General features: G+C 57.9%; 54 protein-coding genes and 3 tRNA genes (1 of these 57 running past the window's edge). 21 read left to right on the forward strand and 36 right to left on the reverse strand.

From position 1 onward, the window contains the following. Positions 1 to 320 precede the first annotated feature (320 nt). The 9 genes from AUK77_RS08595 to AUK77_RS08635 all read right to left on the reverse strand — a co-directional run bounded on the left by AUK77_RS08595 (position 321) and on the right by AUK77_RS08635 (position 9252). Positions 321 to 2198 carry a SurA N-terminal domain-containing protein gene (locus AUK77_RS08595; protein ID WP_296128311.1) on the reverse strand — a complete coding sequence of 626 codons (1878 nt, stop codon included), beginning with the start codon at positions 2196 to 2198 and terminating at the stop codon, positions 321 to 323. Between the two features lie 217 nt (positions 2199 to 2415). After that, complete coding sequence (hupB, locus tag AUK77_RS08600; protein WP_010490206.1) at positions 2416 to 2688, reverse strand: nucleoid-associated protein HU-beta; 273 nt, start codon at positions 2686 to 2688, stop codon at positions 2416 to 2418. A 135-nt stretch (positions 2689 to 2823) separates the two neighbouring features. After that, positions 2824 to 5217 carry an endopeptidase La gene (gene lon / locus AUK77_RS08605; protein WP_296128313.1) on the reverse strand — a complete coding sequence of 798 codons (2394 nt, stop codon included), beginning with the start codon at positions 5215 to 5217 and terminating at the stop codon, positions 2824 to 2826. Between the two features lie 148 nt (positions 5218 to 5365). Next, positions 5366 to 6646, reverse strand: coding sequence for an ATP-dependent Clp protease ATP-binding subunit ClpX (gene clpX / locus AUK77_RS08610; protein ID WP_296128316.1), 1281 nt, complete (start codon positions 6644 to 6646; stop codon positions 5366 to 5368). A gap of 112 nt (positions 6647 to 6758) precedes the next feature. Next, positions 6759 to 7394 (reverse strand): ATP-dependent Clp endopeptidase proteolytic subunit ClpP, encoded by a 636-nt coding sequence (gene clpP, locus AUK77_RS08615; RefSeq protein WP_296128319.1) that lies wholly within the window; start codon positions 7392 to 7394, stop codon positions 6759 to 6761. 91 nt (positions 7395 to 7485) lie between these two features. After that, positions 7486 to 8796 carry a trigger factor gene (gene tig / locus AUK77_RS08620; protein ID WP_296128320.1) on the reverse strand — a complete coding sequence of 437 codons (1311 nt, stop codon included), beginning with the start codon at positions 8794 to 8796 and terminating at the stop codon, positions 7486 to 7488. 132 nt (positions 8797 to 8928) lie between these two features. Continuing rightward, positions 8929 to 9013, reverse strand: a tRNA-Leu gene (locus AUK77_RS08625). Between the two features lie 53 nt (positions 9014 to 9066). After that, positions 9067 to 9142: transfer RNA gene (locus AUK77_RS08630), tRNA-His, on the reverse strand. Positions 9143 to 9175: 33 nt separating this feature from the next. Further along, positions 9176 to 9252, reverse strand: a tRNA-Arg gene (locus AUK77_RS08635). A gap of 272 nt (positions 9253 to 9524) precedes the next feature. On the opposite strand from AUK77_RS08635, the gene folD reads away from it, so the two are divergent. Then, positions 9525 to 10379 (forward strand): bifunctional methylenetetrahydrofolate dehydrogenase/methenyltetrahydrofolate cyclohydrolase FolD, encoded by an 855-nt coding sequence (folD, locus tag AUK77_RS08640; RefSeq protein ID WP_296128322.1) that lies wholly within the window; start codon positions 9525 to 9527, stop codon positions 10377 to 10379. A gap of 125 nt (positions 10380 to 10504) precedes the next feature. Here the strand turns inward: folD and cysS are convergent, their stop codons facing one another. Then, positions 10505 to 11887, reverse strand: a complete 1383-nt coding sequence (cysS, locus tag AUK77_RS08645; protein ID WP_296128325.1) for a cysteine--tRNA ligase — start codon at positions 11885 to 11887, stop codon at positions 10505 to 10507. A gap of 63 nt (positions 11888 to 11950) precedes the next feature. Then, on the reverse strand, positions 11951 to 13615 hold the full coding sequence (locus AUK77_RS08650; RefSeq protein ID WP_296128327.1) for a glutamine--tRNA ligase/YqeY domain fusion protein: 1665 nt from the start codon (positions 13613 to 13615) through the stop codon (positions 11951 to 11953). 306 nt (positions 13616 to 13921) lie between these two features. On the opposite strand from AUK77_RS08650, the gene AUK77_RS08655 reads away from it, so the two are divergent. The 3 genes from AUK77_RS08655 to AUK77_RS08665 all read left to right on the forward strand — a co-directional run bounded on the left by AUK77_RS08655 (position 13922) and on the right by AUK77_RS08665 (position 16569). Beyond that, entirely contained in the window at positions 13922 to 14416 is a 495-nt protein-coding gene (locus AUK77_RS08655; RefSeq protein WP_296128329.1) for a peptidylprolyl isomerase, read from the forward strand. Next, positions 14413 to 15138, forward strand: coding sequence for a UDP-2,3-diacylglucosamine diphosphatase (gene lpxH, locus AUK77_RS08660; protein WP_296128331.1), 726 nt, complete (start codon positions 14413 to 14415; stop codon positions 15136 to 15138). Before AUK77_RS08655 ends, lpxH begins: the two co-directional genes overlap by 4 nt. Positions 15139 to 15237: 99 nt before the next feature. After that, a complete protein-coding gene (locus AUK77_RS08665; protein ID WP_296128334.1) occupies positions 15238 to 16569 on the forward strand; it encodes an SPFH domain-containing protein in 1332 nt (443 codons plus the stop codon). A gap of 49 nt (positions 16570 to 16618) precedes the next feature. Here AUK77_RS08665 and miaE read toward each other — a convergent pair whose 3' ends face one another. Continuing rightward, positions 16619 to 17224, reverse strand: coding sequence for a tRNA isopentenyl-2-thiomethyl-A-37 hydroxylase MiaE (miaE, locus tag AUK77_RS08670; protein WP_296128337.1), 606 nt, complete (start codon positions 17222 to 17224; stop codon positions 16619 to 16621). Between the two features lie 243 nt (positions 17225 to 17467). On the opposite strand from miaE, the gene AUK77_RS08675 reads away from it, so the two are divergent. Beyond that, entirely contained in the window at positions 17468 to 18331 is an 864-nt protein-coding gene (locus AUK77_RS08675) for a universal stress protein (protein WP_296128339.1), read from the forward strand. A 54-nt stretch (positions 18332 to 18385) separates the two neighbouring features. Here AUK77_RS08675 and AUK77_RS08680 read toward each other — a convergent pair whose 3' ends face one another. Further along, positions 18386 to 18862, reverse strand: coding sequence for a DUF1289 domain-containing protein (locus AUK77_RS08680; protein WP_296128341.1), 477 nt, complete (start codon positions 18860 to 18862; stop codon positions 18386 to 18388). Positions 18863 to 19269: 407 nt separating this feature from the next. Here AUK77_RS08680 and acnB point away from each other — a divergent pair, with 407 nt between their 5' ends. The 3 genes from acnB (at position 19270) to alaC (ending at position 23629) form a co-directional block, all read left to right on the forward strand. Further along, a complete protein-coding gene (gene acnB / locus AUK77_RS08685; protein ID WP_296128574.1) occupies positions 19270 to 21879 on the forward strand; it encodes a bifunctional aconitate hydratase 2/2-methylisocitrate dehydratase in 2610 nt (869 codons plus the stop codon). A 133-nt stretch (positions 21880 to 22012) separates the two neighbouring features. Next, positions 22013 to 22222, forward strand: a complete 210-nt coding sequence (locus AUK77_RS08690) for a YgdI/YgdR family lipoprotein (protein WP_296128344.1) — start codon at positions 22013 to 22015, stop codon at positions 22220 to 22222. A gap of 177 nt (positions 22223 to 22399) precedes the next feature. Beyond that, positions 22400 to 23629, forward strand: coding sequence for an alanine transaminase (alaC, locus tag AUK77_RS08695; RefSeq protein WP_296128346.1), 1230 nt, complete (start codon positions 22400 to 22402; stop codon positions 23627 to 23629). A gap of 152 nt (positions 23630 to 23781) precedes the next feature. Here alaC and AUK77_RS08700 read toward each other — a convergent pair whose 3' ends face one another. Beyond that, entirely contained in the window at positions 23782 to 24177 is a 396-nt protein-coding gene (locus AUK77_RS08700; protein WP_296128349.1) for a hypothetical protein, read from the reverse strand. Positions 24178 to 24387: 210 nt separating this feature from the next. Between AUK77_RS08700 and AUK77_RS08705 the strand changes: the two genes are divergently transcribed. Beyond that, a complete protein-coding gene (locus tag AUK77_RS08705; protein ID WP_296128352.1) occupies positions 24388 to 24702 on the forward strand; it encodes a transcriptional regulator in 315 nt (104 codons plus the stop codon). A 539-nt stretch (positions 24703 to 25241) separates the two neighbouring features. On the opposite strand, the gene AUK77_RS08710 is transcribed toward AUK77_RS08705, so the two are convergent. From AUK77_RS08710 to AUK77_RS08745, 8 genes are all read right to left on the reverse strand, one after another. Then, positions 25242 to 26039 (reverse strand): transglutaminase family protein, encoded by a 798-nt coding sequence (locus AUK77_RS08710; protein WP_296128355.1) that lies wholly within the window; start codon positions 26037 to 26039, stop codon positions 25242 to 25244. Continuing rightward, positions 26036 to 26986: an alpha-E domain-containing protein gene (locus tag AUK77_RS08715; RefSeq protein ID WP_296128358.1), complete on the reverse strand. Its 951-nt coding sequence runs from the start codon at positions 26984 to 26986 to the stop codon at positions 26036 to 26038. Before AUK77_RS08715 ends, AUK77_RS08710 begins: the two co-directional genes overlap by 4 nt. A gap of 2 nt (positions 26987 to 26988) precedes the next feature. After that, a complete protein-coding gene (locus tag AUK77_RS08720; protein WP_296128360.1) occupies positions 26989 to 28398 on the reverse strand; it encodes a circularly permuted type 2 ATP-grasp protein in 1410 nt (469 codons plus the stop codon). Between the two features lie 305 nt (positions 28399 to 28703). Beyond that, entirely contained in the window at positions 28704 to 29411 is a 708-nt protein-coding gene (locus AUK77_RS08725; protein WP_296128363.1) for a type 1 glutamine amidotransferase, read from the reverse strand. Between the two features lie 138 nt (positions 29412 to 29549). Further along, entirely contained in the window at positions 29550 to 29885 is a 336-nt protein-coding gene (locus tag AUK77_RS08730) for a ribonuclease E inhibitor RraB (RefSeq protein ID WP_296128365.1), read from the reverse strand. Positions 29886 to 30253: 368 nt separating this feature from the next. After that, entirely contained in the window at positions 30254 to 31015 is a 762-nt protein-coding gene (locus tag AUK77_RS08735; protein ID WP_296128368.1) for an SDR family oxidoreductase, read from the reverse strand. After that, on the reverse strand, positions 31015 to 31944 hold the full coding sequence (locus AUK77_RS08740) for an alpha/beta hydrolase (RefSeq protein ID WP_296128371.1): 930 nt from the start codon (positions 31942 to 31944) through the stop codon (positions 31015 to 31017). Before AUK77_RS08740 ends, AUK77_RS08735 begins: the two co-directional genes overlap by 1 nt. Next, complete coding sequence (locus AUK77_RS08745) at positions 31928 to 33403, reverse strand: NAD(P)/FAD-dependent oxidoreductase (RefSeq protein WP_296128373.1); 1476 nt, start codon at positions 33401 to 33403, stop codon at positions 31928 to 31930. The genes AUK77_RS08740 and AUK77_RS08745 overlap by 17 nt, the downstream gene beginning before the upstream one ends. A 99-nt stretch (positions 33404 to 33502) precedes the next feature. Between AUK77_RS08745 and AUK77_RS08750 the strand changes: the two genes are divergently transcribed. Together AUK77_RS08750 and AUK77_RS08755 are read left to right on the forward strand one after the other, a co-directional pair. Continuing rightward, positions 33503 to 34519, forward strand: coding sequence for an AraC family transcriptional regulator (locus AUK77_RS08750; RefSeq protein WP_296128374.1), 1017 nt, complete (start codon positions 33503 to 33505; stop codon positions 34517 to 34519). 127 nt (positions 34520 to 34646) lie between these two features. After that, positions 34647 to 36089, forward strand: coding sequence for a methyl-accepting chemotaxis protein (locus tag AUK77_RS08755; RefSeq protein ID WP_296128377.1), 1443 nt, complete (start codon positions 34647 to 34649; stop codon positions 36087 to 36089). Here the strand turns inward: AUK77_RS08755 and AUK77_RS08760 are convergent. From AUK77_RS08760 to aroC, 5 genes are all read right to left on the reverse strand, one after another. Beyond that, positions 36079 to 36639, reverse strand: a complete 561-nt coding sequence (locus AUK77_RS08760; RefSeq protein ID WP_296128379.1) for a histidine phosphatase family protein — start codon at positions 36637 to 36639, stop codon at positions 36079 to 36081. The genes AUK77_RS08755 and AUK77_RS08760 overlap by 11 nt on opposite strands. Further along, a complete protein-coding gene (locus tag AUK77_RS08765; RefSeq protein ID WP_296128382.1) occupies positions 36639 to 36830 on the reverse strand; it encodes a PLDc N-terminal domain-containing protein in 192 nt (63 codons plus the stop codon). Before AUK77_RS08765 ends, AUK77_RS08760 begins: the two co-directional genes overlap by 1 nt. A gap of 85 nt (positions 36831 to 36915) precedes the next feature. Continuing rightward, positions 36916 to 37464 carry an acireductone dioxygenase gene (locus AUK77_RS08770; protein ID WP_296128384.1) on the reverse strand — a complete coding sequence of 183 codons (549 nt, stop codon included), beginning with the start codon at positions 37462 to 37464 and terminating at the stop codon, positions 36916 to 36918. A 27-nt stretch (positions 37465 to 37491) separates the two neighbouring features. Continuing rightward, the gene (locus AUK77_RS08775) at positions 37492 to 38649 is read right to left on the reverse strand and encodes an MFS transporter (RefSeq protein WP_296128387.1); all 1158 of its coding nucleotides are present in this window, start codon (positions 38647 to 38649) and stop codon (positions 37492 to 37494) included. A 128-nt stretch (positions 38650 to 38777) separates the two neighbouring features. Next, complete coding sequence (aroC, locus tag AUK77_RS08780) at positions 38778 to 39869, reverse strand: chorismate synthase (protein WP_296128390.1); 1092 nt, start codon at positions 39867 to 39869, stop codon at positions 38778 to 38780. Positions 39870 to 40032: 163 nt separating this feature from the next. On the opposite strand from aroC, the gene AUK77_RS08785 reads away from it, so the two are divergent. The 3 genes from AUK77_RS08785 to AUK77_RS08795 all read left to right on the forward strand — a co-directional run bounded on the left by AUK77_RS08785 (position 40033) and on the right by AUK77_RS08795 (position 45539). Further along, positions 40033 to 41016 (forward strand): alpha/beta fold hydrolase, encoded by a 984-nt coding sequence (locus AUK77_RS08785; RefSeq protein WP_296128576.1) that lies wholly within the window; start codon positions 40033 to 40035, stop codon positions 41014 to 41016. A 70-nt stretch (positions 41017 to 41086) separates the two neighbouring features. Further along, a complete protein-coding gene (locus AUK77_RS08790; RefSeq protein WP_296128393.1) occupies positions 41087 to 41860 on the forward strand; it encodes a hypothetical protein in 774 nt (257 codons plus the stop codon). Between the two features lie 202 nt (positions 41861 to 42062). Next, positions 42063 to 45539: a PAS domain-containing hybrid sensor histidine kinase/response regulator gene (locus AUK77_RS08795; RefSeq protein ID WP_296128395.1), complete on the forward strand. Its 3477-nt coding sequence runs from the start codon at positions 42063 to 42065 to the stop codon at positions 45537 to 45539. Here AUK77_RS08795 and prmB read toward each other — a convergent pair whose 3' ends face one another. Both prmB and AUK77_RS08805 read right to left on the reverse strand, forming a co-directional pair. Beyond that, positions 45540 to 46472: a 50S ribosomal protein L3 N(5)-glutamine methyltransferase gene (prmB, locus tag AUK77_RS08800; protein WP_296128396.1), complete on the reverse strand. Its 933-nt coding sequence runs from the start codon at positions 46470 to 46472 to the stop codon at positions 45540 to 45542. It abuts the gene before it with no gap. A 77-nt stretch (positions 46473 to 46549) separates the two neighbouring features. Further along, positions 46550 to 46678, reverse strand: a complete 129-nt coding sequence (locus AUK77_RS08805) for a hypothetical protein (RefSeq protein ID WP_296128399.1) — start codon at positions 46676 to 46678, stop codon at positions 46550 to 46552. Positions 46679 to 46834: 156 nt separating this feature from the next. Here AUK77_RS08805 and AUK77_RS08810 point away from each other — a divergent pair, with 156 nt between their 5' ends. From AUK77_RS08810 to AUK77_RS08830, 5 genes are all read left to right on the forward strand, one after another. Then, complete coding sequence (locus AUK77_RS08810) at positions 46835 to 47431, forward strand: cysteine hydrolase family protein (protein ID WP_296128402.1); 597 nt, start codon at positions 46835 to 46837, stop codon at positions 47429 to 47431. Between the two features lie 110 nt (positions 47432 to 47541). Beyond that, positions 47542 to 47862: a hypothetical protein gene (locus AUK77_RS08815; protein ID WP_296128405.1), complete on the forward strand. Its 321-nt coding sequence runs from the start codon at positions 47542 to 47544 to the stop codon at positions 47860 to 47862. Positions 47863 to 47919: 57 nt separating this feature from the next. After that, positions 47920 to 48477 (forward strand): Smr/MutS family protein, encoded by a 558-nt coding sequence (locus tag AUK77_RS08820; RefSeq protein WP_296128408.1) that lies wholly within the window; start codon positions 47920 to 47922, stop codon positions 48475 to 48477. A gap of 86 nt (positions 48478 to 48563) precedes the next feature. After that, complete coding sequence (gene folE, locus AUK77_RS08825) at positions 48564 to 49112, forward strand: GTP cyclohydrolase I FolE (RefSeq protein WP_296128411.1); 549 nt, start codon at positions 48564 to 48566, stop codon at positions 49110 to 49112. A 392-nt stretch (positions 49113 to 49504) separates the two neighbouring features. After that, positions 49505 to 51100, forward strand: coding sequence for a malate:quinone oxidoreductase (locus AUK77_RS08830; RefSeq protein WP_296128413.1), 1596 nt, complete (start codon positions 49505 to 49507; stop codon positions 51098 to 51100). A gap of 135 nt (positions 51101 to 51235) precedes the next feature. Here AUK77_RS08830 and AUK77_RS08835 read toward each other — a convergent pair whose 3' ends face one another. Continuing rightward, complete coding sequence (locus AUK77_RS08835; RefSeq protein WP_296128417.1) at positions 51236 to 51472, reverse strand: DUF3820 family protein; 237 nt, start codon at positions 51470 to 51472, stop codon at positions 51236 to 51238. Between the two features lie 134 nt (positions 51473 to 51606). Between AUK77_RS08835 and AUK77_RS08840 the strand changes: the two genes are divergently transcribed. Then, a complete protein-coding gene (locus AUK77_RS08840; protein ID WP_296128419.1) occupies positions 51607 to 51975 on the forward strand; it encodes a glutaredoxin domain-containing protein in 369 nt (122 codons plus the stop codon). 114 nt (positions 51976 to 52089) lie between these two features. Here AUK77_RS08840 and AUK77_RS08845 read toward each other — a convergent pair whose 3' ends face one another. The 6 genes from AUK77_RS08845 to AUK77_RS08870 form a co-directional block, all read right to left on the reverse strand. Further along, complete coding sequence (locus AUK77_RS08845) at positions 52090 to 52419, reverse strand: copper-binding protein (RefSeq protein ID WP_296128421.1); 330 nt, start codon at positions 52417 to 52419, stop codon at positions 52090 to 52092. A 121-nt stretch (positions 52420 to 52540) separates the two neighbouring features. Continuing rightward, a complete protein-coding gene (locus AUK77_RS08850) occupies positions 52541 to 53041 on the reverse strand; it encodes a cupredoxin family protein (protein WP_296128425.1) in 501 nt (166 codons plus the stop codon). 19 nt (positions 53042 to 53060) lie between these two features. Next, positions 53061 to 54473, reverse strand: a complete 1413-nt coding sequence (locus tag AUK77_RS08855) for a copper oxidase (RefSeq protein WP_296128429.1) — start codon at positions 54471 to 54473, stop codon at positions 53061 to 53063. 16 nt (positions 54474 to 54489) lie between these two features. Beyond that, positions 54490 to 55908, reverse strand: a complete 1419-nt coding sequence (locus AUK77_RS08860) for a TolC family protein (RefSeq protein ID WP_296128433.1) — start codon at positions 55906 to 55908, stop codon at positions 54490 to 54492. Then, positions 55895 to 56215, reverse strand: coding sequence for a hypothetical protein (locus AUK77_RS08865; protein WP_296128436.1), 321 nt, complete (start codon positions 56213 to 56215; stop codon positions 55895 to 55897). The genes AUK77_RS08860 and AUK77_RS08865 overlap by 14 nt, the downstream gene beginning before the upstream one ends. Before the next feature lie 102 nt (positions 56216 to 56317). Beyond that, positions 56318 to 56716 (reverse strand): hypothetical protein, encoded by a 399-nt coding sequence (locus AUK77_RS08870; protein WP_296128439.1) that lies wholly within the window; start codon positions 56714 to 56716, stop codon positions 56318 to 56320. 109 nt (positions 56717 to 56825) lie between these two features. On the opposite strand from AUK77_RS08870, the gene AUK77_RS08875 reads away from it, so the two are divergent. Then, positions 56826 to 56858: the start of a hypothetical protein gene (locus AUK77_RS08875; protein ID WP_296128442.1), read on the forward strand. The gene runs 369 nt beyond the window's last position; 33 of the gene's 402 nt are visible here — the first part of the coding sequence; it begins with the start codon at positions 56826 to 56828; the stop codon falls past the right edge of the window.

Consider the following 56858-nt stretch of genomic DNA (forward strand, 5'->3'; position numbering starts at 1 on the left):
AAATCCCGGCGATAAGGGCAATCGCGTCCGCTTAAAAATACGCGGACACCATCGCCCTTAATGCTGGAGTTCGGAAGGTGACTTGGCTGGACGCTTACGTTCATCGGTCAATGCCATACCGCCTTAAACCCATCTTGATTGGATGGGCACAACGCAGAGTTGTGCATTCGATGCCAGCCCTAGGTCGCCACTGCGCTTTAAAGGTGTACATATAGCCGAAAAGCAAACGCCCCGAACCTGTCGGGGCGTTTGCCTATTGACCATCACATCAGCTGTGGCCCGAGCCGACCCTTCAGGCAAGCAGCGGGCTTAGAGACGGATTAGAAACGCTCGATATCCGCTTTATCTTCCAACTGCTTGCGGAACGCAGCAAAGTCTTGCTGACCCGCACGCGACGCTAAGAAACGCGCGTACATAGCCTTCTCTTCATCAGCCAGTGTTTGCTCTGGCTGGCTCACACCATTGAGGCGAACGATGACGAAATCACCATTACTCAGGCTCACACCTGTGAAGGTTGGTTTATCAGCGGCATCGGGCTTGGGCATGCGGAACAGGGCTTGTAACACTGATGGCTCTACCCCTTCCTGACTGCGGGTTGCAGCCTCAATGACATTCCAGCCTTGGCCGGCTTCCGCCTGCGTGACGGGCGTGGTGCCTTCACGCAAGGCTTTCAGTTGCGACTCACCCTTGGCTTTTACAGCTTCGCTGGCGCGAACTTGTGTCAGCTGAGTGCGGATACTGTCGGACACTTGCTCCAGTGGCAGTTGCTCTGGCTTGTTGTGCTCCTTGGCACGCACGACCACTACAGTGTTCGGGTCAAGTTCGATGATGCTGCTGTTGCTACCGTCCTCAAGAACCTCATCACTAAACGCGGCCTGAATAACCTGACGATTTGCTGTCAGACCTTCGCTGCCACCCTGACGACCAAAGGCTTCTGTGGTTTTAACCTCTAGCCCTAACTCTTGGGCTGGCTGAGCCAGATCCGAGGCTTCAAATGCTGAATCTTCGAGGTCTTTGGCTACTTCAACAAAACGCTGCTCAACTTGACGCGCTTTGAGATCACGCTGAAGTTTTTCTTCCAGGCTGGCAAAACTCGGAACTTCAGGTGCCTGAACACCCAGCAGCTTGATCAAATGCCAACCAAACTCGCTGCGCACCGGTGCAGAGACCGCGTTCTCGCTCAACGCATACAACGCCTCTTCAAACGCAGGGTCATAGACGCCCGGGCCGGCAAAACCCAGATCACCACCATCAACTGCCGAGCCGGAATCGTCCGAAAACTCCTTGGCCAGTGCGGCAAAATCATCACCCTGCTCGAGGCGCTTCTGCACCTCAATCAGCTTGGCTTGGGCTTGGTCATCATTAAGCGCATCGTTTACTTCAACGAGGATGTGCGCGGCACGGCGTTGCTCTGCCAGATTGGCGATCTCGTTTTCATAAGCGCTTTGCAGATCTTCGGCAGAGACTTCAACTTGGTCAAAGAAGGCGTCTTTCTTCAGCTCAACGTATTCCAGCACAACCTGTTCAGGACTCATGAACTGGCTGGCCTGAGCCTCGTAGTAGGCCTTGATGTCATCGTCACTGAGCGCAACTGCATCCAAATCGGCTTTAAGCGTCAGCGTGGCAAAGTCGCGGGTCTGCTTCTCAAGGGCGGCAAAAGCCTGAACCTCGGCATCCGTCACAAAACCGCTGTTGCCCAAACCGGCACGCAATTGGCCGATCAGCATTTCCTGCTCAAGCATTTCGCGGAACTGTAAACGGTTGAAACCCAGCTGACGGATCACCTGATCAAAACGCTCAGCATTAAATTGACCATCAACCAGAAACTCTGGCGTGTTCAGTATCACCTGATCCAGCGATTGCTGAGAAAAAGCAAACTTCGCGTCACGCGCACCGTTAAGCAGCAGCGTGCGTTCAATCAAGCTATTCAATGCCGCTTCACGCAGCAGCTTCTCGTCCAGCAGCGACGCATCAAAATCACGCCCCAACTGCTGCAAAAGCTGCCGACGTTGCATCTCAACCGCCTGACTCAACTCGACGGACGTGATCTCAACACCATCAACCTTGGCCGCGTTTTGGCTGTTGCTGGTGCCGGTAAAAATGGCTTCTACACCCGTCAACGCCATTAGGGCGATGATGATGCCGATAATGGTTTTGGCAATCCAACCTTTTGAATTGTCCCTGATGTTCTGCAGCATGCGTCCCCCAGAACGACTGAACAAAAAAGCAGTCGCGCAGTGTGGGTAAAATCCGGATAGAAGAAAGGCGCATCGGTGGATGCGCCTTCTCGTGGTGGGCAGAGCGAGTAGAGCCGGTTAACTCATTTGAATTACACAGATGAATTTACACATCAAACACCTCGCTCGCCTCAGACTGGTCATTCAACCAGCCTGCCTAACAAAACCGAAAAGAAGCTTAGTTGACAGCGTCTTTCAGGGCTTTGCCAGCTTTGAAACCTGGAATCTTGGCAGCAGCGATGCTGATCGGGTTACCAGTTTGTGGGTTACGGCCAGTGCGTGCAGCACGCTCTTTGACAGCGAAGGTGCCAAAGCCAACCAGAACCACGGAGTCACCAGCCTTCAGAGCACCAGTAACGGATTCAATAACTGCGTCCAGCGCGCGGCCAGCTACAGCTTTTGGGATATCAGCAGATGCAGCGATGGCATCGATCAGTTCCGACTTGTTCACTCTTAAGTCCCCTTAATTTCTGTTTAGTTTATTTCTTGCTTTTAAATGTAAGCGAAGCGGGTGCTGGAAAGCCTACCGACACGAAGAGCCGCTTTATAACAAGGGCTCCAAAAATGTGTCAAGGAAGCACTCCGGCTAATGCGTGCTAATTCGCTCCTTGGAATCAGTCTCGCGCTTTTCATCCTTTGCAACCATGGGAGCCGCATCAGGCAAGGGCTCCGGAGCGTATTGCAGCGCAATTTGCAGGACCTCGTCAATCCATTTAACCGGTTTAATCTGCAGGTCCTGCTTAATATTCTCCGGAATCTCTTTGAGATCGCGGACATTCTCTTCCGGAATAATCACCGTCTTGATGCCGCCTCGGTGAGCTGCCAGCAGTTTTTCTTTCAACCCACCGATAGCAAGCACCTGGCCACGTAGGGTGATTTCACCAGTCATGGCAACATCAGCGCGAACCGGTATCTGCGTCAGGGCTGAAACCAGCGCCGTACACATACCAACGCCTGCGCTGGGGCCGTCTTTGGGTGTTGCGCCCTCAGGCATATGGATATGGATGTCCTGCTTCTCGTAGAAGTCCACAGGCACGCCTAGGCTCTTAGCGCGGCTACGCACCACCGTTTGCGCCGCAGTGATCGACTCGACCATCACATCGCCGAGCGAGCCGGTTTTGATCAACTGACCTTTGCCCGGCACAACGACTGCCTCGATGGTCAATAACTCACCACCGACCTGGGTCCAGGCAAGACCGGTAACCTGACCGATCTGATCTTGCTGCTCAGCCAGACCGTAACGGTGCTTGCGAACACCGAGAAAGTGTTCCAAAGAATCGGCACTCACGCTCACTTGGAAGCGTTTTTCGGTGGCATGCTCTTTGACAGCCTTACGACATACCTTGGCAATCTGCCGCTCAAGACCACGCACGCCCGCTTCACGGGTGTAGTAACGGATAATGTCGCGGATAGCAGCTTCGTCAAACAGCAGCTCGGTTTTCTTCAAACCGTTGGCTTGGACCTGCTTGGGCACGAGGTACTTGATCGCAATATTGATCTTCTCGGCCTCGGTGTAGCCAGGCAAACGAATCACTTCCATACGGTCCAATAATGGGCCGGGAATGTTCATCGAGTTGGCGGTACAGAGGAACATTACGTCAGACAGGTCGTAATCGACTTCCAGATAATGGTCGTTGAAATTGTGGTTCTGCTCGGGATCAAGCACCTCGAGCAGCGCCGAGGCCGGATCACCACGCATGTCCTGGCCCATTTTGTCGATTTCGTCGAGCAAGAACAGTGGATTACGCACCCCAACCTTAGTCATTTTCTGGATGAGACGACCCGGCATGGAGCCAATGTAAGTACGGCGATGACCGCGAATTTCGGCTTCATCACGCACACCACCCAAGGCCATGCGCACGAACTTGCGGTTGGTGGCCGATGCAATTGACTCCGCCAGAGACGTCTTACCTACGCCCGGCGGACCGACCAAGCACAACACAGGCCCCTTGAGCTTTTTCACTCGCTTTTGCACGGCGAGGTACTCAAGAATTCGCTCCTTGACCTCCTCCAAACCGTAATGATCAGCATCCAAAATGCTTTCAGCGCGGGCCAGATCAAGGCGGACTTTGCTCTGCGCCTTCCACGGCACATTAACCAACCAGTCGATGTATGAGCGCACCACGGTCGCTTCGGCCGACATGGGCGACATCTGCTTGAGCTTGTTCAACTCAGCATTAGCCTTGGTATGTGCTTCAGTGGAAAGACCTGCGTTTTCGATGCGCTTTTTCAGCTCATCAAGTTCGTTATGCCCTTCTTCGCCATCACCGAGTTCCTTCTGAATAGCCTTCATCTGCTCATTCAGGTAGTACTCGCGCTGACTGCGCTCCATTTGCTTCTTGACCCGCCCACGGATGCGCTTCTCAACTTGCAGCAAGTCAATTTCTGCATCCAGCAGGGCGAGCACGTGTTCGACACGAGCTGCTAAATCGGTAATTTCAAGAATTTCTTGCTTCTGCTCAATTTTCAACACCATGTGCGCAGCCATGGTATCGACCAGGCGGCTCGGCTCATCAATGCCATTAAGCGAAGCCAGCACCTCAGCAGGAACCTTCTTCCCAAGCTGAACATACTGCTCAAACTGGCTGAGCAGGCTACGGGTAAACACTTCGGACTCGCGCTCGGCGACATCCACCTCATCAATCAACTGCACGTCAGCTCGGCAATGGCCGTCGGCTTCAATGAAGCGCTCAATTTCGCCGCGCTGCTCGCCCTCAACCAGCACCTTGACTGTGCCATCGGGCAATTTCAAAAGCTGCAATACCGTTGCAACCGTGCCTACGCGATAAAGCCCGGCTTCATCGGGATCGTCATCAGCAGGATTTTTCTGCGCCAGAAGCAAAATCTGCTTTTCGCCCGTCATCGCGGCCTCTAGGGCCTCAATGGACTTTTCACGGCCGACAAACAATGGGATGACCATGTGTGGATAGACCACAACGTCACGCAACGGCAGGAGAGGCAATTCGATGGTTGTCTTCATGTTTTTGGCTCTACAGCGGCCTTACGGCCGTAAACTGATGGGTAACCCTTGAAACTAAGATGGGGGCAGCACCAACAAAAAACAAGCATTGCAGTAGGAAAAGCAAAGGGGCCCGCAGGCCCCTTGCTTTCAACATGTTACAGCGCTGTTACGCGTCAGGCGCAGCCTTAGCTGGAAGCTCTTTATTCTCATAAATGAGCAACGGCTTGGAGGTGCCGTCGATAACACTCTCATCGATAACCACCTTGCTGACGTCAGATTGCGAGGGTATCTCGTACATAGTATCGAGCAGTACACCTTCAAGGATTGAACGCAGGCCACGAGCACCGGTTTTACGCTCAAGCGCCTTATGGGCAACCGACTTCAGGGCATCAGGCCGGAATTCCAGCTCAACACCTTCCATCTCGAACAGCTTGCCATATTGCTTGGTCAGAGCATTCTTCGGCTCGGTCAGAATTTGCACCAAGGCCGCTTCATCGAGCTCATCCAGCGTTGCGATAACCGGCAAGCGGCCAACAAACTCAGGAATCAGGCCAAACTTGACCAAATCGTCGGGCTCAACAGCGCGCAACGACTCGCCAACTTTCTTGCCCTCTTCCTTACTGCGAACCTCGGCATTGAAACCGATTCCGCCTTTGGTCGAGCGGCTCTGAATAACCTTCTCTAACCCTGAGAAAGCGCCACCACAAATAAACAAGATATTGCGGGTATCGACCTGCAAAAATTCCTGCTGCGGATGCTTGCGACCACCTTGCGGTGGAACAGACGCCACGGTCCCTTCAATCAGTTTGAGCAACGCCTGCTGCACGCCCTCACCCGATACATCACGGGTAATCGATGGGTTGTCGGACTTGCGCGAAATCTTGTCGATTTCGTCGATGTAAACAATACCCATCTGGGCTTTTTCTACATCGTAGTCGCACTTCTGTAGCAGCTTCTGAATGATGTTTTCAACATCTTCACCCACATAACCTGCTTCGGTCAGGGTGGTGGCGTCAGCGATGGTGAAGGGAACGTTGAGCAAGCGCGCCAACGTTTCAGCCAACAGGGTTTTACCTGAGCCAGTCGGGCCGATGAGCAGGATGTTACTCTTACCCAACTCAATCTCATCTTTCTTGTCGCGCTGATTGAGGCGCTTGTAGTGGTTATAGACCGCTACAGCCAAAATTTTCTTCGCGCGCTCCTGACCAATGACGTATTGATCAAGAATGCCGCTAATTTCCTTGGGAGCAGGTAATTTGTGCGCGCTGCTTTCGGCCTGAGCTTCCTGCACCTCCTCACGGATGATGTCGTTACACAGGTCTACGCACTCGTCGCAGATGAAGACAGAGGGGCCGGCAATTAATTTGCGCACTTCATGCTGGCTTTTGCCGCAGAAGGAGCAATAAAGCAACTTGCCGTTGTCCTCGCCGTTGCGGGTGTCAGTCATTCGTTCGATCCAAATCCGATAGGCTTGCAACACAAGATGAAGGCTTATGCGGGCTTTTTCAAGCCCGCTGGAGGCCGGAAACGCCGACCTAGCCTATTTTGAGCTGCTTATATTAAGCGGGGCGCTTTTCAATCACAGCGTCGATCAACCCGTAATCACGAGCAGCTTCGGCGCTCATGAAGTTATCGCGGTTAGTATCGCGCTCGATCTCTTCCAAGGTATGCCCGCTGTGCTTGGCCATCAGCGTGTTTAGACGCTCGCGGATAAAGAGGATTTCCTTGGCATGGATCTCGATGTCAGATGCCTGGCCTTGGAAACCGCCCAATGGCTGGTGAATCATCACGCGCGAATTCGGCAGGCAGTAACGCTTGCCCTCGGCACCAGCGGTCAGCAGGAATGCACCCATGCTGCATGCCTGACCAATACAGGTGGTGGACACGTTAGGCTTGATGAACTGCATGGTGTCGTAGATCGACATACCTGCCGTTACCGAGCCGCCTGGCGAGTTGATGTAAAGATGGATGTCCTTGTCCGGATTTTCCGCTTCAAGGAACAGCAGTTGCGCACAGATCAGGTTGGCCATGTAGTCTTCAACAGGGCCGACCAGAAAGATCACTCGCTCCTTGAGCAGGCGCGAATAGATGTCATAGGCGCGCTCACCGCGAGCCGACTGCTCGACAACCATGGGCACCAAGCCGCCAGCGGCTTGGATGTCAGACATTTGATGCATAAAAGGATTGCGGGACATGCGTGCACTCGCTCCCTAAATAGTCATGTCACAAATACGCATAAGCCAGCGCGAAGGCTGGCTTATGTCGTGTTCGAACGAGGTAAAGAAATCAGGCGGCTTGTGGAGCTTCTACCGGCTTGACAGCTTCTTCGTACGAGACTGTTTTATCAGTCACGTTGGCCTTCTGCAAAACAGTATCTACAACTTGTTCTTCCAGCACAACCGAACGTACTTCGTTCATTTGCTGGTCATTTTTGTAGTACCAAGCCACAACCTGCTCTGGCTCTTGGTAAGCAGAAGCCATTTCCTGAATCATTTCGCGAACGCGCGCATCATCTGGCTTCAGTTCGAACTGCTTAACCACTTCAGCTACAACCAAGCCCAGCACGACACGGCGCTTGGCTTGCTCTTCGAACAGCTCAGCTGGCAGTTGGTCAGGCTTAATGTTGCCACCAAACTGCTGAACAGCCTGCACGCGCAGACGATTCACTTCGTTGATGATCAGTGCCTTTGGCACTTCGATCGGATTGGCAACCAACAGACCGTCCATAACCTGAGCCTTGATCTTGGACTTGATCGCCTGACGCAGCTCACGCTCCATGTTCTTACGCACTTCAGCACGGAAGCCTTCAAGGCCGCCTTCTTTAACACCGAACAGAGCGAAGAATTCATCGTTCAATTCAGGCAACTGAGGAGCAGCTACGCTGTTTACGGTAACAGTGAACTCAGCTGCTTTACCCGCCAGATCAAGGTTCTGGTAGTCAGCAGGGAAAACGGGGTTGATGACACGCTCTTCACCCGCTTTCACACCCACCAAGGCATCTTCGAAGCCAGGGATCATACGACCGGAACCCAGCACCAACTGAGTGCCTTTGGCAGAACCACCGGCAAATGCTTCGCCGTCAATTTTGCCAACAAAATCGATATTAAGCTGATCGCCATTCTCGGCAGCGCGCTCAACAGTCTCAAAACGGGTATTTTGCTTGCGCAGGATATCCAGCATGTTGTCGACATCCGCATCAGCCACATCAGCCTGCAGACGCTCAACAGCGATAGCTTCCAAGCCGGCAACCGTGAACTCAGGGAAGACTTCAAAGGTAGCGACGTATTCCAGATCCTTGCCTTTCTCGAAAGACTTCGGCTCTACAGCTGGAGCGCCGGCTGGATTGAGCTTTTGCTCAACAACAGCTTCGTAGAAAGTGGACTGAATCAGGTCGCCCAAGGCTTCTTGGCGCGCGGAGTCTTCGTAGCGCTGACGGATTACGCTCATAGGCACTTTGCCAGGGCGGAAACCAGGGACTTTGGCACGACGGGCGGTCTGCTGCAGACGCTTGTTGACTTCAGTCTCGATGCGCTCAACAGAGACGCCGACGGTCATACGGCGCTCGAGAGCAGAAGTGCTTTCAACAGAAACTTGCATGGATAATCCTCGTTGCACAGACAAAAGCCGGCCGCTTGCCGACCCCAAATCAAGGGCATGCATTCTAGAGGGTCGATTTGAAGAAGTCACCCTAGATGCAGGCGGCAAACGGGAGGGAGTTAAAGATAAAGATGGTGCGGACGGAGAGACTCGAACTCTCACGCCTTGCGGCGCTGGAACCTAAATCCAGTGTGTCTACCAATTCCACCACGTCCGCATGGTAAAGCTTTATACGAAAACGCCAGGCTTTAACCTGGCGATTTCTAAATATGGGGTGGACGATGGGGATCGAACCCACGACAACAGGAGTCACAATCCTGCGCTCTACCAACTGAGCTACGCCCACCATATTGCATTTACTTGAGCCAAGACCGCCAAATGGCGCACCCGGCAGGACTCGAACCTGCGACCATCCGCTTAGAAGGCGGATGCTCTATCCAGCTGAGCTACGGGCACTTATCCATCTGCTAGCGCAGACTTAAAGCTTTCGGCTTCGGAAAAAACTTTGCAGCTTCGACCTTTGCCGTCTTACCCAGCGACTGGCTGTGCTCGACAAGCGGGGCGAATGTTATAGAGCCACTTTAAACTCGTCAACACTAAAAGCTAAAAAAAATCAGCCATTTAAAGGAGTTACGCGAAAAGCCGGACTGCCGCCTTTGCCCAACAGCAAGCCCATGCGAGAATAGGTGACCTTTTTTCATCCTTCTTTAAATGGTTAACCAAGCGCAATGACCGCACAACTGATCGATGGCAAAGCAATTGCCGCCAGCCTGCGCCAGCAGATCGCCCAACGTGTCACCGAACGACGCCAGCAAGGGCAGCGCGCACCCGGACTGGCCGTAATCCTCGTCGGTAGCGATCCAGCGTCTCAGGTCTACGTTTCACACAAGCGTAAGGATTGCGAAGAAGTTGGCTTCCTGTCGCAAGCCTATGACTTGCCTGCAAACACCGAGCAGGCTGAACTCATGGCCCTTATCGACCGCCTGAACGAAGACCCCGCTATTGATGGCATTCTGGTTCAACTGCCGCTCCCCGCTCACCTGGATGCATCCTTGCTACTTGAACGCATTCGCCCTGATAAGGACGTTGACGGCTTTCATCCTTACAACATCGGCCGCCTGGCGCAGCGCATGCCACTGCTGCGCCCCTGCACTCCCAAAGGCATCATGACGCTCCTGCAAAGCACTGGCGCCGATCTTTATGGCATGCATGCTGTGGTGGTTGGCGCCTCTAATATCGTTGGTCGCCCAATGGCTATGGAACTGCTACTGGCTGGCTGCACGGTCACGGTCACCCACCGCTTCACCAAAGACCTGCCCATGCATGTCGGCCAAGCGGATATTGTTGTGGTGGCCGCCGGCAAAACAGGACTGGTCAAAGGCGAATGGATCAAAGAAGGGGCGATCGTCATTGATGTCGGGATTAACCGCCAAGATGACGGCAAGCTGATCGGTGATGTGGTGTACGAGACCGCCCTGCCCCGTGCTGGCTGGATCACACCCGTACCGGGCGGCGTAGGCCCGATGACTCGTGCATGCCTGCTGGAAAACACCCTGCACGCAGCTGAGCACCTACACGACTAAGCAAGCGCAGCGATCGTTAAGCCTACAAATAAAAATGCCCGCCTCTCTCGAAGCGGGCATTTTTTATTGGTTTATGCCGCTACCAGCTTAAACAGACGACCGAACCACGCGCCCATTAAGAGCAGTTAGTCCGCCAAACGCCAGGACGTTCCACCTTTACCGTCTTCCAGCACCACGCCCATAGCGGTGAGCTGATCGCGGATAAGGTCGGACTCGCCCCAGTTCTTCTCCGCGCGTGCCTGCAGGCGTGCGGCGATAAGCGCCTCCACTTGCGCAGCATCGACCTTGCCAGCCGCACCTGCCTGCAGAAAAGCCTCAGGCTCAAGCTGCAACACACCCAGCACCTTAGCCAGTTCCTTCAAGCGCGCAGCCAAGCCGGCAGCAGCCTGCAGATCGCTGTCACGCAAGCGATTGATATCGCGGGCCAGTTCGAACAAAACAGCACACGCTTCCGGCGAGTTGAAATCATCATCCATGGCCGCGGCAAAACGCTCGACAAAATCTTCGCCACCAGCCGGTGCAACAGCGGGCAGCCCCTTGAGCGCGTTGTAGAAACGCTCCAGAGCGCCCTTGGCTTCGCGCAGGCTGTCTTCGGAGTAGTTGATCGGGCTGCGGTAGTGGCTGGACACCAGCAGGTAACGCACCACCTCTGGGTGATACTTCTCCAGCACCTCACGAATGGTGAAGAAGTTGCCCAAGGACTTGGACATTTTCTCGCCGTCCACACGCACCGCGCCGGCATGCATCCAGGCATTGGCGTAAAGCTTGCCGGTGGCCGCCTCGCTCTGTGCGATCTCGTTTTCGTGGTGCGGGAACACAAGATCCGGGCCGCCGCCATGAATATCGAAGGTCTCGCCCAGGCAGCAGGTCGACATCACCGAGCACTCAATATGCCAGCCGGGACGGCCCGCCCCCCACGGCGACTCCCAACTCGGCTCGCCCGGCTTGACGCCCTTCCACAAGACGAAGTCCAGCGGATCTTCCTTGATTTCATCAACCTCAATGCGCGCACCGATCTTCAACTCGTCGATCTTGCGGCGCGACAGCTTGCCGTAGGTCTCAAATTTGGTGACGCGGTAATACACGTCGCCATTACCCGGCGCATAGGCAAAACCCTTGTCGATCAAGGTTTGAATCATCTGGTGCATGCCAGCGATATGATCAGTGGCGCGCGGCTCCTGATCGGGCCGCAGGACATTCAGGCGCGCTTCGTCTTCGTGCATGGCCGCAATCATGCGCTCGACCAATGCTTCGAACGGCTCGCCGTTGTCGTTGGCACGCTTGATGATCTTGTCGTCGATATCCGTGATGTTGCGCACATAGGTCACTTCATAGCCGCGATGACGCAGCCAGCGAGTCACCACATCGAACGCCACCATCACCCGCGCATGACCGATGTGACAGAAGTCATAAACCGTCATGCCGCACACATACATGCGCACCTGGTTACCCACCAGCGGTTTAAAAACATCTTTGCTTTTGGTCAGCGTGTTATAGATCGAGAGCATTGCAGTTCCTTGAAAAACAACGGGCCAGCGTACCGACCCGGTTCTAATCAGAGCATCTGAGCCTTAGGCCCAGGAGTCGCGCAGGGTGACAGTCCGGTTAAAGACGAGCGAACCCGGCTTGCTGTCCTTGATATCGGCGCAGAAGTAGCCTTCGCGCTCGAACTGGAAACGTTCTTCAGGCAGCGCTTCGGCCAGCGATGGCTCAGCGCGACAGCCCTTGAGCACCACCAGCGATTCAGGGTTGATGTTATCGAGGAAGCTGCCGCCGTCTTCGTCCTTCTCCGGGTTGGCGGAGCGGAACAGGCGGTCGTACAAGCGCACTTCGCACTCGACGCTTTCAGCCGCTGGCACCCAGTGAATCACACCTTTGACTTTGCGGCCTTCAGGGTTTTTGCCCAGGGTGTTCTCGTCGTAAGTGCAGCGCAGCTCGACGATATTGCCAGCAGCGTCCTTGATCGCTTCATCGGCGCGAATCACGTAACTGCCGCGCAGGCGCGCTTCGCCACCGGGGATTAGACGCTTGAAGCCGGCCGGCGGAACCTCTTCGAAGTCGCTGGCATCGATGTAGATCTCGCGGCTAAACGGCAACACCCGCACGCCCATGTCCTGTTTCGGGTGGCGTGCCAACTCCAGGTTTTCGACCTGACCTTGCGGGTAATTGGTGATCACCACTTTCAGCGGTTTGAGCACGCACATAGCGCGGGCAGCGTTGGCGTCTAGGTCTTCGCGGATGGCAAACTCAAGCATGCCAATATCCACCACACCACCGGCGCGGTTGACGCCGATCATGTCGCAGAAGGTGCGGATCGAGGCCGGGGTATAACCACGACGACGAAAGCCCGACAGAGTCGACATGCGCGGGTCGTCCCAACCATTAACGTGCTTCTCGTCAACCAACTGCTTGAGCTTGCGCTTGCTGGTGATGGTGTAGTTCAGGTTAAGGCGGGCGAATTCGTACTGACGCGGCTGCGCCGGCACTGGCAATTGCGCCAAGAACCACTCGTACAGCGGACGGTGATCTTCGAACTCCAAGGTGCAGATCGAGTGGGTGATGCCTTCGATGGCATCGGACTGACCGTGGGTGAAGTCATAGCTCGGATAAATGCACCACTTGTCACCGGTCTGGTGGTGATGGGCATGGCGAATGCGGTACAGAATCGGGTCGCGCAGGTTGATGTTCGGCGAGGCCATGTCAATCTTCGCGCGCAGCGAACGCACGCCATCAGCGAATTCGCCGGCTTTCATGCGGGCGAACAAATCAAGGTTTTCCTCGACGCTGCGCTCACGGAACGGGCTGTTCTTGCCTGGCTCAGTGAGGTTGCCGCGATAGGCGCGCATTTCTTCGGCGTTAAGGTCGCAAACAAAGGCCTTGCCCGCCTTGATCAGCTCAACAGCCCAGCTATACAACTGATCAAAGTAGTTGGAGGCATAGCGCTCCTCGCCGGCCCACTGAAAGCCCAGCCACTGCACATCGCTCTTGATTGCGTCGATGTATTCCTGGTCTTCCTTAGCCGGGTTGGTGTCGTCGAAACGCAGGTTGCACTCACCACCAAACTCTTTAGCCAGGCCGAAATTCAGACAGATCGACTTGGCATGACCGATGTGCAGGTAGCCATTGGGCTCCGGCGGAAAACGGGTGATGATTTTTGTGTGCTTGCCTGCATCCAGATCGGCCTGGACGATGGAACGAAGAAAGTTAGCGGCGGCGACAGTTTCTGGCTTGCTCATGGGGTCCTTGGCGAGTGCGGGGCGCAATTCAAAGCCTGCATACAACCTTGCGATCTAAGGGCAAAACGGTCATGAAAACAGCCATGGATACTGGATTTACTCAGGAAAATGAGCATTCCGAGGTGGTTTTCAACGCCATTAAGCCAACGCAAAGCAGGATGTAGTCAGGCTCTCAGGGTAGGCCGGCTTATACAAAGCGCTTATCATAGCCGAAGCTGTCAACCCCCTGACAGGCCCAAGAGCCGCTTCAAAGCCCTTTGCTGGAACTCGGCGGCTCACGGATTTATCGACAGAGCGATTACCTCCATGATCAAGCTGCATACCAACCACGGCGTTATCACCCTCAACCTGTTCGAAGACAAAGCCCCGGAAACCGTGGCCAACTTTAAGCAGTACGTAAAAGACGGTCATTACGACAACACCGTTTTCCACCGCGTGATCAGCAACTTTATGATCCAAGGTGGCGGTTTCGAACCCGGCATGACGCAGAAAACCACCCGCGCACCGATCAAGAACGAAGCCAACAACGGCGTAGCCAATAAAATCGGCACTGTGGCCATGGCCCGCACCATGGAGCCGCATTCGGCCTCCGCGCAGTTCTTTATCAACGTGGGCGACAACAGCTTCCTCAACCACAGCGCGCCGACCGTCCAAGGCTGGGGCTATGCGGTATTCGGTGAAGTGGTTGAAGGCATGGACGTGGTCAACGCCATCAAGGCCGTTGCGACCACCAGCAAATCCGGCCACCAGGATGTACCGGTTGAAGACGTAATCATCGAGCGCGCCGAGATCGTTGAGTGATCTTACTGATCTCCGACCTACATCTTGAACAGGAGCGCCCGGACATCAGCCGGGCGTTTCTGCATTTCCTCGAAACACGCGCGGTTCAGGCCCAAGCGCTGTATATCTTGGGTGATTTCTTTGAAGTGTGGATCGGCGACGACGCTATCACCCCCTTTCAACGCTCGATTGCCCAAGCGCTGCGTCAACTCAGCGAACGCGGCACGCGCATCTACCTGATGCATGGCAATCGTGACTTTCTGATTGGCAAAGCCTTCTGCCGCGAAGCGGGCTGCACCTTGCTGTCCGACCCAAGCGTGATCGAACTGAATGGCAAACGCGTGCTGCTGATGCACGGCGACAGTTTGTGCACGCAAGATGTGGGTTACATGAAACTTCGTCGCTGGCTACGCAATCCGCTATCGCTGTTTATCCTGCGCAACTTGCCGCTCAGCACCCGGCAAAAACTGGCACGCAAACTGCGCAATGAAAGCCGCACACAAACGCGGATGAAAGCCAGCGAGATCGTTGATGTTACGCCGGATGAAGTGCCACGCATCATGGCCGAACATGGCGTGCTCACGCTGATACACGGCCACACCCATCGACCAGCGACCCATCAATTACTAGTCAACGGCCATGCGGCGCAACGTATTGTGCTCGGCGACTGGGACAAGCAAGGCTGGGCACTGCAAGTTGATGCTGACGGGCTGCTGCAAAAACCTTTTGCGCTCACGTCATAAATTTTGACGCGGCGCGCACAATCCTGCTCGTAGCGTCTTGACGCTCTGCGCATCTCTGATCAGCATCTGCGCCCTCGAAAACACCATCAGGGAACGATCATGCTGATCAACAAGGAACAGATCTTCAAATACGCGCTTGCCCCAGCCGCTGTTATTGCGCTGAGCTTCGTCACCTTTAACAGCGTGTTCTTCTACAACGAAGCTGGTTTTGCCACGCACGTGCGCACCATCTTTGGCGAGGAAAAAGTAGTTGATGATGTCGGCTATGCCACCAAATGGTTTGGCCGCGCTACAGCCTGGAAAAAAGCCCTGAGTGTGCAATCCGTCCTGACTGAAGCACTGGCCATCAATGACAACAGTGATAACGATTCGCTGGGTGCCACCATCGAAGCGTTCCCTATTGTGTTTCTTGGCAACGTCGACGCCAAAGTTGAATCCTCAGCGCGCTTTCGCCTGCCCACTGGCGACCAATTTCTGATCATCGCGCAGGAATATCGCAACCCGGAAAACTTCATCACCACAGCCCTGGTGCCAGCCATCAAGGAAACCTTGCAGGCCACCGCCTCATTGATGAGTGCCGATGATTTCTATGCCGGTGCGCGCAGCGAATTTGCCGCCGAGTTCGAGAACCAACTCAACGACGGCCTGTACCTGATCAAGCGCAAGGAAGTACGCGGCCCGCGCGGTCATCAGCCGACTCAGACGGCCATCCTGCAAGCCGGCACTGAACAAGGTGCTTTTGGCGACAACAACGCCAGCCAGTTTGTCACCGAAAAGGTGATGGACAGCAAAGGCCTGCCGGTGCGTAAACAGCAACAGTTTCGCAAGTACGGCGTTGAAGTGGTTGAGGCACGCATCACCAACGTTGACCCCAACCCTCAATACAAACAGCGCATGGTCAAGGTGCAACAAGCGCTGGCCGAACTCGCTGTTGCGCGGCAAAACCGCCTGAAAGAAGAGGAAGAAAAACTACTGGTCACTGCACGCGGCGAGAAAGAGGTAGAAGCCCGTCGCCAGGAAACTTTGCGCGATCAGATCGAACGCACCACCCAGGCCGAAACCGAGAAGCAACTGGCGATCATCAATGCGGAACGAGAAAAAGGCCGGGCCGAGATCGAAAAACAGACCGCCGAACTGCTGCGTGATAAAGCCGCCATCACCGCTGACGCGACGAAGATCACCGCCGATGCAGAGGCCCACGCCCGTGAAGCGGTCATCAAAGCCGACGGTGCGTTGCAACCGAAACTCGATGCCCTGATCGCCATTAATAAGGTCTGGGCCGAAGCCGCTGCCCAAGCGCCGGTCCCGAGCGTCATGATGGGCGCAAGCGGCGATGGCACGAGCCGCCAGGACGAAATTAGCCAGCTGATGGGGGTACTGGCCACCAAGGCTGCGCGCGACCTTTCCCTGGATTTGAAAGTGCAGCAGTAACCAGCATCGCGGCCCTACAAAAAAGCGCCCGACTGGGCGCTTTTTGCTTTTAGAGCGGCGGCACACCGCTGTGGAAACGAAACTCCGTATCAGGCGATTCGATCAACGCCTGCTCCGCCGCCCTCACCCGCACAATGGCCTGATCAACATCACGGGCATCACCGTATTGGTAGGCCAGCTTCAGATAATTCTGAAAGTGCCGTGCCTCGCTTTTCAACAGCCCGAAGTAGAACTTGCCCAGTTCCTCATCAAGATGTGGCACCAGCGCTTCAAAACGCTCACAACTGCGTGCCTCAATGAACGCGCCCACCACTAAGGTGTCCACCAGTTTAAAAGGCTCATGGGTGCGCACCACCTTGCGCAGGCCAGAGGCATAACGCGCCGCCGATACAGGCCGCAGACCAATCTTGCGACGCTTCATGATGCGTAACACCTGCTCGTGGTGCACCAACTCTTCACGCGCCAGCCGTGACATGGCATTGAGCAGATCAACGTACGTACTGTATTTGGCCATTAGGCTCAGTGCGGTGCTGGCCGCTTTAAATTCGCAGTTCTTGTGATCAATCAGCATCGTCTGCTGATCCGCCAGGGCGGCGGTGATCCAAGCATCGGGCGTGCGACAACCGAGAAAATCGTGAATATCCGGAAGGTTCATGGTTGTAGGCTCGCAAGCAAAAATACGCAGCCATTTAGAACACAACAGCGCGAAAAGTGATCAGGACAGGTTGACGGATACATAAATTCACAAAAATAGGCTGATTGAAGTGTCGCGTTAAACGGCCAAGCATTATACGAATGAGCGCACGATCGGCTACTCGATTGACACCGATCAAACACCGCGCGACCGAACGCGATCTATAGTGACAACCATTACAAATCACGGCACATGGAGATGATCATGCAAGCTATACGCAGCATTCTGGTGGTAATTGATCCTAAACACGCTGAAGACTTGGCCTTAAAGCGAGCCAAACTGATTGCCGGCGTTACCCAGTCGCACCTGCACCTGCTGGTATGTGACAAGAAAAGTGATCACACCAGCTACCTGCGTGACCTGTCCGGCCTGTTGACCAGTGAAGGGTTTAGCATTTCCAGCCAACAAGCTTGGGAAGAAAGCGAGCACCAGACCATCATCAACGTGCAGCAAGCCGAAGGCTGCGGCTTGGTCATCAAACAACACTTCCCGGACAACCCGCTGAAAAAGGCGATCCTGACGCCCAATGATTGGAAACTGTTGCGCTACTGCCCAGCGCCTGTGCTGATGGTGAAAAGTGACAAGCCTTGGGCTGGCAGCGTGATTTTGGCTGCAGTTGACGTAGGCAATGGCGATAGTGAGCACCGCACGCTGCACACCAGCATTGTCAGCCACGGTTACGACATCGCCACGCTGGCTAAAGCCGAACTGCATGTCATTACTGCACACCCAGCGCCCATGCTGTCGGCCGCTGACCCAACGTTCCAACTCAAGGAAACCATCCAAGCGCGCTACCGCGAGCAGTGCAAAGCCTTCCAGGTCGAGTACGACATCAGCGATGCACACTTGCACATTGTTGAAGGCCCGGCGGACGCACTGATTCCGCACAAGGCGCGCGAATTGAAGGCGGGTGTAACTGTAATCGGCACCGTGGCCAGAACGGGCCTATCAGGCGCACTCATCGGCAACACGGCCGAGGTGATTCTGGACTCCGTCGAGGGCGACATTCTGGTGCTCAAGCCGGATGACATCATTGCTCACCTTGAAGACTTGGTGTCCCAACACTGATTCAAGCCAAACAAAAAAGCCGCCCTCGGGCGGCTTTTTTACACGTGACGCGCACTAGCTAGCATCACCAAGTCCATCGTGCAGAAAGCCGGGAGCAATGTAACGCTCGTAATGTGCCTCAGACAGCAAGAAAAACTCGCGGTCTATTGCATCACGCAAATCCGGCAACGCCCACTCACGAAACTCTGGCAGCAGCGCCATGCCATAGGCATCCAACTGGCTGATAACTCGTGCACCTCGAGCAATCAGCTGATAGGCCCAACAATAAGGCGATTGCTGGGGCACATAGCGAATCTGGCGTTGCTCAAGCTGCATACGCAGGCGCTCAGCATCAAAGATTTCCACTTTGCCAGCCATCACCTGAACCAATAGCACTTCAAGACGACGCCACACGGCGTACTTTTCATCCTCGCTGTAACCATTCCAATGAATCACTTCATGATGAAAGCGCTTGCACCCACGGCATACCAAGTCGCCGTAAACCGTCGAGCAAAGGCCAACACAAGGAGTTTTAATACGCTGATTGGACATAGCAATGAGCAGAACTACTGGCAGAACGGGGTGGCATCTTAGCCCTTTGTCTAAGCGAGATCACCCCCAGATAAGCGGGGCCTTTGGCTTAACTTTATGAAAGCTTTCCAGTAGAATCGACCGGCCTTTTAAAGGCAGCAATGTCCGTTGGAAGCTGTTTTCAAAGCGTCACGAGCACAGTCAATCCTGCAGGTACGATGTTGGTGCCGACCTTGAGCCACCCCTTCAAGCGTCTGCACCAGCCCTCATCAAACCCGACCTGCCGGCGTAAAACTTTGAAAACAGCTTCTGCAAGAAAACAGCGTAACCTCGGCTGAATGACTCATAACGTCATGAAGCGCCTGGTTCGTTATTTTCTGGATCGCGTCCCGGCCAACCCTTTGGGACCACTGATGAGGGTAATAACTGTGCTTGAAGCCTATCGCAAACATGTAGCAGAGCGTGCCGCTCAGGGTATCGTGCCCCAGCCGCTGAACGCCGAACAAACCGCAGGCCTGATCGAGCTGCTGAAAAACCCGCCAGCTGGCGAAGAAGCTTTTCTTGTTGATCTGATCACCAACCGTGTTCCGCCAGGCGTAGACGAAGCCGCTTACGTCAAAGCCGGTTTCCTGTCTGCCATCGCCAAAGGCGAAGCAACTTCCCCGCTGATCAGCAAAACACACGCTGTTGAACTGCTGGGCACGATGCAAGGTGGCTACAACATCGCCACTCTGGTTGCACTGCTCGATGACAGCGAACTGGCTGCCGTGACTGCCGAGCAACTGAAGCACACCCTGCTGATGTTCGACGCCTTCCACGACGTCGCTGAAAAAGCCAAGAACGGCAACGTTCACGCCAAAGGCGTACTGCAGTCTTGGGCTGACGGCGAGTGGTTCAAGAACCGCCCAACCCTGGCCGACAAAATCAGCCTGCGCGTATTCAAGGTCACTGGCGAAACCAACACCGACGACCTCTCCCCAGCACCTGATGCTTGGTCGCGCCCGGATATTCCGTTGCACGCCTTGGCCATGCTGAAAATGGCCCGTGACGGCATCGTGCCGGACGAGCAAGGCGTTACCGGCCCGATGAAACAAATCGAAGCCATGCGCAGCCAAGGCTTCCCGATCGCCTACGTCGGTGACGTAGTCGGTACTGGCTCCTCGCGTAAATCCGCCACCAACTCGGTGCTGTGGTTCTTCGGCGACGACATCCCCAACGTGCCGAACAAGCGCGCTGGCGGCTTCTGCTTCGGCAGCAAGATTGCTCCGATCTTCTACAACACCATGGAAGATGCCGGCGCTCTGCCAATCGAATTCGACGTTTCCAACATGCACATGGGCGACGTGATCGACCTGTACCCGCATGCTGGCAAAGTCTGCAAGCACGGCACCGACGAAGTACTGGCCACCTTCGAAATGAAGACCCCAGTACTGCTCGACGAAGTCCGCGCTGGCGGCCGTATCCCGCTGATCATCGGTCGCGGTCTGACTGATAAAGCGCGCGCCGAACTGGGCCTAGGCCCAACCGACCTGTTCAAGCTGCCCGAGCCACCTGCCGCCAGCACCAAGGGTTTCACCCTGGCGCAGAAGATGGTCGGCAAGGCGTGTGGCCTGCCGGAAGGCAAAGGCGTGCGCCCTGGCACCTACTGCGAACCGAAGATGACCACCGTCGGCTCCCAGGACACCACTGGCCCGATGACCCGCGACGAGCTGAAAGACCTGGCTTGCCTGGGCTTCTCCGCTGACCTGGTTATGCAGTCGTTCTGCCACACCGCGGCTTATCCGAAGCCAATCGACGTCACCACCCACCACACCCTGCCGGATTTCATCCGCACCCGTGGCGGCGTGTCCCTGCGTCCTGGCGACGGCATCATCCACAGTTGGTTGAACCGCATGCTGCTGCCGGACACCGTCGGTACCGGTGGCGACTCGCACACCCGCTTCCCGATCGGCATCTCGTTCCCGGCAGGTTCTGGCCTGGTAGCCTTCGCCGCTGCCACTGGCGTAATGCCGCTGGACATGCCGGAGTCGGTACTGGTGCGCTTCAAGGGCAAACTGCAGCCAGGCATCACCTTGCGTGACCTGGTGCATGCCATCCCTTATGTAGCCATCCAAAAAGGCCTGCTGACCGTTGAGAAGAAGGGCAAGATCAATGCCTTCTCTGGCCGCATCCTTGAGATCGAAGGTCTGGACGAGCTGACCGTTGAACAAGCTTTCGAGCTGTCCGACGCCTCTGCCGAACGCTCCGCTGCTGGTTGCACCATCAAGCTGCCGGAAAAAGCCATCGCCGAGTACCTGCGTTCGAACATCACCCTGCTGCGCTGGATGATCAGCGAAGGCTACGGCGATGCGCGCACCATGGAACGTCGCGCCCAAGCGATGGAAGCCTGGCTGGCCGATCCGAAGCTGATGGAAGCTGACAAAGACGCTGAGTACGCTGAGATCATCGAAATTGACCTGGCCGACATCAACGAGCCGGTTCTCTGCGCACCGAACGATCCGGACGACGCCCGTCTGCTGTCCTCCGTTCAAGGCGAGAAGATCGATGAAGTGTTTATCGGTTCGTGCATGACTAACATCGGTCACTTCCGCGCAGCCGGTAAGTTGCTGGAAAAAGTCGAAGGCAACCTGCCGACTCGTCTGTGGCTGTCGCCGCCGACCAAGATGGACCAGCATCAGCTGACCGAAGAAGGCTATTACGGCATCTACGGTAAAGCCGGCGCGCGCATGGAAATGCCGGGCTGCTCGCTGTGCATGGGTAACCAGGCACGCGTTGAGGCGAACTCCACTGTGGTGTCGACCTCCACCCGTAACTTCCCCAACCGTCTGGGCGATGGTGCCAACGTTTACCTGGCTTCGGCCGAGCTGGCGGCTGTTGCCGCTATCACCGGTAAACTGCCGACTGTTGAGGAATACATGGTCTATGCGAAGGAAATCGACACCATGGCAGCGGACGTTTACCGCTACCTGAGTTTCGACCAGATCGCAGAGTTCCGTGAAGCAGCTGCCAACGCGAATATCCCTGCTCTTCAGGTCTAAGCGCTTGCTGCAATGAAAAAGCCCCGCCTCGTGCGGGGCTTTTTCTTGGGCGAAATCTTGATAGTGACGCTCCAGCAGCTACCTTCAAATTGGGGGGTGTAATGTCGCACCCGAGCATCATTTGGAGATGTTTATGAAGCACTGGATTATTGCCGCACTCTGCGTGTTTTCCTTAGCTGGTTGCAGCAGCGAATACATCATCAGCACCACCGATGGACAAATGCTGACCAGTGATGGCAAACCACATCTGGATAAAGAAACAGGCATGCTGGAATTCACTGACAGCGAGGGTCGCAAACAGCAAGTTCCGCAAAGCTCAGTCAAGCAAATGCTAGAACGCTAAGTCTCCCTCTCTATGAAAAACCCCGCAGCGCGGGGTCTTTTCTGGCTCGCTGCTCAGACAACTTCCCTCGCCACTGGCTGGACAGCCCCGCTTTAGGGCTTTATCTTCGCTGCCTGGCCAGCGCACTGGCCAACGTCGCTCGGACGGTTCCGGGCGCTTACGTATCGCGAGGAAATCATGGCTGAGAACGCCAAGCGCCGTTTTGCGCGCATTGATCGTCTACCCCCCTATGTATTCAACATCACCGCCGAACTGAAGATGGCCGCGCGTCGCCGTGGCGAAGACATCATCGACTTCAGCATGGGCAACCCGGATGGCCCTACGCCTCCGCATATCGTCGAAAAACTGGTACAAGTCGCCCAGCGCGAAGACACCCACGGTTATTCCACTTCACGTGGCATTCCACGCCTGCGCCGCGCCATTTCGCGCTGGTACAAAGACCGCTACGACGTTGAAATCGATCCGGAGAGCGAAGCCATTGTCACCATTGGCTCAAAGGAAGGTCTGGCGCATTTGATGCTGGCCACGCTGGATCACGGCGACACCGTACTGGTACCCAACCCTAGCTACCCAATTCACATCTATGGCGCAGTGATTGCCGGTGCCCAGGTGCGTTCGGTGCCGCTGATTCCTGGCGTGGACTTCTTTGCCGAACTGGAGCGAGCGATTCGCGAATCGATCCCCAAGCCGAAGATGATGATTTTGGGCTTTCCCTCCAACCCCACCGCGCAGTGCGTGGAGCTGGACTTTTTCGAGCGGGTCGTCGCCCTGGCCAAGCAATATGACGTATTGGTCATTCACGACTTGGCGTACGCCGATATTGTTTATGACGGCTGGAAAGCACCGTCGATCATGCAGGTGCCTGGGGCCAAAGACATTGCCGTGGAGTTCTTCACGCTGTCGAAAAGCTACAACATGGCAGGCTGGCGGATTGGCTTTATGGTCGGCAATCCCGAGCTGGTTAACGCCCTTGCACGGATCAAGAGCTATCACGACTACGGTACGTTTACTCCGCTGCAGGTGGCTGCAATTGCCGCACTGGAGGGCGATCAGCAATGCGTTCGCGATATCGCCGAACAATACCGTCAGCGCCGCAACCTGCTGGTTAAAGGCCTGCATGAGCTTGGCTGGATGGTCGAAAACCCCAAGGCTTCGATGTATATCTGGGCCAAAATCCCCGAGCAGTACGCGCACCTTGGCTCGTTGGAGTTCGCTAAAAAGCTGCTGCTTGAAGCCAAGGTGTGTGTGTCACCCGGTATCGGCTTCGGGGACTACGGCGACGACCACGTACGCTTTGCCCTGATCGAAAACCAGGACCGTACACGTCAGGCCATTCGCGGTATCAAGGCAATGCTGCGAACGGATGGTTTTTTACCCGCTCAGCAAGCCAAAGAAGAAAATCCATAACGGCAAGAGCTATTGGATTTTATTGGTAATCGGGTCACTACCGGTTGGAGCCAGCTTGCTGGCTCCTGCACAGATTCGCACTGCAAAGTAATGGTTACAGGCCGCAATCGTTGGCCCATTCTTTATGGCCACGGCGACTGACCACTCGGCTCTCAACCCGAATAATCCAGCACCGTCCATACACGGCTTATGCTTCCAGCAATCATGCAGCTGCGGCTTGCCAGCATTTCGCTTTTGTTGTGCAGCGACATCCGGCTGGTACTGCCATCCGCCGCATCCGAGCGCTCACTCAGCCACTGAACCCGCCCACAGCCGGGCAATTCCACTACATAACTAGAAGCCACTGAGGAGTGGACGCTGGGCTGCTTAATCACGTCTACAACGCGCCCTTCGCGCTCGATCCGTCTCCCGTCATCAATCAGCACAGCCCAGGCCTGATCGTTCTCGATTACCAGGTAAGTGCCGTTGGCCTTAGGCTGCTCCAGCTGTGGCTGTGCACAACCGGCCAAGAAGAAGCACATCAGGACTGTCATCAATATCTGTTGCATTACTAAGTACTCCTCTTAGAGCCGCCAATGGGGTGGTTTGTCGCCAAACAATGGGGGGAGCCTTGAGTGAATGTCGGCGAGGTCTAAGCGCTACTATCATAGAATACTGTTTATCTGTACAGTATTTTTTAGCTTACCTAGACGCGCCTCCGGACCAGTGGTTAAAGCTGGCCCAATGGCTTAATCAGGACATTAATGAGGAGTATTGGAATGCTCGATGTTTTGCAGCTCAAACAAAGGGTCAACCGCATGCCATTGGAAAAAGTGCGCACCATGGTTGAGCAATTGCGCTTGGAAGGCATCGTTGCGGAAAGCAAAACCCCCTTCACACGGATGCACTTCAATACCTGCTTCGCCGAGATAGAAGCGTTGGCTCAGCGTGCTGGCTACCACAAGCAATTGGATGTAGTGGGTTATCAAGGACAGGCTTACGCCCTGTTTGATCCGGGCCGCTGGCAAGCAGTAGACGTGTTGCACTGGCTCAGGGCCTACGTGGAACAAAGCCAGAAACCGCTCGTATCCTGAGTAGATTTCGCCTGCAGCTTTGCTCGTAAAAGAAGCGTCTAAGTGATTCGCGTAGCGCAGAGTTCATCTAGAAATTGGCCGATAACCGTCGAAATGCTCTTGAACACCACCCGCCCTCGAATACCAGTTGTCCAAAAATGGCGATGCCCTGAATTTACAAATGTTCAGCGGTCTCTCTGAGCAAAGACGGTCAAACGCTCCATCAGCCTCCGCAACTCCGGCTGATATCGCACGACCTTATGCCAGTCGCCGTGAGATGCCCGCTGCCAGGTTTATGCTTTCGTCGGTTGGCGCTGATCATTTGATAAGCGTTTTGCGGATTACAGGCGCTATGCCAGCACAGGACCCGCAAGGGAGATCTCACCCTATATACATTCACAATGGGTGTTTCGCCCCCCCCTTTCAAATCCAGCCAATAGCGGCAACCGCCATTAGCACCGGTCTGACATGCTGGAGTTTCTTTGTGAGACCGGCTGGATACCACTTACCCGCAAGCGGCGGATGCCTGCCTCCAGCGGGCAAGGGGCATAGAGTGCTGTCTACTGCTGTTGCACTAGAACCATCGGAGCCACTTCGACCTGCGCGTGCATTTGCTCGACGCCACCGCCCCGGCGCATGCCGCGTACCGGGCAAGCATCTAGATAGTCCAGCCCCACGGCCAGCTTCAAATGGCGCTCCGGTTTGGCCAGGCAGTTGGTCACGTCAAAGCTGTACCAGGCGTTATCCAGCCAGGCTTCGGCCCAGGCGTGGCTGGCCAGGTGGTCTTCGCTGTCGGTGAACAGATAACCCGACACATAGCGCGCCGGAACCCCCAGGCTGCGGGCGCAGGCGAGAAAGGCGTGAGCGTGGTCCTGGCAAACACCCTTACCACCAGCGAAGGCCTCGCTGGCACTGGTTTCCACGGCTGTGCTGCCCGGCTGATAGCTGATATGCGCGTTCAGGGCATGCATCAGGTCGATCAAGCCTGTACGGTCTTGGCGGCTTTTGCTTTGCAGTTTGGCAAATTCACGCAGGGCTTCATCGGCTTCGGTCAGACGGGTGAATCGCAGAAACGGCAACGCCGACTGACTTTCGTGCTCGGCTTCGCGCGCCTCATCAATTTCGACCTGGCCACGGGCACCAATAACGATGGACTCGTGCGGCTCGTCCATGGTCAGCACATGCAGAATGTTGCCGTAAGGATCGAGTTGAGCGCGCACCGGACGCGGCAAGGTCAGCTGCCAACTAAGCACCTGCTGACGCTCGCTGTCGTGCGGGGTCATGCGCAGGTATTGGATGCTGGTGCGCACCTGATCTTCATAGTGATAGGTGGTGTCGTGGCTGATTGACAGTCTCATGCGACCTCCAGGTAGGACGTTTGGATGGCTTGGCCCAATTGGCGGACCAGCAGGATGAAATCGGTAAGCCAGGCGTGCAGGCCTTCGTCGAGCACTTCGTTGATGCTGGTGTAGCGCAAGCGGGCTTCAAGTTCGGCAGCCAGGCGTTGGGCCGAGCGGCCGTTGTCGCCGGGCAGGCTGGCGAGCATCAGGCTCAACTCATCCATGCAGGCACGCAGCGAGCGCGGTACGTCTGGGCGCAGCAAGAGCAATTCAGAGACTTTGCGCGTGCCGGGCGAGCCCCGGTAAATCTCGGCAAAGGCTTCAAATGAGGACAATGCCCGCAGCAGCGCGGTCCATTGGTAGTAGCTGCGCGCCGGGCGACCGTCGATTTCGTCGATGTCTTCGCCGAGCATTTCGTAGCGCGCGTCCAGCAGGCGCAGGGTGTTGTCGGCACGCTCAATAAAGGTGCCGAGGCGGATAAAGCGGTACGGGTCGCCACGCATGATGGTGCCGAAGGTGGCCCCACGGAACAGGTGCGAGCGCTCCTTGACCCATTCACAAAAACGGCTGATGCCATAACGGCCCAAGCCTTGTTCGGCAATGCCGCGAATCTCCAGCCAGGTGGCGTTGATGTTTTCCCACATGTCGGCGGTGATGCGCCCGCGCACAGCGTGCGCATTGCTGCGCGCCGCCTGCAGGCAGCAGTAGATGCTGGCCGGGTTAGTCGCATCAAGGGCGAAGAAGTGCAGCATACGCTCGGCATGCAACGGGCCGTGACGTTCCAGGTAGTCGTCGAGGGTGCCGGTAATCAGCAGCGGCATGGCCAGTTCTTCCAGACCATCACCCTGCCCGTCCTGCGGCATAAGTGACAGCGAGTAGCTGACATCGAGCATGCGCGCGAGATTTTCCGCGCGCTCCAGGTAGCGCGACATCCAATACAGATCAGAAGCGGTTCTTGAAAGCATGATTAGTCCTCCACCACCCAGGTGTCCTTGGTGCCGCCGCCCTGGGACGAGTTAACAACCAGCGAACCCTCACGCAGCGCCACGCGGGTCAGGCCGCCGGGGACGATGCGGGTTTCCTTGCCGGACAAGACAAAAGGCCGCAGATCGATATGACGCGGGGCGATGCCACGCTCGACAAAGGTCGGGCAGGTCGACAGGCATAAAGTCGGCTGGGCGATATAAGCCTCAGGTTTAGCGATCAGGCGGGCGCGGAAATCTTCGATTTCAGCCTTGGTAGCGGCCGGCCCTACCAACATGCCGTAGCCGCCGGAGCCTTGGGTTTCCTTGACCACCAACTGTTCCAAATTGGCCAGCACATGGGACAACTCGGCCGGTTTGCGGCATTGGAAGGTAGGTACGTTTTTCAGCACCGGCTCTTCGCTGAGGTAGAAGCGAATCATGTCATCGACATAGGGGTAGATCGACTTGTCGTCCGCCACACCCGTGCCGATGGCATTGGCCAGCACCACATTGCCGCTGCGGTAACACGCCAACAGACCGGGCACGCCGAGCATGGAATCGGGATTGAACGCCAGCGGGTCAAGGAAGGCATCGTCGAGACGGCGATAAACCACGTCCACCTGCTTAGCTCCAGCGGTGGTGCGCATAAACAGCTTGTCGTCACGCACGAACAAATCCGCGCCTTCGACCAGTTCCACGCCCATTTCACGGGCCAGGAAGGCGTGTTCGAAGTAGGCGCTGTTGAAACGCCCCGGCGTCAGCACCACCACATTGGGGTTATCCAAAGGGCTGGAGGACTTCAACGTATCAAGCAGCAAGTTCGGGTAATGATCGATCGGTGCCACGCGCTGCGCTGCGAACAACTCGGGGAACAGGCGCATCATCATTTTGCGGTCTTCGAGCATGTAGCTCACACCGCTTGGGGTGCGCAGGTTGTCTTCGAGCACGTAATAGCTGCCATCGCCATCGCGCACCAGATCAACCCCTGCGATGTGCGCATAGAGGTCGCGGTGCAGATCAAGGCCCTGCATGGCGATCTGGTAACCCTCGTTGGCCAGTACCTGCTCGGCGGGGATAATCCCAGCTTTAAGGATGCGTTGGTCGTGATAGAGGTCGGCGAGAAACATGTTCAGTGCTTGCACCCGCTGGATGCAGCCACGCTCAACGATGCGCCACTCGCTGGCGGGAATACTGCGCGGGATAATGTCGAAGGGAATCAGCCGCTCGGTGCCCTGATCATCGCCATACAGGGTGAAGGTGATACCTGCGCGGTGGAACAGCAGATCGGCTTCACGCCGACGCTGGGCCAGCAGTTCATCCGGTGTATCCGCTAACCAGCGAGCAAAGGTTTGATAGTGCGGGCGGACAGCGCCACTCGCGTCATACATCTCATCATAAAAGGTGCGGCCCATGCCGTACTCCTTGTCACCCGGACATGGAGACAGCTTTGCAAAGCTCGCGCCACACAGTAAAAACTAATTAAATCAATATCTTAGATATAGCAAAGAGCTGCCACGCACCAACACAGAGCATATTCGTGACCACAAAGTCGCGCGGCGCGCCATTTTAAAGCGCGCGCCATAGGGGCTGCTCTATGGCGCTGCTCAGCGCCTACATAGGGGTTTGTACAAAGGGTGCATTGGCTGATACGCGGCATATTCCTGCGCACGCAGACGTTGCTCGGTTCAGCAACAGTTCCATGTATCGAGTAAGGCCGTCAGCATCCAGCCAATTGCAACCAGCGCCGATAAAAGCCTTCGGCAACCCGGTTCAGGGCGCTGATTTTGGCAGGCAGATCTTCAAGCATCTGCGCCCGGCTTTGCTGACTAGGCTGCGAGGGATCGAGCAGGTGGTGCCAATCATCCAGCCATTGACGCACCAAGGCTTCGTCCATTTCCGGGTGGCCTTGCAACGCCAGCACCTTATCGCCCCAGGCAAACGCCTGATTGCTGCACCACGGGCTGTTCAGCAGGGGCTGCGCGCCCTCGGGGATGGCAAAGCTGTCGCCGTGCCACTGAAAGATCGGGAACTGTTCAGGCAGGTGCTGCAACCAGGGGCTTGGCTGGGCTTGATCAAGACGCGTCATGGGCTGCCAGCCACTTTCGGTGTATGGCAAACGGGTAATCTCAGCCCCCAACGCCTTGGCCAACAGTTGCCCGCCAAGGCAGTGACCAATCAACGGAATATCGCGGCGAATCAGGTGCTGCAACGCCGCCACTTCGGTCTGAATCCAGGGCAACGGGTCATTCACGCTCATCGGTCCACCCATGATGGCCACGGCCTTAGGGCGGTCGAGGTCGATGCCGTCCAACTCGCCGAGATCAGCACGCAGCACGCTGAACGCATGTCCAGCCTGTTCCAGCACGGTGCCCAAATGGGCCGGCGGACAATAATCGATGTGGGTAAAAATCAGGATGTCATTCATGGGCCAAGTCTGCAGCAAAGAGCTGGCGTGGGTCGAGAAGCAATTGGCCTGAGACAATAATGAGGCTGAAACGACACCGGCCAGCTTTTGGCTGGCCGGTGTTTGTACATAACAACCTGTTTAGAGCGTTACACCAGCTCAGGGTTGGCGGATTTCCTGGGTAACGCCCCAGCCGTCCAGTTTGCCGCCCAGGGGGGCGACGACCGATTCAAGGTCATGCTCAAAATCATCAATGCCACGGTAGGTGGCGAACATCACTTTACTGACTTGCAGGTGCCAAACGCCGTCATCACGTTCGGTCACCAGGGCATGCAGGGATTCACCACGAAATTTACGGGTGGCCATTCTGGCCCGTTCTTCATCGGGGAAAAGGGCGTAGAACTCGATGGGATGGAAACTGGAGAAGTCAAAGCCCCCCTCCTTCATCCGCCGTAAAACCCCATTACTGACATCATCGTGCAAGGCTGTGCTCATGAAGTGGACTCCTCAGGCGATGGACTAAATGACAGGACGCTAAAAAATCAACGGGTGTCGATAGAGCGGAATACGACCTGTTAAACGCTTTCCCATTGCGACCGTCAGAACCTCGACGGTGTTACGGCACCGATTGCTGTGCCGCCCGAGAATCAAGCGATGACGCCACTTGATGTGTCATAAGCCAGTCCTGAAATCAGGGCTGGTCAACGCAGGCATGTTCAGAGCGAACACGTCAGGAGCGTTAATTGCAGACTAGTCCCATCGCAGGTGGTTTGCCCAGCGAAATATCCGTGGCAGGCCAATCACAGCCCAGGCACAGATATTTCGCGGCTAAAGCCCCTCCCACGGTTTAACATCCAAGGCCGTTAATCGCGGCTTAACCAGCCCATGATGCGCCGCGTGATCCAGGCTGGGGTGATTTGCCCCGACCAGTACAGCAGCTTGAATTGCAGGCTGATTGGTCGGTGAACCGCGCGGCTTTGGGTCTGCGCCCACGCCGCCTGCGCCACCGCCTCGGCTTGCAGGTTAACGCCCAAACGGCGCAACACCGGCGCTTGAAACCGCTGATTGTTGAGCATCGGTGTACTGACAAACGGCGGCATCAGGTCGGCCACGCGAATGCCGTGCTTGGCCCATTCCAGATCCAGCGCCTCGGTCAACCCGCGCACGGCAAATTTCGAAGCTGAATAGCTGGCCAGGTGCGGCACGCCATACAGCCCCGAGGCAGAACCCATGTTGATGACCTGGGCATGGGCCGTGGCACGCAAATAGGGAAAGGCTACGTGGGTCATGGTGAGCACCCCCTGCACATTGATCTGCAGGATGCGCGCATGTTCGGCCAAATCGATCTCTTCGAAATGACCACACTGCAAAATCCCGGCACTGTTGAACAACAGGCGCAGTTGCCCATGGTGCTGGCTGCAGAACTCTCTCACGGCGCGCTCAGCCGCCAGCGCATCGGTCACATCCAGCGGCGCATGCCAGGCGTCGTCCAACTCCGCGGCCAACTCGGCCAGCGCCTGCGGGTTGATGTCCAGCAGCCCCACCTGCCAGCCCTGACGATGAAACAAGCGCGCCGTGGCGGCACCAATTCCGGAGGCTGCTCCAGTGATCAGGATGGTGCTCATCAGCACCCCCGCTGGCGCAGAAATGTCACCACTTCGGCGATGGCAAAATCTGCCGCCTTCAAGGTGCCAGCGTAGGCTTGAAACACGTGCCACATGTTCGGGTAGCGTTGCAGGCAAACGTCCACCCCGGCGGCCTGGGCTTTCTCGGCAAAACGCAGGCTGTCGTTGCGTAAAATCTCGTCTTCGCCCACCTGTAACAGCAGCGGTGGCAGCCCGTGCAAGTCAGCATACTGGGGCGACAAGCCAGAGTCGTCGTGGGCCAAACCGGGGGGGCAATACAGCGACAGCGCTTGTTCGACCCAGGCGCGATTGATCAACGGATCACCGGCCGGTGGCTCGTGCAGGTGTGCGCCGGTAAAGTCGGTGACCGGGGAGAAACACACCAGCGCAGCAGGCTGCGGTCGGCCTAAATCACGCATACGCAAACTGCTGATCAGGCTTAGGTTGCCGCCTGCCGAATCGCCGCCGACGACGATTTGTTCAGGTGCATAACCCATTTCCAGCAAAGCCTCGATGGCTGCCACGGCATCATCTCGCGCCGCCGGGTACGGGTATTCCGGGGCCAGGCGGTAGTCCAGCGCGCAGACGTCCATCTGCCCGCGCTTGGCCAGATGCGCGCACAACGCCCGGTGAGTATTCGCCCCGCCGATAATGTAAGCGCCACCGTGCAGATAGAGCATCACCGTGCCACATGCGTTGGCCGGCTTGTGCCATTCACAAGGCCGACCGCCCAGGGTACTGGCGCTACGGGTAATGCCGCGTGGCGACTTGCCCATGGTGGTCAGCACACGCAGCACCGCCCGCTGCCCGGCAATCGGCATGGGCGGGCGCACCAAACCACGGAACAACACCCGCAGCCCTGCACGTAACACCGTGCGCAGCAACGCTTGATCAGCGGCTGGCGGGGTAAATTCAACGGGTGCAGTCATAGTCGGCGAGCTCCGGAGCGCGGGTTTGTAGGCGGTAGGTGAAGGTGTAACCGGGCCAGTTATTGGTGCTTTTGCCAGAAGCGGTTTTGTACCAACTGGTGCAACCCTGCTCCCAGATGGTGTTGTGCGAACGCGCTTGAATACGCTGATTAAAATCCTGCTGCACCGGCGCTTTCACATCCATGTAGCGTGCATTTTGTGCACGCAGCAGGTCCAGGCAACCGAGCACATAGCGGAACTGACTTTCCAACATGTAGATGATCGAGTTGTGTCCCAGGTTGGTATTGGGGCCGTACAAAATGAACAGGTTCGGGAAGCCGTTGACGCTGATGCCCTTGTAGGCTTCTGCGCCATCGCGCCAGGCTTGGTTCAACTCCTGCCCGCCGAGCCCGCGAATCTGCATCGGCGCGAGAAAATCCGTGGCGGCAAAACCGGTGCCGTAAATCAGCACATCGCAGGGATGCTCGCGGCCATCCGCGGTGATAATCGCATCGGCACTGACACGACGAATAGCGCTGCCGATCACGCTCACATTGGCCTGAGCCAGCGCCGGGTAGTAGTCGTTGCTGATCAGAATCCGTTTGCAGCCCATGGGGTAATCGGGCTGCAACTGCGCCCGCAGTTGCGGGTCCTGAATGTGTTGATTCAGATGCCGGTCGAAGCTGAAACGAAACAGCTTCATCAGCCAAGGCATGCTGATAAAGGCTAAGCCACGCACTTCGTGATACAGGTACTGCAGGCCACGATCGAGGCGTTGCAGCCACGGCATGCGCCGCATCAGCGCCAGCTCCCACGCCCGGTAGGGGCGATCCGGCTTGGGCAGCACATAGGCCGGTGAGCGCTGGAACAAGCTTAACTGCGCCACCTTGAGCTGGATTTGCGGCACAAACTGGATGGCCGACGCACCGGTACCAATAACGGCGACCCGTTTGCCGGTCAGGTCAATGTCGTGACGCCAGCGCGCCGAGTGAAACGCTTGCCCCTGGAACTCGGCAATGCCGGGCAACGCCGGATACGCCGGCTGATTGAGCTGGCCGCAGGCGCTGATCAATATCGGGGCGGTCAATTGCTCGCCCGTAGTCAGCGTCACCTGCCATACACCGGCGGCCTCATCAAACGCCGCGGCGCTGACTTCACTGCGCAGGCGCACATGCTTGGCCAATCCGTACTTGTCCACGCAGTGCTGCATGTATGCGTGGATTTCCGCTTGCGGCGCAAACCGCCGGCTCCAGTCGGTTTTCGGCTCAAACGAATAGGAATACAGGTGCGAAGGCACATCACACGCCGCCCCCGGATAACTGTTGTCACGCCAGGTGCCACCAATGGCATCGGCCTTCTCCAGCAGTAAAAAATCGCTGATGCCGCTTTTCAGCAATTGAATGGCCATGCCAAGGCCGCCGAAGCCTGTGCCGATAATCAACACCTGGCAGGTCTGGGATGGATGGGCTGTGTTGTGCATTGTTATAACCCCAATTGAACGTCTGGCAGCATCCTACGTGTGCAGTGAGCGCCAGGGTTATGGCATAGTCGGCCAACCTATTGTGAATTTCGGACAAGCATGTTCTGCAGCCACCCCAAACGCAGCATCACCACCCTGCAACTGCTCACCCAGCTGGGCTTGGAGCACGGCCTGGACCTGCACACCTGCCTGGATGGCTGCGGGCTTACGCCGCTGCAATTGGCTGACACGCAGCATGAAATCGAACCGCAGCAGGAACTGCGCATGGTCGCCAACCTCACGCAGGCATTGGCGCACATTACCGATCTCGGCTTGCAAGCCGGTTTGCGTTATCAGCTCACCACCTATGGCATCTGGGGTTATGCCATGCTCAGCAGCCAGAGTTTTCGTCAGGCTGCTGAACTTGGGCTGCGCTATCTGGACCTGACCTTTGCCCTCACCCAGATCAGCCTCAGCGAAGACGAAGAAGAGGCCCACCTGCACTTTGCCGATGAACACCTGCCCAGCGCCCTGCGTGACTTTCTGGTGCTGCGTGACAGCGTTGCCGTACTGGTCATTCAGCGTGAGTTGACCAGCCGCGCCATCACTCTGAGTCAGGTACACCTGCGCATGCCTGCACCCGCAGACCCAAGGCCGTTTATTGAGCAATTTGGCGTACTGCCGCACTTTGCCAGCACCTCTAACCGCATCAGCTTTGCCCGCACCTTGCTGGATGCACCCTTGCCACGCGCCAACCCAGCCATGGCCAAACTCTGTGAGGAGCAATGCCAGGCACTGTTGGCCAAACGACGCGTGCGCAGTGGCCTGGCCGGCCGGGTGCGCGATCTTCTGTTACGCCAACCGGGCTATTTGCCAGACATGGAACAGGTGGCCAAGACCCTTAACCTCAGCAGCCGCACCCTGCGCCGTCGTTTGCTGGAACAAGGCAGCAGCTTTCGCCAGTTACAGGAAGAAGTCCGCCAAACCCTGGCCGAAGCGTTGCTCAGCAACAGCACCCTGAGCCAGGCGCAGATCGCCGAACGCCTGGGCTACAGTGAGGCGGCGAATTTCCTGCACGCCTTTAAACGCTGGAAAGGTCAAACGCCACAGGATTACCGTCGCCTAAGCAATCGCTAATGGCCTGATTCAAGCCGCTGCCGCCTTTATGCTTTTGTCCTGTTAACAGTTATTTAGCTGCCATAATCCTTCAAGTAATGGCAAATTTGCGCCGATACCGTACCTATCCCGTTATCAGGAGCCAAGCATGCGACAGGGTTTTCTTGGGCAGTTCCTGCCACATGATTTGACCGATCAAACCAGCATTCTGCTGGCCCGCACCCTCGCCTTCAGCGCCATCTGCAGTGTCGTCATCGGCCTGTACAGCTGCATCAAATGGGGCCGCTTGGGCAATGACGTGCTGATGTACGGTTCGCTGCTGCTGGTATTGGGAATGCCACTGATGCTGCTAGTCATGCGCAGCGCCGTATTGCCCCTGAGCGTGGCGGCCAACATGGCGCTGGCGAGCATGGCCAGCTATTCGATGTTGCTGATCTATCAACTGGGCGGGTTGAACTCGGCGCATATTTATTGGCCAGCGGTGATCATTGTTTTCGCCTACCTGTTGTCCGGCACCCGCAGTGCGATGTTCTGGAGCCTGGTGCAGGCACTGTTCGTGTTCTGGCTGATTCGCCTGGAACGAACAGGCGCTAGTCTGCCGGTGTTTGAACTCAGCCCGCGCGATGAAGCCGTCAACCTCTACTCAGGTTTTATCCTGCCAGTGCTCACCGTGTGGCTAGCGCAGTGGTACAGCGCCAACTTGCGTAGCCAGGCTTTGAATGATGCGGAAACAGCCCTGCGCGAATCACGCGAATTTGGCCAGCGCGCCGCGCAGAATCAAACGCAGTTGGCCAGCATGGTTGATGAAGTGCGCAGCACCGCCGGCGATCTGCTGCAAATGGCTGGTCAACTGCAACAAACGCTCGGCGGAATCCGCCAGCGCTGCCAGAGCATTGACCGGGATGTGCAACAGCAAGCTGACGCCATGCAGCAACTCGATCTGTCATTGCACGATGTTCTCGCCAGCCTGGCCTCCAGCACCGGCCACATGCAGCAACTTAGTCAGGACACACAACACAGCAGTGGCCAGGTCAACGCCTGCGCCGAGCGCATGCATGATGCGCAAACCAGCATGCAGGCCATTCAGCAGAGCAATCAGCGCATTGCCGAATCCATGCAGATGATCAGCGCCATCGCTCAGCAAACCAACCTGCTGGCGCTTAACGCCGCCATTGAGGCGGCGCGCGCAGGCGAGCATGGTCGCGGCTTTGCCGTGGTCGCCGACGAGGTGCGCAACCTATCGCAGCGCAGCAATGAAACCGCCACCACGGTGCAAAGCGTGCTGGGCCAGTCGCAACAAATTATCGACACCGGCGCGGCGCAGGTAAGCGAAGTGAGTACGGCGCTGAGCAGCAATGCCAGCCTGACCGACAACCTCTCGCAGTCGATCTTGCAACACAGCAAGGCCTTGACCAGTGCCCATCAGCAATTACTGCATGTACGCGACACCAGCGCCGCTCAGCGCGAGGCCAGTGAGCGCCAACGTGCAGCCAGCGCCGATTTATTGCATGCACAGGAGTCATTGGTGCAACTGGGTGAGCAACTGGAACAGCTGTCGCATCAGCTGCATAAGCGGGTGGCTAAGGTTTAACGCGCGCCAGCACCTGTGCGGGCACAGTCAGCGGCAAAGCGAGTATCAAGCCCTCGCCCGAGGCCGGGAAAATCTCCGTCAGCGCAGTGATATTGACTTGGTGACTGACCATCACTCGCGGCGCACCCATCGCGTAGGCGTTGATTTGCGCAACTAGTAACGCGGTTTGTTCGCGGGCGGCAGTTGGGGTTTGGAAGAATGAATCCAATGCTGGCAGTGCCTGGACGCTGCCCAAGTCCATTTCCCGCGCGGTGTCTTGCGCCCGGCACCAGCGGCTACTGAGCAACTGCGGGGTAATTTGCTGAGCGCGAAGCACAGCCCCCCAGCGCCGCGCCTGCTCACGGCCCGCTTGATCAAGGTTACGTTGAGTGCTGCAGTCGCCCAGTTGGAAATTCGCCGGGTCGCCCGTGCCTGGGGCAATGGCATGACGCATCAACAGCACGGCGCGACCTTCACGCAGCGCGGCCCAAGCCTGCTCGTCACTGGCCTGCCCTGCACTGCTGTAAAGCGCCAACGGCAGCAGCCACGAAACCAAGGCGCACCGACGCATCAGAACTTGACCGTACCGCGCGGCCCCAACAGCGCCCAAATAACCAAGCCAATGACCGGCAGCAGAACAATCAGCAGCACCCACAAGACCTTCATACCGGTTTCAGCACCACTTTTGATAATGCTGATAATGGCCCAGATGTTCAGCGCCAAAATAACCAGCCCTAATAATCCGTTTAGAAATGAACCCATCTGATCATGCTCCTGTGCGAGAAAGTCGCATAGCTAAGAGGGCATAGGGCGTGCAGAGTTCAAGGCGTGAGGCAAGCAGCCCGACTCAGCCCTCATCTAAACCGGGCATCGCCCTAGCACAGGCACTGTTAGCTGGCAAAAAAGCCGCCTGTTGGGCGCTGGCAAACAGGCGCAGCAGCGCCACACGAGGGTGCTCGCCAACATCCAGCCAATGCACGCAGCCAGCCGGTAATTGCAGCAGGTCGCCTTTCTCGCACACCAGGCTGTAAACGTATTCGCCAACATGCAGCGCCAGCAAACAACGACCCGCCAGCACATACAGCGCAGAGGCCGACTCGCACAGGCGCGGCTGAGCGAGTGTGGTGGCCAGTTCACTGCCTTCGCCGCGTTCATCACACAGGCTCAGCACATCCGCATGGGCAAAGCCGCAATGGCTGAGCAAATGCTCGACCTGCGCCTGGCAAGCAGCCAGCACCTCAGCGCCCGGCGTGCCCGCCACAACCGGCTGAGCAACGGGGTGCCGGGCGAATTGCACACCAACGCGGGCCAAGGTGCTGACAATGTCTTCGCTGTGTGTGAGCAACTTGTCCGGGTACTCAGGCGTGGACTGGTGGGTAACGGTGAGGCTGCTCATATCAAGGCTCTCAATTAGCAAACGGGGTCATCTAAGCGGCGGTTCATCGTGCAGGTAGCGCGCGGTAATGATGGCCGCGAGTAGCACGATCAAACTGGCGATGGCGAAAGTCCAGGCCGCGCCGAGGCTGTGCCAACTGTAACCGGAATACAAGGCACCCAAGGCCCCGCCCACGCCCGCCAGCGCCGCATACAACGCCTGGCCCTGGCCTTGCTGACGGTCAGCAAAGCTGCGCTGGACAAAATGCATGGCCGCCGCATGGAAGCTGCCAAAGGTGGCTGCGTGCATCAACTGGGCAAACAGCAACACCGGCACATATTCCGCCAAATTGCCGAGCAGCAGCCAGCGCAGTGCGGTAATCAAAAAACTCGCCAGCAGCACAGTGCGCAGTGAGTAACGCGCCAGCAAACGGGCCATGAGCATAAACAGCACGATTTCCGCCAGCACCCCGAGCGCCCAGAGTTGGCCGATCACACCACGCGAATAGCCCAGTGCCTCCAGGTGCAGGCTGAGGAAGGTGTAATACGGCCCGTTGCTCAGCTGCATCAAAGCCACGCTGAAGTAGAAGGCGAGAATCCCCGGCCGCCGCAACTGCTGCACAAAACCGCCTAGCTCGTGGGTATTGGGGCGCATCTGCGGTTGGGCATTGGGCACCCACCAACTGCTCAGCACGATGCCCGCCATGATCACAATCAGCGCCCAGGGGTAAGCATCCAGGCTGATCCACTCAAACAGCGTACCCAAGCCCACCACCGCGACGATAAAACCGATGCTGCCCCATAGACGGATCTGGCTGTAGCGCGCGGCCTGCTCCTGCAAATGGGCAAAGGTGATGACCTCAAACTGCGGCAGCACCGCGTGCCAGAAGAAGGCATGCAAGGCCATGATCAGCGCCAACCAGGCGTAGCTCTGGCTGACAAAGATGCCGGCAAAGCACAGCAAAGTGCACAGCGCGCCAAAGCGCACAATGGCCAGACGCTGGCCGGTGTGATCGCCCAGCCAGCCCCAGATATTCGGCGCCACGCAGCGCATCAGCATGGGAATGGCGATCAGCTCGCCAATGCGCGCCGCCGAAAAGCCCAGGTGATCGAAATACAGCGCGAGAAACGGCGCGGTCGCGCCGAGTAGGGAGAAATAAAAGAAGTAGAAGCCTGACAGACGCCAGTAAGGCAACACGGAAGGCATGGCTTACCCAGGCGTAGGTTGGGTTGAGGAGCCTGCGACGAAGCCCAACACGCAGTCAATGATGCTCCTGCGCTGTCGAATCGACCGCCGTTGGGCTTCGCTGCGCTCAACCCAACCTACCCGGGTGATCACAGCTGCGGCAGCACCGGCGTGGTTACGCGCACATCAGCGTTTTGCCCACGGTGACGCAGCAGATGGTCCATCAACACAATCGCCATCATCGCTTCGGCAATCGGCGTGGCACGAATACCCACGCACGGGTCGTGACGCCCCTTAGTGATGATGTCCACCGGGTTACCGTGCACATCAATCGAACGCCCCGGCGTGGTGATGCTGGAGGTCGGTTTGAGCGCCAGATGAGCCACAATCGGCTGGCCACTGGACAGGCCACCGAGGATGCCGCCCGCGTTATTGCTCAGGAAGCCTTCCGGGGTCATTTCATCGCGGTGCTCGGTGCCACGCTGTGCCACGCAGGCAAAACCAGCGCCAATTTCCACGCCCTTGACCGCGTTGATGCTCATCAGCGCATGGGCCAGTTCGGCGTCCAAACGGTCGAAAATCGGCTCACCCAGGCCTGGCATCACCCCTTCGGCGACCACGGTGATCTTCGCGCCGACGGAATCCTGATCGCGGCGCAACTGGTCCATATAGGCTTCCAGCTCCGGCACTTTATCGGGATCGGGGCTGAAAAATGCATTCTGCTCGACGCTGTCCCAAGTCTTGAACGGGATTTCAATCGGCCCCAACTGGCTCATGTAGCCGCGAATCACAATGCCCTGAGTGGCCAGGTACTTTTTGGCGATGGCACCAGCGGCCACACGCATGGCCGTTTCCCGCGCCGAGCTGCGACCACCGCCGCGATAATCGCGAGTGCCGTACTTGTGGTGGTAGGTGTAATCGGCATGCGCGGGGCGGAAGGAATCTTTGATCGCCGAGTAGTCCTTGGACTTCTGGTCGGTGTTGCGAATCAGCAAGCCAATCGAGCAGCCGGTGGTTTTACCCTCAAACACACCCGCTAGGATTTCCACCTCGTCGTCTTCCTGACGCTGCGTGGTGTGTCGGCTGGTGCCGGGCTTGCGCCGGTCAAGGTCGCGCTGCAGGTCTTGCAGGCTGATTTCCAGCCCAGGCGGGCACCCATCGACAATGGCGACCAGCGCCGGGCCATGGCTTTCGCCAGCGGTGGTGACGGTGAACAACTTGCCGTAGGTATTGCCGGACATGTGCAAAACGCTCCGCGAAAATCAGCGCAGGGCCGCGCCAACCCGCGCCAAGCCCCACTTTAATTGAGGCGGCGAGTATACCCGTGGTGATCGTGCAGATCACCCACGAACCTTCGTCGTGCGTCAGCGTCTAAGGGTTTCGCCCATCGCCGCGTTGTGCCCCATGCTGCCCGCCTTACTCCTCACCCTTTGCCTATTCAGCCCCGCGCTCCAGGCCGCCAGCACCAGCGCGGCGCACAGCAGCCTGCAACAACCGCTGCAGTTGCACACGACCAGCGGCACGCTGCATGGCACCTTGCTAAAACCCAGCGGCGCGGCACCGCTCACCGTCGCATTGCTGATCGCCGGTTCCGGCCCCACCGACCGCGACGGCAACAACCCTGATGGCGGCCGCAACGACAGCCTCAAACGCCTGGCCCAGAGCTTGGCCAAACATGGCATCGCCAGCCTGCGCTACGACAAACGCGGCGTGGCCGCCAGCCGCAGCGCCACACCCGATGAACGCGACTTAACGGTCGAGGCGTATGTCAGCGACGCGGTGGCTTGGGCACAGTTGCTCAAGGCCGATCCCGCGTTTAACCGGCTGGTACTAATTGGCCACAGCGAAGGCGCGCTGATCGCAAGCCTCTCAGCCGAGGCGGCGCAAGCCGATGCCCTGATTTCGCTGGCCGGCAGTGCACGACCGGTTGACCAACTGCTGCGCGAGCAACTCGCCGCCCGCCTGCCAGCTGAGCTGCTTGCCCCCAGCCATTATCTGCTCGACCGTTTACTGGCCGGGCAGTTGACGCCGCAGTTGCCTAACGCCTTACAGGTATTGTTTCGCCCCAGCGTGCAGCCGTATCTAATCTCCCTGCTGCGCCAAGACCCTGCCCAAGCCTTTGCCCGCCTAAAGCTACCCGCGCTAATAGTGCAAGGCAGCCATGACATACAAGTCAGCGTCGCCGACGCCCTGGCCCTGCATGCCGCCAAAACCGATGCCGAATTGCTGATCATTCCCGGCATGAACCACGTCCTGCGTATCAGCTCACGGGATTTGCCGGCGCAACTGGCCAGCTACAACAATCCTAAGCTACCGTTGGCCCAAGGGTTGGGCGAACAAATCGCACAATTCATTCAGCGCAGCGTGGTTAAACCCGCCTCTAGTTAGCCGAGCAATGGCCGATAGCGCAGAAGTAACGCCACACCTTGAGTGGGTATTGCGCACAGGACCGCCGTTTATGACCGACAGCCTCACCACCGAACCTGCCGAGCCAGAGCAGGTCGACGCGCCGCATCCTTGGGCCGATTTAGCGGCGCAGCAGTTCAGCCTGTTACGCCTGGCACCCCTGCCCTTCGACCGTCATACCGGCGCCCGCCCATTGCGCTTTGTTCAATTGGGCCGCGTAGAACGCAACAGCCAGACGGAAAGCCTGTTACGACTGACGCTGCAATTGCCGGATCAGGCGCTGCGCAAAGAGCAAAACACCCTCGAAGTCTGGGTCGACCACAGCCAACGAATCGTGCGTTTCGGCCCAGATAGCGGTTTGCTAGTGGAGCCTGAAAATCGCGGGGTAGGACGTTTTCTGCTGGCCCAAGGCATCGCCTGGGCGCGTCAGTCATGGGCGCAATACGCTGTCGACAGCTACCCATTAACGACGTCATTTAACGAAGAAGCCCGCGACCGCCGCGATCGCTGCCTACAAGCACAAGGCTTTGTGGTGGAGTACCTCGACCCGCTAAGAATCAAGGCCCAATGCAACGCCGAGCAAGTCAGCGCCCTGCAGCCCGACTGGAACAGCGAAAAGGTTCAGATCGTCGAACTGCTGGACGCCGCCAGCATGCTTCAACAAGCCGATCAAAACCTGCGCGAGCAAGACATCGCCATCCGCAAACAGAACGAGCGCATCGCCCTGCTCAAAAGCGAAGACAACAACCTGCGCTTCACCATCGCCTGCCTAGTAGCCTTCAGCGTATTCCAGGCAGGACTACTGATCTGGATTGCCACGCGCTAACGCCCAAGCAGGGCGCTTCACTGCCCTGCGACCTTGGTCGCACCTGACGCCTGGCCACTTTGCTGCGAGACTACGAACACGCCAATGCAGTAGGCTCGTGGCGTTTTTCTGCGGGACTGGCCGGTTAAAAGCAGTTATTGAAATTGCGGGCAACGCTTGGGGTCATTGATCGGCGTTGTTCATGTTGTTTTTTGGAGTGTGCATGACCCTGTCCATCGGACTGATCGCCGTTGTGGTCCTGATCTACATGGCCCTCCTCTTCGCCATTGCGTTTTATGGCGACCGCCGCGCCACGCCTATGCCACCGAAGGTGCGCGCCTGGGTCTACAGCCTATCGCTGGCGGTGTATTGCACCAGTTGGACGTTCTTTGGTGCCGTCGGCCAGTCGGCTGAACAACTTTGGTCGTTTCTGCCGATTTACCTGGGGCCGATCATCATTTTGCTGTTCGCCCCCTGGGTGCTGCAGAAGATGGTGATGATCAGCAAGCAGGAGAACATCACCTCAATTGCCGACTTTATTGCCGCGCGCTATGGCAAGTCGCAAACCTTGGCGGTGATGGTGGCGCTGGTGTGCCTGGTGGGGGTGTTGCCGTATATCGCCTTGCAGCTCAAGGGCATTGTGCTGGGGGTCAACCTGCTCACGGGCAAAGGGGCCGGGGCCAGCGGCACCAGCGCACAGGACACCGCGTTAATCGTGTCGTTGGTGCTGGCGTTGTTCACCATTCTCTTCGGCACCCGCAACCTGGACGTGACCGAGCACCACCGCGGCATGGTGCTGGCCATTGCTTTCGAGTCGCTGATCAAGCTGCTGGCCTTTCTAGCGGTCGGCATTTTTGTCACCTATGGCCTCTACAACGGCTTTGCTGATGTTTACAGCCAGGCCAAAGCCAGCCCTGAACTGGACAGCTTTTTTGCCCAGCGCGTCAACTGGCCAGCGATGATGACCCAAACCGGGCTGGCCATGATCGCCATCATTTGTCTGCCCCGGCAGTTCCATGTAACGGTCGTGGAGAACATCGAACCCAAAGACCTCAACCTGGCGCGCTGGGTGTTCCCCGCCTACCTGATGCTGGCGGCCTTATTCGTGGTGCCGATTGCCCTCGCTGGACAGATGATGCTGCCGCCCGGCATCACGCCGGACTCGTTCGTCATCAGCCTGCCACTCGCCGAAGCTCACCCAGGCCTGGCCATGCTGGCGTTTATTGGCGGTGCATCGGCAGCCACCGGCATGGTCATCGTGGCCTCGGTGGCCCTCTCGACGATGATTTCCAACGACATGCTGCTGCCCTGGCTGCTGCGCCGGAAAAACACTGAACGCCCCTTTGAAGCTTTCCGTTACTGGATGCTCACCGCGCGGCGCGTGAGCATCGTGCTGATTCTGCTGCTGGCTTACGTGTGCTATCGCCTGATTGGCTCTAACACCAGCCTGGCGACCATCGGCCAGGTGTCCTTTGCTGCTATCGGCCAACTGGCACCAGCGATGTTTGGCGCACTGGTGTGGAAGCAAGCCAACCGTCAGGGCGTATTTGCTGGCATTTGCCTGGGTGCGCTGATCTGGCTGTACACCCTGATCCTGCCTCTGGTCGCCCGAAGTCTAGGCTGGCCACTGGAGTCATTACCCGGTTTGCAAACCTTGCTCTATGGGCAGATCGGCTTCGAGGTCGACCCGCTGACCCGTGGTGTGGTGATGTCACTGGCGGGTAACTTCCTGCTGTTTGCCTGGGTCTCGTATTTTTCCCGTACACGGGTCGCTGAGCATTGGCAGGCTGGCCGCTTTATCGGTCATGACCTGGGCACCAAACCGAGCAATCGCAGCATGCTGGCGGTGCAGGTCGGGGATTTGCTAACACTGGCCAGCCGCTTTGTCGGTGAAGACCGTGCACGCCAGAGCTTTATGCGTTTTGCCTTTCGCCAGGGCAAAAGCTTCAACCCCAACCAGGCCGCCAACAGCGACTGGATCGCCCACACCGAACGCCTGCTGGCCGGTGTGCTGGGCGCATCGTCTACCCGTGCGGTGGTCAAAGCGGCCATTGAAGGGCGCGACATGCAGGTCGAGGATGTGGTGCGCATCGTCGATGAGGCCAGCGAGGTGTTGCAGTTCAATCGCGCGCTGCTGCAGGGCGCGATTGAAAACATCACCCAAGGCATCAGCGTGGTTGACCAGTCGCTGCGCCTGGTGGCGTGGAACCATCGTTATATCGAGTTGTTCGACTACCCCGACGGCCAGGTTTATGTCGGTCGGCCTATCGCCGAGCTGATTCGTTTTAACGCCGAACGCGGCCTGCTCGGTTCAGGCGACATTGAAGTCCATATCAATAAGCGCCTGTACTGGATGCGCCAAGGCACGGCGCACACCTCCGAGCGGCTGTTTCCCAACGGCCGGGTGATCGAGTTGATCGGCAACCCGATGCCGGGCGGCGGTTTCGTTATGAGCTTTACCGACATCACCGAGTTCCGCGAAGCCGAACGGGCGCTCAAGGATGCCAATGAAGGCCTTGAGCAGCGCGTCAGCGAACGCACCCACGAGCTTTCGCAACTGAACCTGGCACTGAGCGAAGCCAAGAGCGTGGCGGAAGCCGCCAACCAGTCGAAAACCCGTTTTCTCGCTGCCGTCAGCCATGACCTGATGCAACCGCTGAATGCCGCGCGACTGTTCTCGGCCGCCCTCGCCCACCAAGATGAAACGCTGCCCGCCGACACCCGCGAACTGGTGCGTAACCTCGACAGTTCATTGCGCTCAGCCGAAGACCTGATCAGCGACCTGCTGGATATTTCGCGTTTGGAGAACGGGCGCATTACCCCAGACCGCCATGCATTCGTGCTTAACAATCTGTTCGACACCCTAGGCGCGGAGTTCAAGGTACTGGCCATTGAACATGCTGTGGACTTCCGCCTGCGCGGCAGCCGCCTGCGCGTAGACAGCGACATCAAACTGCTGCGCCGCGTGCTGCAAAACTTCCTCACCAACGCCCTGCGCTATGCCAAAGGCCGGGTGTTACTGGGCGTTCGTCGCCAAGGCCGCTATTTGCGCCTAGAAGTATGGGACCGCGGGCCGGGCATTCCCGAAGACAAACGAAAAGTGATTTTTGAGGAATTCAAACGCCTCGACAGCCACCAGACCCGTGCCGAAAAAGGCCTGGGGCTTGGCCTGGCGATTGCAGATGGCCTGTGCCGCGTGCTGGAGCACAAGCTGGAAGTGCGCTCATGGCCGGGTAAAGGCAGTGTGTTCAGCGTGACCGTGCCGTTGGCCAGCAAAGCCGAAGCGCCAGCCAGCATCACCCCACAGGAATTCAGCGGCCAGGCATTGGCCGGAACGCAGGTGCTGTGCATCGATAACGAAGACAGCATCCTCGCCGGTATGCACAGTTTGCTGTCGCGCTGGGGCTGTCAGGTGTGGACGGCACGCAATCGACTGGAATGCGAACACCTGCTCAGCGAAGACGTGCAGCCGCAACTGGCGCTGGTGGACTACCACCTCGACGACGGCGAAACCGGCACCGAACTGATGGCCTGGCTGCGTACGCGTCTGGGGCAACCGCTGCCCGGCGTGGTGATCAGTGCCGACGGCCGCCCCGAGTTGATTGCTCAGGTGCATGCCGCCGGTCTCGACTACCTGAGCAAACCGGTCAAGCCCGCCGCGTTACGCGCGCTGATCAGCCGCCATTTAACCCTGCGCTGATCAGCCCAGCAGGCGCTCGCGGAACAACGCCTGATGCTCGCGGCATTGCTTGGCCGCGAGCAGGAACACGCCGTGCCCTCCGCGCTCAAACTCCAGCCAGGTGAAATCGACTTCCGGGTACAGGGCTTCGACGTGCACCTGGCTGTTGCCGACTTCGACAATCAACACGCCCTTCTCTGTCAGATGATCGGCCGCCTCGGCGAGCATGCGCCGCACCAGATCCAGGCCATCGTCGCCACAGGCCAGGCCCAACTCCGGCTCGTGCTGATACTCAGCTGGCATATCGGCGAAGTCTTCAGCATCAACATAAGGCGGGTTGGACACGATCAGATCAAAACGCTGGCCCGGCAAACCGGCAAAACCATCGCCCTGCACGGTGTACACACGCTCATCCAGGCCGTGCCGCTCGATGTTCTGGTTGGCCACTTCCAGCGCCTCAAACGACAGGTCACCGAGCACCACTTCAGCCTCTAAAAACTCATAGGCGCAGGCGATGCCAATGCAGCCCGAGCCGCTGCACAAATCCAGAATCCGCGCAGGCTCCATGGGCAGCCAGGGGGCAAAACGCTGTTCGATCAGCTCGGCAATCGGCGAACGGGGAATCAGCACGCGCTCATCGACGATAAATGGCAAGCCGCAAAACCATGCCTCACCGAGCAAATAAGCCGTCGGCACGCGCTCATCGATACGCCGTTTGAGCAGGTCATGCAGGTGCGCATGCTCGGCATCATCCAGGCGGCAGTCGAGGTAGCTATCGGCAATTTCATGGGGCAGATGCAACGCCCCCAGCACCAATTGACGGGCTTCATCCCAGGCATTGTCGGTGCCGTGGCCGAAGAACAACTCTTCGCCATTGAAGCGGCTGACCGCCCAGCGAATATAGTCACGCACCGTGCGCAGGCGGGTTGGGAATGCAGGTGTAGCGTCTGTCACGGCAGTTCTCCACAGGAAAAAGTCCCGCATTCTAGCCGATTCAGCCACACACAGAACCGCTGCACTGTGCCGCTGAACTAGGACGGATTGGAGTTCGATGAGGACGATTTATCGCGCGGGCCATAGAGTTCGCGCAGCACGGCGATGGACACCGCGACAGCGAATAACAACCAGAAGTGTTCGGAAAACAGCGTGGTCAGGCTCATGGCGCAACTCCTTTTGCGATGCCGTGCCAATCCTCGGCGGGGCTTTGATAATGATCAAAGCACAGGCACGACTGCAATAGGCTTCTCGCAACGGTTCACAGACCGGCAGCAGAGGCGGACAATAGCCCATTGCCCAGCCAGCCCGGAGACCCTGCCATGACCCTGCCCAGCACGCTGTTCAACCTCACCGGGCGCGGTCATGCACCGGCCAGCCTGCGTAACGCCACCCTGTTGATCATCGACGCGCAAGAGGAATACCGCAGCGGTATTTTGCAGTTGCCCGGCTTAACGGCGGCGTTGGCGCAAATCAGTGAACTGCTGGCCAAGGCCCGTGAGCTGGGCACACCGATCGTGCACATCAAACATCTGGGCATTGCCGATGGCTTGCTCGATCCGCGCGGGCCACGCGGCTTTCACTTGCCTGAAGTGGCCCCCATGCCGGGCGAATCCGTGGTGGAAAAACGCCTGCCCAACGCCTTTAGCGGCACCGAGTTGCATGAGCGGTTACAGGCATTGGGGCATCTGGATCTGATTGTTTGCGGCTTTATGACCCACTCCAGCGTCAGCAGCACTGTGCGCGCCTGCAAAGACTACGGTTACCGCTGCACCGTCGTCGAAGCGGCCTGCGCCACGCGTGATTTGCCAACCCTTGATGGCCAAGTGATCAGCGCCAACGATGTCCACCGCGCCGAAATCATCGCCCTGGCCGACAACTTTGCCGCCGTGGTGCGCAGCGCCAGCGAGCTGCGCTGAATCGGCGCTGGAGCACATTCAGCCGCTGACCCGTGCGTCAATGTTGAACCCAAGCGGCCCTGGCCGGTCATAGGCCGACAGCCACTCTAAATCGGCAAAAGGAAACCGGCATGAAACGCTCCGATGGGTTTGACGCGCGCCGCCTGCGCTCTCGCGGTGTTTGCAGTTGGAGCACCCGCATGGCGCTCACCTGCGCCGCTCTGCTTGTGTTGTGCGGTGCGGCCCTAAGTGCGGCCGGTGTGGCGGCACTGCTCGGCACACATGCCATGCTCGGGCCGCTGAACGACTCGCCAGTGGCCGCCGGTTTGTTTGCCATTATCGGCCTAGCGCTGTTGAGCGTTGGCGTGATGGTTTGGCGCAGCTACCGCCGCCGATCGCGCCCCGGCAATGACCTTAATCTGGCGCCTCACTTGTTGAAAAAACGCCATTAGCCTTTGATGCCGCCGCTCCGCTGAAGCCTTACACTAGCCGCCTTCGTGGAGGTTCAGATGCAAGACGACGATTTTTCACTGTTCAAGGCCGAATTGCGCGGCGTTAAACCGATCAAGCATGACCGCGCCGACACCGGCAAACCAAAACCTAACCGTGCCCAGCTGGCCACCTTGCGCCAAGCGGCCACAGCACGCGTGGATTCAATCAAGGTCGACGGCCTGTCCGACCAGTTCGTCATCGACGTCGGCGCAGAAGACCCGCTGTACTGGGCTGCCAATGGCGTGCAGGACGGCCAGATGCGCAAGCTCAAGCTGGGTCAGATCAGCTTTGAAGGCAGCCTCGATCTGCATGGCATGAGTGTGGAAAAAGCCCGCGACACCCTCTGGGAGTTCATCGCTGAGGCCAACAAACTGGAAGTGCGCTGCGTGCGCATCACCCATGGCAAGGCAGTGCGCATGGACGGCCGCAAACCGATGATCAAAAGCCATGTCAACACCTGGCTGCGTCAGCATCCGCAAGTGCTGGGCTTTACCTCCTGCCTGGCCAAACACGGCGGCACGGGCGCGGTGTATGTGATGCTCAAACGCACCATGATGGATGGCCGCGACGAGTAAACCCGCCAGGCTAGCTGCCAGCAGACTTGCCAGCCCAGCCCCTGCGCCCTACCCTGCGCGCTTTGTAAAGACCAACGAGAATGTCCATGTCTCTGGAACACAACTACACGGCGATCCTTGGCCAACTCGGCGAAGACGTCTCCCGCGAAGGCCTGCTCGACACCCCCAAGCGCGCCGCCAAAGCCATGCAGTACCTGTGCAAGGGCTACCAACAAACGCTGGAAGAAGTCACCAACGGCGCGCTGTTCAGCTCCGATAACAGCGAAATGGTGCTGGTGAAGAACATCGAGTTGTATTCGCTGTGCGAGCACCACTTGCTGCCCTTTATCGGCAAGGCCCACGTGGCCTATATCCCTAACGGCAAGGTGCTCGGCCTGTCGAAGGTTGCACGCATTGTCGACATGTATGCGCGTCGCCTGCAGATTCAGGAAAACCTCAGCCGGCAGATTGCCGAAGCTGTCCAGCAGGTCACCGGTGCTCTCGGCGTGGCCGTAGTGATTGAAGCGCAGCACATGTGCATGATGATGCGCGGTGTGGAGAAGCAAAACTCCTCCATGATCACCTCGGTGATGCTCGGCGAGTTCCGTGAAAACGCCGCCACGCGCAGCGAGTTCCTCAGTTTGGTCAACAACTGATCAGCAACTGATCAACTGCGCAGCAAAGAAAACCGGCCCCGTGCCGGTTTTTTTCGGCCCGCCGATTGGTCTCTCAGACGGCGAAATCCCGCCAAACGCCTGATCAAACCCGCCCAATATGGCGAGATCACGCCATTGCAATCCATATCTACAAGCCGGATAGACGCATAAAGGCCCATGAGCTGTGGCCTGACGCTGACGGGCATGCATCTTGCGATATCACCGGTAGACAACCGCTGCGACCACCCGTTGTGCGGTTGCCGCGTGCACACAATGCCTTCAAGCCTGCCACATGCCTGTCGCTCGTCGATGGGCTGGCGGGCTATTGCCGCACCGCTACAGGTGCTGGCCGAAGGGCGTCATTCCGAGTTAACGATGAGATGGTTGGTTTAATGAAAAAACTCCTGTTGGCCGCGCTGTGCCTGAGCGTGATGGGTTGCGCCAAACAACCCGAGCCGGAAAAAACCGTGGATGTATTGCTGATCGGCGGCGGCATCATGAGCGCCACCCTGGGCACCTACCTCAACGAACTGGAGCCTGGCTGGAGCATCGATATTTACGAGCGCCTGGACCAAGTCGCCGATGAAAGCTCCAATGCCTGGAACAACGCGGGCACCGGCCACGCGGCGTTCTGCGAACTGAACTACACACCGCAACTGGCCGATGGCAGCATCGACATCAGCAAAGCCGTAGCGATCAACGAAGCCTTCGAGATTTCCAAGCAGTTTTGGGCCTACCAGGTTGACCGCCATGTGCTGATCAACCCGCCAAGCTTTATCAATAACGTGCCGCACATGAGCTTTGTCTGGGGCGACGACAACGTCGACTTCCTCAAGAAGCGTCACGCGGCGCTGCAAACCAGCCCCCTGTTCCGTGGCATGGAATACTCCGAAGACCCGCAGCAGATCGAGCAATGGGTGCCGCTGGTGATGCAAGGCCGCGTGCCGGGCGAAACGCTTGCCGCCACCCGAGTATCAATCGGCACTGACGTGAACTTCGGCGAAATCACCCGTCAACTGTTCGGCTCGCTCAACGAGCAGGCCAACGTCAGCCTCAACCTGCAACATGAAGTGCGCGGCATCACGCGCAATGCTGACAACACCTGGAACGTGCAAGTGGCCGACCTGGCCAATGGCGGCACAGAAAAAAGCATCAACGCCAAGTTCGTGTTTATCGGTGCTGGCGGCGCGGCGCTGAAGCTGCTGCAAATGTCCGACATCCCCGAGGCTGAAGGCTATGCCGGCTTCCCGGTGGGCGGCTCGTTCCTCGCCACCAGCAACCCAGAAATCGTCGCCCAGCACCAGGCCAAGGTCTACGGCAAAGCCTCGGTTGGCTCGCCACCGATGTCCGTGCCACATCTGGACACCCGCGTGATCGACGGACGCAAAGTGCTGCTGTTCGGCCCCTTCGCCACCTTCTCGACCAAGTTCCTGAAAAACGGCTCGTTGCTCGACACCTTCAGCGCCCTGACCACCGACAACATCCTGCCGATGACCCACGCGGGCATCGACAACTTCTCGCTCAGCACCTACCTGATGGGCCAGTTGATGCTCAGCCAGGAAGACCGCATGGTGTCGCTGCGCGAGTACTTCCCCAACGCGCAGTCGAAAGATTGGGAGCTGATCCAGGCCGGCCAGCGCGTGCAGATCATCAAAAAAGACGCCGAACACGGCGGCATTCTGCAATTTGGCACCGAAGTCGTCAGCGCCGCCGATGGCAGCATCGCCGCGCTGCTGGGTGCTTCACCCGGTGCATCCACCGCCGCGCCGATCATGCTCTCGGTGCTGGAGAAAACCTTTAAGGACGAGATGCAGAGCCCGGAGTGGCAAACCAAGCTGAAAGAAATCATCCCGTCTTACGGCCAAAAGCTGAACGACGACCTGGCGCTGACCAACCAAACCCGCGCCTGGAGTAGCGAACGCCTGCAACTGGAGTTCGTTGAAGTGCCACCGCTGACCCTCACCCCAGAGGTCAGCCTGGCGCAGTAAACCACTGCGCCAGTCAGGCAATGCAAATTGCCATGGCACCTTTTATCGTCACCCCGAGGTGACACACCCTGCGATCATTACGGGCGCGCAATAAAAAACCGGCCACAAGCCGGTTTTTTATTGCCAGGTGAAAGCCTACTGGCCCTTGAACGGCAACCGCGGCTTGGTCCGTAGCGGATCGAGCAATCCGGATAGGCCGTTGTGATCAATCTCCTGCATCAGCGCCAGCAGCCGACCTATTTCGCCTTGCGGGAAGCCTTCGCGGGCAAACCAGTTGAGGTAATTACCCGGCAGATCAGCGAGCAAGCGGCCTTTGTGTTTGCCGAAAGGCATTTCACGGGTTACCAGCAACAGCAGGTCTTCAGGTTTCATCGCAGGCTCGGCAGGGTTCGGCAATCAAGCGCGGATTATGCCGTTGGGCGCAGAGCCAGACCAGCGCCGACGCCAAGCAAGGAAAACTCGGGTAAGCTGCGCGCCCCAGTTTCTCGACCCAAGGTTTGCCCCGCATGATTATCAAGGCACTGCGCATCGGCCTCGGCCAGTTGATTATCTTCCTCGACTGGATCAGCCGTCCGGCCAAGCGCAAACGCACCCCAGAAGCTCAGGCTGCGGTCGAGCAAAGCGCTCGCAACCTCGCGCTGTACCAGTTCCACGCCTGCCCGTTCTGCGTAAAAACCCGCCGCACCCTGCACAAACTGAATGTGCCCGTAGCGCTGCGCGACGCGAAAAACGACGCCCAAGCGCGCAATGATCTGGAGCAATTTGGCGGCAAGATCAAAGTGCCGTGCCTGCGCATTGAAGAAAATGGCCAGAGCACCTGGCTGTACGAATCCAAGGCGATCATCGCCTATCTCGACGAGCGCTTCGCGGCTTGAATAGCCGAGGCGACGATTAACGCCCCTCCCTGACGGTTTAACTCAGTCGCTCAGCCCCTCATCCCGCTCGGGATGGGGGCAAAGCTAACCAGCACGGGTCTGCTAAAGCCGCGCCTATTCGGCCTTTTGCAACTCGCTCACCCCGTACTGGCTTCCCTGCTTGTCCGCGACAAACTGCACCTTATCGCCCACGTTGAGCCCGTCCAGTTGCTCCGGTTTGCGCACCTGAAAGACCATGGTCATCGGCGGCATGCCGATATTGGCAATGGGCCCGTGACGCAGGGTGATTTTTTGGTTGGCGGCATCGATCTTGCGCACCTCGCCCTGACTCATGCTCGTGCTGGCCTGCACAGCCTCGTGGCCCTTATGGCCGCTGTGTTCATCGCTGGCCTGTACGCTAAATGCCAAGCTGCCCAGCAGGCAGGCAATCAGTAGTTGCTTCATGGTCTTGCTCCTCCAGTCAGGCGACCCAGTGGCCGCCCTGATCATTTATCGGCCCGCGCCAAAATTGCGCTGCCGCTATTACCCAGGCCAGCACGGGCTGACCGGGGCTCTCACACTTGTGTCAGTTCGTCACGACCCGCACCTTGCCGACCATTCCCGCCTGGTAGTGACCGGCGATCAGGCAGGCGAAATCGAAGTCGCCCGCACGGTTGAAGGTCCAGATAACCTCGCTGGTCTGGCCTGGGGCGACATGGGCCATATACGGCTCGTCATGTTCCATACCGGGGAACTTGGCCATCAGCGCCGCGTGTTTATCCAGATCGTCCTGGGTGCCGATGACGAATTCGTGCATCACCTGACCGTTATTACGGTGGACCAAGCGAATGGTCTCACCCTGCTTGATCTCCAGTTGGTCGGGGCTAAAGCGCATCTGGTCGCTCATGCCTATTTCGAGGGTGCGGCTGACTTGTTCAGGGTCACCGGCAATACCCCAGGGTTTCTGCTCTTTGACCACGGCAGCGCTGTGCTGCACACCCTGTTGTTCGCTATGGGCCAGCACGGAGCCGCTGGCCAATAAAGCAATCAAAGCCAGTGCCAAGGGCAAACGATTTATCTGATTCATTGATTCATCTCCTCAATCATCAATGACCGGCATGGCCGCTAGGTTTACGCACTTGCACTTCGACCGTTTCAGCAGGCGGCTGTTTAAGCGGCATCGATTGCCCGCCGGCCTCACTTGAGCGCGTCGGTTGAGCCAAGTCCCCTTGCCACTCATAAGCCACCGTGCCGGCCGGATGTTTGAACCAGCCAGGGTCGCGGTAATCGCCGGGGGCTTGATCTTTACGCACCTTGAGCACGGTAAACATGCCGCCCATTTCCACCGAGCCGAAGGGACCGTCGCCGGTCATCATCGGTGCAGTGTTGGCGGGCAGTGGCATCTGCATTTCCGCCATGTCGGCCATGCCGCGCTCGCCCATGACCATGTAATCGGGAATCAGTTGGGTGATCTTGCGAGTCATGTCGCGGTGATCAACGCCAATCAGCGTCGGTACGTCATGACCCATGGCGTTCATGGTGTGGTGGCTTTTATGGCAATGCATGGCCCAGTCGCCCTCCTCGTCGGCGAGAAACTCCAACTGGCGCATCTGCCCCACGGCCACATCCGCCGTGACTTCGGGCCAGCGCGAACCCATCGGCGTTGGCCCGCCGTCGGTGCCGGTCACCTCAAACTCGTGACCATGCAGATGGATCGGGTGGTTGGTCATGGTCAGGTTGCCCACGCGCAGGCGCACGCGGTCATCTTTGCGCACCACCAAGGGGTCGATGCCGGGGAAGATGCGGCTGTTGAAGGTCCACAGGTTGAAGTCAAGCATGGTCATGATCTGCGGCGTGAGTGCGCCCGGTTTGATGTCGTAGGCGCTGAGCAGGAAGCAGAAGTCGCGGTCCACTTCGCTGATCAGCGGGTGATGGGCTTTGGGATGGGTGACCCAAAAGCCCATCATGCCCATGGCCATTTGCGTCATCTCGTCGGCATGCGGGTGGTACATAAAGGTGCCGGGCCGCCGGGCAACGAACTCGTACACAAAGGTTTTGCCCACGGGAATGGCAGGCTGGGTTAATCCGGCCACGCCGTCCATGCCGTTGGGTAAACGCTGGCCATGCCAATGGATGCTGGTGTGTTCCGGCAGTTTATTGGTGACGAAGATGCGCACCCGGTCGCCCTCCACCACTTCAATGGTCGGCCCAGGTGACTGACCGTTATAGCCCCACAGATGGGCCTTGTAGCCCGGCGCCAGTTCGCGCACCACGGGCTCGGCGACCAGATGAAACTCCTTGACGCCGTTGTTCATGCGCCAAGGCAAAGTCCAGCCGTTGAGGGTGACCACCGGGTTATAGGGCCGACCGTTTTGCGGTTGCAGCGGCGGTTGCGTATCGGCGCTGCTCTGCGAAACGGCTTCTGGTACACCGGCCAGCGATACACGGCTGACCGCCGAGGTGGCGACAGCCGCAGTAATCGCACTGGCACCGAGGAAGAAATCACGTCGTGACACCATGGGGAAGAATCCTTAATCAATGCCCGGCGGGCGCTGCGATGGCGGCCGTGGCCGGGGTGCTTGATGCGAGACTGGGCGCGCCCAGCATGGCCATATCCAGATCGGCCTTGGCGATCCAGAAATCGCGTTGCGCCTGTAAATAGCCCTCAACGGCAAGTATCTGTTGGCGCGCATCAGCCAGCAGTTCAAAGGTGCTGATAAACATGCCGTTGTACTGCAGCAGGTTTTCCTCGGCGATGCGCGCACGCAGCGGCAGCACTTCGTCGCGGTAATGGCGGGCGATGTCGTGGCTGCTGTGATAACCCAGATACGCCTCGCGCACTTCAGAACGCGCATTGATCGCCGTGGCTGCCGCGCGGTTAAGCATCTGCCGGTATTGCGCCTCGGCCTTGGCCACCTTGGCTCCGCTCCAGTCAAACAATGGCAACTCCACGCTGATCTCATAGCCGCGTTGGGTTGGCGCTTCGTTGGAGCGGTTATTCGCCACGCCCAACTCCAGCACATTGATAAAACGCGTGGTTTTGCTCAGCCCCAAGTTGCTGGCCAACCGCTCGGCCTCCAGGCGCACGGCCTGAATATCCAGACGCTGGGCCATGGCCAAGCGCTCAACATCAGGCTGCGCGGCGGCGGTCGCTGGCAATTCAGGCAAACGTTCGGGCAAGCTGAAATCGATCTGCTCACCCCACAGCCCAAGCAGACGCGTCAGTTGCTCACGACTCTGCACGCGGGCTTGTTGCGCGCGGATCAAATTCAGCCCGGCGTCGGCATAAAAGCTTTGTTCCGCTGCCTGTTGCAAGGCGCTGTAGTTGCCCACCGCTGCCAGTCGCCGGGCGAGTTGCGCCGCCGCTTCGGCCGCCGCCATCACCTGCTGGCGATACGTCAGGCTTTGTTCGGCAGCCACCGCACCGTACCAAGCCTTGCGTGTTTGCACGGCCAGCTCAAAAACCGCCAAGCGCGTCTGCTGCTGCATCTGCGCAAAGCGTGCGTTCTCCATCTTTACCGTCAGCGGCATGGCGATCAGGCGCGCCAGATTGAGATGCACACCACGCTCGTACTCCACCTCCGCGCCTTTCTCCATGCGCCCGAAAGAAAACCCCGGATTGGGCAAACGCCCAGCTTGCACACGCTCGGCCTCGCTGATGCCGAGGTCCTCAAAGCGTGCCTGCAAGTCGCGGTTATTCAGCAGCGCAATCTGTACAGCGGCCTCAACATCGAGCGGTTGCGCCAGTAACTCGGCGACCCGTTCAGTCACCTGGCTGCGCTGCTCAGGGGTTTTCACCCAGCTCAGCTGTTTATCGAGTTGCTGCCCTGCCTGCTCGACCGGGGTGAAACCGCCATCGGCTGAAAACCGCGCGCAACCTGTGAGCAACACAAAAGCAAAGAGCGTGACTGCGCGCAGCAGGGACGACCTGCTCTGGGCATTAATGAAGGTCATGCGCGTGCTCCATCGGTTGGGCAGCAGGCTGCTTTTCGGTATCAAGCGATTCAGCAGGCTGCGCCGCCCAAGGCTCCTGGGCATAAGTGCGCCAGCCGCCGATACGGCCGACCAAGTCATTGGCTTCACGCCAGTTTTGCAATGGCGGTTCGCTGTAAGGCTGATAGCCGCTAAGCGGCGATTGATACTCCAGGGCGGGTGTAGGCGCTTGGGCATTCAGGGGGTCAGGCTGCGCAGCCCAGCTGCTGGCAGACATACCCAGCAGACAGGGCAACGCCCACCTGCAGATATCGGCAATGTATTTCATTGAAAAAACCTCGCATGCAACAGCGCTACGGCGTAATGCCGCCAGCACGCTGCTTATGGCGCAACAAACGCGGTGCATAGCCATGCACCACGCACGTTTTGGCTAGGCGAGGATCAGGCGCGGAGGTCTTTCGGGGGTTTCGGCAATAAAGCCGACAAACGCATCGCGGGGCGCCACGGTGGGCTCGACGGCTTGCAAGGAGGAATAACGGCTGACCCGTGTATTCAAAGCTGCGGCGCTCACACAAAACGCGCACAAGCTACACAGGCTGTTGTCGGCGACAGAAACGGGGCTACTGGGGTTATCGCTGGCGTGATGAGCGCCGTGATCGCCTGCCTGCACAGGCTCGGTCATCATCGACATACCGGCATGATGAGCCGCAGCCATCGCACCGTTTGGCGGGGTCGACGTACACAACTGCATGCCAAGCGCCGCCATACTCTGCGCCATAAAGGCGAGCATCAGCAGACAGGTCAGGGCAGTACGCAGGGTTTTGTGCATGGTGCTGGTTTGTCTTCAGCGCGGGTGTTTCGCGGATTATCCACCCAATCGACCAATTGTCCATGCTGCTGTGGGCAAAAACGCGTTGAGCTGGCTATGATCGAACCCCATGACCAGCCCACCCCTGTTGCGCCAACCCTGC

This window comes from Pseudomonas sp. Ga0074129 (assembly GCA_001465025.1).
Classification (GTDB): domain Bacteria; phylum Pseudomonadota; class Gammaproteobacteria; order Pseudomonadales; family Pseudomonadaceae; genus Aquipseudomonas.

Excerpts from the sequence above, each read along its gene's own strand:
- AUK77_RS08860 (WP_296128433.1), bottom strand. The coding sequence starts at position 55,908 with ATGACCTTCATTAATGCCCAGAGCAGGTCGTCCCTGCTGCGCGCAGTC.
- lon (WP_296128313.1), bottom strand. The coding sequence starts at position 5,217 with ATGAAGACAACCATCGAATTGCCTCTCCTGCCGTTGCGTGACGTTGTG.
- alaC (WP_296128346.1), top strand. The coding sequence starts at position 22,400 with ATGGCTGAGAACGCCAAGCGCCGTTTTGCGCGCATTGATCGTCTACCC.
- AUK77_RS08705 (WP_296128352.1), top strand. The coding sequence starts at position 24,388 with ATGCTCGATGTTTTGCAGCTCAAACAAAGGGTCAACCGCATGCCATTG.
- AUK77_RS08710 (WP_296128355.1), bottom strand. The coding sequence starts at position 26,039 with ATGAGACTGTCAATCAGCCACGACACCACCTATCACTATGAAGATCAG.
- AUK77_RS08870 (WP_296128439.1), bottom strand. The coding sequence starts at position 56,716 with ATGCACAAAACCCTGCGTACTGCCCTGACCTGTCTGCTGATGCTCGCC.
- AUK77_RS08830 (WP_296128413.1), top strand. The coding sequence starts at position 49,505 with ATGAAAAAACTCCTGTTGGCCGCGCTGTGCCTGAGCGTGATGGGTTGC.
- AUK77_RS08740 (WP_296128371.1), bottom strand. The coding sequence starts at position 31,944 with ATGACTGCACCCGTTGAATTTACCCCGCCAGCCGCTGATCAAGCGTTG.
- AUK77_RS08665 (WP_296128334.1), top strand. The coding sequence starts at position 15,238 with ATGCTGATCAACAAGGAACAGATCTTCAAATACGCGCTTGCCCCAGCC.
- AUK77_RS08755 (WP_296128377.1), top strand. The coding sequence starts at position 34,647 with ATGCGACAGGGTTTTCTTGGGCAGTTCCTGCCACATGATTTGACCGAT.
- AUK77_RS08700 (WP_296128349.1), bottom strand. The coding sequence starts at position 24,177 with ATGCAACAGATATTGATGACAGTCCTGATGTGCTTCTTCTTGGCCGGT.
- AUK77_RS08835 (WP_296128417.1), bottom strand. The coding sequence starts at position 51,472 with ATGAAACCTGAAGACCTGCTGTTGCTGGTAACCCGTGAAATGCCTTTC.
- AUK77_RS08760 (WP_296128379.1), bottom strand. The coding sequence starts at position 36,639 with ATGCGTCGGTGCGCCTTGGTTTCGTGGCTGCTGCCGTTGGCGCTTTAC.
- AUK77_RS08775 (WP_296128387.1), bottom strand. The coding sequence starts at position 38,649 with ATGCCTTCCGTGTTGCCTTACTGGCGTCTGTCAGGCTTCTACTTCTTT.
- AUK77_RS08725 (WP_296128363.1), bottom strand. The coding sequence starts at position 29,411 with ATGAATGACATCCTGATTTTTACCCACATCGATTATTGTCCGCCGGCC.
- AUK77_RS08720 (WP_296128360.1), bottom strand. The coding sequence starts at position 28,398 with ATGGGCCGCACCTTTTATGATGAGATGTATGACGCGAGTGGCGCTGTC.
- AUK77_RS08770 (WP_296128384.1), bottom strand. The coding sequence starts at position 37,464 with ATGAGCAGCCTCACCGTTACCCACCAGTCCACGCCTGAGTACCCGGAC.
- AUK77_RS08840 (WP_296128419.1), top strand. The coding sequence starts at position 51,607 with ATGATTATCAAGGCACTGCGCATCGGCCTCGGCCAGTTGATTATCTTC.
- AUK77_RS08680 (WP_296128341.1), bottom strand. The coding sequence starts at position 18,862 with ATGTCCAATCAGCGTATTAAAACTCCTTGTGTTGGCCTTTGCTCGACG.
- AUK77_RS08815 (WP_296128405.1), top strand. The coding sequence starts at position 47,542 with ATGAAACGCTCCGATGGGTTTGACGCGCGCCGCCTGCGCTCTCGCGGT.
- clpX (WP_296128316.1), bottom strand. The coding sequence starts at position 6,646 with ATGACTGACACCCGCAACGGCGAGGACAACGGCAAGTTGCTTTATTGC.
- AUK77_RS08745 (WP_296128373.1), bottom strand. The coding sequence starts at position 33,403 with ATGCACAACACAGCCCATCCATCCCAGACCTGCCAGGTGTTGATTATC.
- AUK77_RS08810 (WP_296128402.1), top strand. The coding sequence starts at position 46,835 with ATGACCCTGCCCAGCACGCTGTTCAACCTCACCGGGCGCGGTCATGCA.
- AUK77_RS08785 (WP_296128576.1), top strand. The coding sequence starts at position 40,033 with ATGCTGCCCGCCTTACTCCTCACCCTTTGCCTATTCAGCCCCGCGCTC.
- cysS (WP_296128325.1), bottom strand. The coding sequence starts at position 11,887 with ATGCTCTCGATCTATAACACGCTGACCAAAAGCAAAGATGTTTTTAAA.
- AUK77_RS08855 (WP_296128429.1), bottom strand. The coding sequence starts at position 54,473 with ATGGTGTCACGACGTGATTTCTTCCTCGGTGCCAGTGCGATTACTGCG.
- AUK77_RS08795 (WP_296128395.1), top strand. The coding sequence starts at position 42,063 with ATGACCCTGTCCATCGGACTGATCGCCGTTGTGGTCCTGATCTACATG.
- AUK77_RS08750 (WP_296128374.1), top strand. The coding sequence starts at position 33,503 with ATGTTCTGCAGCCACCCCAAACGCAGCATCACCACCCTGCAACTGCTC.
- AUK77_RS08730 (WP_296128365.1), bottom strand. The coding sequence starts at position 29,885 with ATGAGCACAGCCTTGCACGATGATGTCAGTAATGGGGTTTTACGGCGG.
- AUK77_RS08845 (WP_296128421.1), bottom strand. The coding sequence starts at position 52,419 with ATGAAGCAACTACTGATTGCCTGCCTGCTGGGCAGCTTGGCATTTAGC.
- AUK77_RS08690 (WP_296128344.1), top strand. The coding sequence starts at position 22,013 with ATGAAGCACTGGATTATTGCCGCACTCTGCGTGTTTTCCTTAGCTGGT.
- AUK77_RS08655 (WP_296128329.1), top strand. The coding sequence starts at position 13,922 with ATGATCAAGCTGCATACCAACCACGGCGTTATCACCCTCAACCTGTTC.
- AUK77_RS08675 (WP_296128339.1), top strand. The coding sequence starts at position 17,468 with ATGCAAGCTATACGCAGCATTCTGGTGGTAATTGATCCTAAACACGCT.
- folE (WP_296128411.1), top strand. The coding sequence starts at position 48,564 with ATGTCTCTGGAACACAACTACACGGCGATCCTTGGCCAACTCGGCGAA.
- AUK77_RS08715 (WP_296128358.1), bottom strand. The coding sequence starts at position 26,986 with ATGCTTTCAAGAACCGCTTCTGATCTGTATTGGATGTCGCGCTACCTG.
- clpP (WP_296128319.1), bottom strand. The coding sequence starts at position 7,394 with ATGTCCCGCAATCCTTTTATGCATCAAATGTCTGACATCCAAGCCGCT.
- AUK77_RS08850 (WP_296128425.1), bottom strand. The coding sequence starts at position 53,041 with ATGAATCAGATAAATCGTTTGCCCTTGGCACTGGCTTTGATTGCTTTA.
- AUK77_RS08650 (WP_296128327.1), bottom strand. The coding sequence starts at position 13,615 with ATGAGCAAGCCAGAAACTGTCGCCGCCGCTAACTTTCTTCGTTCCATC.
- AUK77_RS08865 (WP_296128436.1), bottom strand. The coding sequence starts at position 56,215 with ATGAAATACATTGCCGATATCTGCAGGTGGGCGTTGCCCTGTCTGCTG.
- folD (WP_296128322.1), top strand. The coding sequence starts at position 9,525 with ATGACCGCACAACTGATCGATGGCAAAGCAATTGCCGCCAGCCTGCGC.
- miaE (WP_296128337.1), bottom strand. The coding sequence starts at position 17,224 with ATGAACCTTCCGGATATTCACGATTTTCTCGGTTGTCGCACGCCCGAT.
- AUK77_RS08805 (WP_296128399.1), bottom strand. The coding sequence starts at position 46,678 with ATGAGCCTGACCACGCTGTTTTCCGAACACTTCTGGTTGTTATTCGCT.
- tig (WP_296128320.1), bottom strand. The coding sequence starts at position 8,796 with ATGCAAGTTTCTGTTGAAAGCACTTCTGCTCTCGAGCGCCGTATGACC.
- AUK77_RS08595 (WP_296128311.1), bottom strand. The coding sequence starts at position 2,198 with ATGCTGCAGAACATCAGGGACAATTCAAAAGGTTGGATTGCCAAAACC.
- aroC (WP_296128390.1), bottom strand. The coding sequence starts at position 39,869 with ATGTCCGGCAATACCTACGGCAAGTTGTTCACCGTCACCACCGCTGGC.
- AUK77_RS08765 (WP_296128382.1), bottom strand. The coding sequence starts at position 36,830 with ATGGGTTCATTTCTAAACGGATTATTAGGGCTGGTTATTTTGGCGCTG.
- AUK77_RS08790 (WP_296128393.1), top strand. The coding sequence starts at position 41,087 with ATGACCGACAGCCTCACCACCGAACCTGCCGAGCCAGAGCAGGTCGAC.
- AUK77_RS08820 (WP_296128408.1), top strand. The coding sequence starts at position 47,920 with ATGCAAGACGACGATTTTTCACTGTTCAAGGCCGAATTGCGCGGCGTT.
- AUK77_RS08735 (WP_296128368.1), bottom strand. The coding sequence starts at position 31,015 with ATGAGCACCATCCTGATCACTGGAGCAGCCTCCGGAATTGGTGCCGCC.